General features: G+C 52.6%; 49 protein-coding genes and 1 pseudogene (1 of these 50 cut by a window edge). 20 read left to right on the top strand and 30 right to left on the bottom strand.

The window, feature by feature from the left end; translation table 11 throughout:
• Positions 1-328, top strand: partial view of a RepB family plasmid replication initiator protein gene (locus AC6I8B_RS22575; protein ID WP_010256943.1) — the final stretch only. It extends 746 nt beyond the left edge of the window; only the last 328 of its 1,074 coding nucleotides appear in the window; its start codon lies beyond the left edge, outside the window; its stop codon occupies positions 326-328.
• A gap of 1,363 nt (positions 329-1,691) precedes the next feature.
• Here AC6I8B_RS22575 and AC6I8B_RS22570 read toward each other — a convergent pair.
• The 4 genes from AC6I8B_RS22570 to AC6I8B_RS22555 all read right to left on the bottom strand — a co-directional run bounded on the left by AC6I8B_RS22570 (position 1,692) and on the right by AC6I8B_RS22555 (position 6,032).
• Entirely contained in the window at positions 1,692-2,879 is a 1,188-nt protein-coding gene (locus AC6I8B_RS22570) for a diguanylate phosphodiesterase (protein WP_157354229.1), read from the bottom strand.
• Positions 2,880-3,130: 251 nt separating this feature from the next.
• Positions 3,131-3,340, bottom strand: a complete 210-nt coding sequence (locus AC6I8B_RS22565) for a YdgH/BhsA/McbA-like domain containing protein (RefSeq protein WP_010256949.1) — start codon at positions 3,338-3,340, stop codon at positions 3,131-3,133.
• 162 nt (positions 3,341-3,502) lie between these two features.
• Positions 3,503-5,287, bottom strand: coding sequence for a GGDEF and EAL domain-containing protein (locus tag AC6I8B_RS22560; protein ID WP_010256951.1), 1,785 nt, complete (start codon positions 5,285-5,287; stop codon positions 3,503-3,505).
• A 520-nt stretch (positions 5,288-5,807) separates the two neighbouring features.
• Positions 5,808-6,032 (bottom strand): DUF3606 domain-containing protein, encoded by a 225-nt coding sequence (locus AC6I8B_RS22555; RefSeq protein WP_010256955.1) that lies wholly within the window; start codon positions 6,030-6,032, stop codon positions 5,808-5,810.
• Between the two features lie 368 nt (positions 6,033-6,400).
• On the opposite strand from AC6I8B_RS22555, the gene AC6I8B_RS22550 reads away from it, so the two are divergent.
• Positions 6,401-6,640, top strand: coding sequence for a hypothetical protein (locus AC6I8B_RS22550; RefSeq protein WP_022624236.1), 240 nt, complete (start codon positions 6,401-6,403; stop codon positions 6,638-6,640).
• A 175-nt stretch (positions 6,641-6,815) separates the two neighbouring features.
• Entirely contained in the window at positions 6,816-7,304 is a 489-nt protein-coding gene (locus tag AC6I8B_RS22545) for an Hsp20 family protein (RefSeq protein ID WP_010671953.1), read from the top strand.
• A 73-nt stretch (positions 7,305-7,377) separates the two neighbouring features.
• Here AC6I8B_RS22545 and AC6I8B_RS22540 read toward each other — a convergent pair whose 3' ends face one another.
• The 3 genes from AC6I8B_RS22540 to AC6I8B_RS22530 all read right to left on the bottom strand — a co-directional run bounded on the left by AC6I8B_RS22540 (position 7,378) and on the right by AC6I8B_RS22530 (position 9,936).
• A complete protein-coding gene (locus AC6I8B_RS22540; RefSeq protein ID WP_010671952.1) occupies positions 7,378-8,142 on the bottom strand; it encodes a MerR family transcriptional regulator in 765 nt (254 codons plus the stop codon).
• A 195-nt stretch (positions 8,143-8,337) separates the two neighbouring features.
• Positions 8,338-8,547 carry a CsbD family protein gene (locus tag AC6I8B_RS22535; protein WP_010256969.1) on the bottom strand — a complete coding sequence of 70 codons (210 nt, stop codon included), beginning with the start codon at positions 8,545-8,547 and terminating at the stop codon, positions 8,338-8,340.
• Between the two features lie 171 nt (positions 8,548-8,718).
• Positions 8,719-9,936, bottom strand: a complete 1,218-nt coding sequence (locus tag AC6I8B_RS22530; RefSeq protein ID WP_010256973.1) for a diguanylate phosphodiesterase — start codon at positions 9,934-9,936, stop codon at positions 8,719-8,721.
• A 958-nt stretch (positions 9,937-10,894) separates the two neighbouring features.
• Here AC6I8B_RS22530 and AC6I8B_RS22525 point away from each other — a divergent pair.
• Positions 10,895-11,128: a DNA polymerase V subunit gene (locus AC6I8B_RS22525; protein ID WP_497816601.1), complete on the top strand. Its 234-nt coding sequence runs from the start codon at positions 10,895-10,897 to the stop codon at positions 11,126-11,128.
• Between the two features lie 75 nt (positions 11,129-11,203).
• Here the strand turns inward: AC6I8B_RS22525 and AC6I8B_RS22520 are convergent, their stop codons facing one another.
• A complete protein-coding gene (locus AC6I8B_RS22520; RefSeq protein WP_010256979.1) occupies positions 11,204-11,533 on the bottom strand; it encodes a hypothetical protein in 330 nt (109 codons plus the stop codon).
• Positions 11,534-12,175: 642 nt separating this feature from the next.
• On the opposite strand from AC6I8B_RS22520, the gene AC6I8B_RS22515 reads away from it, so the two are divergent.
• Positions 12,176-13,834, top strand: a complete 1,659-nt coding sequence (locus tag AC6I8B_RS22515; protein WP_497817788.1) for a methyl-accepting chemotaxis protein — start codon at positions 12,176-12,178, stop codon at positions 13,832-13,834.
• 604 nt (positions 13,835-14,438) lie between these two features.
• Positions 14,439-16,364, top strand: coding sequence for a methyl-accepting chemotaxis protein (locus tag AC6I8B_RS22510; protein WP_010256986.1), 1,926 nt, complete (start codon positions 14,439-14,441; stop codon positions 16,362-16,364).
• Between the two features lie 55 nt (positions 16,365-16,419).
• On the opposite strand, the gene AC6I8B_RS22505 is transcribed toward AC6I8B_RS22510, so the two are convergent.
• The 3 genes from AC6I8B_RS22505 to AC6I8B_RS22495 all read right to left on the bottom strand — a co-directional run bounded on the left by AC6I8B_RS22505 (position 16,420) and on the right by AC6I8B_RS22495 (position 20,978).
• Entirely contained in the window at positions 16,420-17,220 is an 801-nt protein-coding gene (locus tag AC6I8B_RS22505) for an MBL fold metallo-hydrolase (protein WP_157354221.1), read from the bottom strand.
• A gap of 77 nt (positions 17,221-17,297) precedes the next feature.
• Positions 17,298-18,413: a metallophosphoesterase gene (locus AC6I8B_RS22500; protein WP_157354219.1), complete on the bottom strand. Its 1,116-nt coding sequence runs from the start codon at positions 18,411-18,413 to the stop codon at positions 17,298-17,300.
• A gap of 237 nt (positions 18,414-18,650) precedes the next feature.
• Positions 18,651-20,978: an FdhF/YdeP family oxidoreductase gene (locus AC6I8B_RS22495; RefSeq protein ID WP_033770142.1), complete on the bottom strand. Its 2,328-nt coding sequence runs from the start codon at positions 20,976-20,978 to the stop codon at positions 18,651-18,653.
• 267 nt (positions 20,979-21,245) lie between these two features.
• Here AC6I8B_RS22495 and AC6I8B_RS22490 point away from each other — a divergent pair, with 267 nt between their 5' ends.
• Positions 21,246-21,776 (top strand): cyclophilin-like fold protein, encoded by a 531-nt coding sequence (locus AC6I8B_RS22490; protein ID WP_332838064.1) that lies wholly within the window; start codon positions 21,246-21,248, stop codon positions 21,774-21,776.
• 173 nt (positions 21,777-21,949) lie between these two features.
• Here AC6I8B_RS22490 and yajD read toward each other — a convergent pair.
• Together yajD and AC6I8B_RS22480 are read right to left on the bottom strand one after the other, a co-directional pair.
• Positions 21,950-22,297, bottom strand: a pseudogene (gene yajD / locus AC6I8B_RS22485) (HNH nuclease YajD).
• 333 nt (positions 22,298-22,630) lie between these two features.
• Positions 22,631-22,798 (bottom strand): hypothetical protein, encoded by a 168-nt coding sequence (locus tag AC6I8B_RS22480; RefSeq protein WP_009093121.1) that lies wholly within the window; start codon positions 22,796-22,798, stop codon positions 22,631-22,633.
• A 290-nt stretch (positions 22,799-23,088) separates the two neighbouring features.
• Between AC6I8B_RS22480 and AC6I8B_RS22475 the strand changes: the two genes are divergently transcribed.
• Positions 23,089-26,193 carry an efflux RND transporter permease subunit gene (locus AC6I8B_RS22475; RefSeq protein ID WP_031292285.1) on the top strand — a complete coding sequence of 1,035 codons (3,105 nt, stop codon included), beginning with the start codon at positions 23,089-23,091 and terminating at the stop codon, positions 26,191-26,193.
• 59 nt (positions 26,194-26,252) lie between these two features.
• Here AC6I8B_RS22475 and AC6I8B_RS22470 read toward each other — a convergent pair whose 3' ends face one another.
• Together AC6I8B_RS22470 and AC6I8B_RS22465 are read right to left on the bottom strand one after the other, a co-directional pair.
• Complete coding sequence (locus AC6I8B_RS22470; protein WP_157354216.1) at positions 26,253-27,278, bottom strand: alpha/beta hydrolase; 1,026 nt, start codon at positions 27,276-27,278, stop codon at positions 26,253-26,255.
• A gap of 68 nt (positions 27,279-27,346) precedes the next feature.
• Entirely contained in the window at positions 27,347-28,471 is a 1,125-nt protein-coding gene (locus tag AC6I8B_RS22465; RefSeq protein WP_157354299.1) for an MFS transporter, read from the bottom strand.
• Positions 28,472-28,673: 202 nt separating this feature from the next.
• On the opposite strand from AC6I8B_RS22465, the gene AC6I8B_RS22460 reads away from it, so the two are divergent.
• Entirely contained in the window at positions 28,674-29,570 is an 897-nt protein-coding gene (locus AC6I8B_RS22460; protein WP_157354214.1) for a LysR family transcriptional regulator, read from the top strand.
• A gap of 63 nt (positions 29,571-29,633) precedes the next feature.
• Here the strand turns inward: AC6I8B_RS22460 and AC6I8B_RS22455 are convergent, their stop codons facing one another.
• The 3 genes from AC6I8B_RS22455 to AC6I8B_RS22445 all read right to left on the bottom strand — a co-directional run bounded on the left by AC6I8B_RS22455 (position 29,634) and on the right by AC6I8B_RS22445 (position 30,691).
• Positions 29,634-29,810, bottom strand: a complete 177-nt coding sequence (locus AC6I8B_RS22455; RefSeq protein ID WP_010257023.1) for a con-10 family general stress protein — start codon at positions 29,808-29,810, stop codon at positions 29,634-29,636.
• 354 nt (positions 29,811-30,164) lie between these two features.
• Complete coding sequence (locus AC6I8B_RS22450) at positions 30,165-30,452, bottom strand: type II toxin-antitoxin system RelE family toxin (protein WP_033759930.1); 288 nt, start codon at positions 30,450-30,452, stop codon at positions 30,165-30,167.
• Complete coding sequence (locus tag AC6I8B_RS22445) at positions 30,452-30,691, bottom strand: type II toxin-antitoxin system RelB/DinJ family antitoxin (protein WP_010257033.1); 240 nt, start codon at positions 30,689-30,691, stop codon at positions 30,452-30,454. Before AC6I8B_RS22445 ends, AC6I8B_RS22450 begins: the two co-directional genes overlap by 1 nt.
• 359 nt (positions 30,692-31,050) lie before the next feature.
• On the opposite strand from AC6I8B_RS22445, the gene AC6I8B_RS22440 reads away from it, so the two are divergent.
• Both AC6I8B_RS22440 and ahr read left to right on the top strand, forming a co-directional pair.
• Positions 31,051-33,024 carry a methyl-accepting chemotaxis protein gene (locus tag AC6I8B_RS22440; RefSeq protein WP_157354211.1) on the top strand — a complete coding sequence of 658 codons (1,974 nt, stop codon included), beginning with the start codon at positions 31,051-31,053 and terminating at the stop codon, positions 33,022-33,024.
• A gap of 104 nt (positions 33,025-33,128) precedes the next feature.
• Positions 33,129-34,145 carry an NADPH-dependent aldehyde reductase Ahr gene (gene ahr / locus AC6I8B_RS22435; RefSeq protein ID WP_010257039.1) on the top strand — a complete coding sequence of 339 codons (1,017 nt, stop codon included), beginning with the start codon at positions 33,129-33,131 and terminating at the stop codon, positions 34,143-34,145.
• Between the two features lie 49 nt (positions 34,146-34,194).
• On the opposite strand, the gene AC6I8B_RS22430 is transcribed toward ahr, so the two are convergent.
• Positions 34,195-34,863 (bottom strand): DUF2268 domain-containing putative Zn-dependent protease, encoded by a 669-nt coding sequence (locus tag AC6I8B_RS22430; protein WP_031292291.1) that lies wholly within the window; start codon positions 34,861-34,863, stop codon positions 34,195-34,197.
• Positions 34,864-35,213: 350 nt separating this feature from the next.
• Here AC6I8B_RS22430 and AC6I8B_RS22425 point away from each other — a divergent pair, with 350 nt between their 5' ends.
• Both AC6I8B_RS22425 and AC6I8B_RS22420 read left to right on the top strand, forming a co-directional pair.
• The gene (locus tag AC6I8B_RS22425) at positions 35,214-35,993 is read left to right on the top strand and encodes an MBL fold metallo-hydrolase (RefSeq protein ID WP_010671936.1); all 780 of its coding nucleotides are present in this window, start codon (positions 35,214-35,216) and stop codon (positions 35,991-35,993) included.
• A gap of 75 nt (positions 35,994-36,068) precedes the next feature.
• Entirely contained in the window at positions 36,069-37,061 is a 993-nt protein-coding gene (locus AC6I8B_RS22420) for a GlxA family transcriptional regulator (RefSeq protein ID WP_033781074.1), read from the top strand.
• Positions 37,062-37,152: 91 nt separating this feature from the next.
• Here the strand turns inward: AC6I8B_RS22420 and AC6I8B_RS22415 are convergent, their stop codons facing one another.
• Positions 37,153-37,554, bottom strand: coding sequence for an H-NS family histone-like protein (locus AC6I8B_RS22415; RefSeq protein ID WP_010671934.1), 402 nt, complete (start codon positions 37,552-37,554; stop codon positions 37,153-37,155).
• A 275-nt stretch (positions 37,555-37,829) separates the two neighbouring features.
• Here AC6I8B_RS22415 and AC6I8B_RS22410 point away from each other — a divergent pair, with 275 nt between their 5' ends.
• A complete protein-coding gene (locus AC6I8B_RS22410) occupies positions 37,830-39,392 on the top strand; it encodes a sensor domain-containing diguanylate cyclase (RefSeq protein WP_497816600.1) in 1,563 nt (520 codons plus the stop codon).
• A gap of 68 nt (positions 39,393-39,460) precedes the next feature.
• Positions 39,461-39,898 carry a VOC family protein gene (locus AC6I8B_RS22405; protein WP_010257053.1) on the top strand — a complete coding sequence of 146 codons (438 nt, stop codon included), beginning with the start codon at positions 39,461-39,463 and terminating at the stop codon, positions 39,896-39,898.
• A 237-nt stretch (positions 39,899-40,135) separates the two neighbouring features.
• On the opposite strand, the gene AC6I8B_RS22400 is transcribed toward AC6I8B_RS22405, so the two are convergent.
• On the bottom strand, positions 40,136-40,537 hold the full coding sequence (locus AC6I8B_RS22400; RefSeq protein WP_010257055.1) for an H-NS family histone-like protein: 402 nt from the start codon (positions 40,535-40,537) through the stop codon (positions 40,136-40,138).
• A gap of 871 nt (positions 40,538-41,408) precedes the next feature.
• Here AC6I8B_RS22400 and AC6I8B_RS22395 point away from each other — a divergent pair.
• Positions 41,409-41,570 carry a DUF2256 domain-containing protein gene (locus AC6I8B_RS22395; protein ID WP_072101309.1) on the top strand — a complete coding sequence of 54 codons (162 nt, stop codon included), beginning with the start codon at positions 41,409-41,411 and terminating at the stop codon, positions 41,568-41,570.
• A gap of 76 nt (positions 41,571-41,646) precedes the next feature.
• Here the strand turns inward: AC6I8B_RS22395 and AC6I8B_RS22390 are convergent, their stop codons facing one another.
• The 3 genes from AC6I8B_RS22390 to AC6I8B_RS22380 all read right to left on the bottom strand — a co-directional run bounded on the left by AC6I8B_RS22390 (position 41,647) and on the right by AC6I8B_RS22380 (position 42,897).
• Positions 41,647-41,949, bottom strand: a complete 303-nt coding sequence (locus AC6I8B_RS22390) for a hypothetical protein (RefSeq protein WP_029519489.1) — start codon at positions 41,947-41,949, stop codon at positions 41,647-41,649.
• A gap of 105 nt (positions 41,950-42,054) precedes the next feature.
• Entirely contained in the window at positions 42,055-42,597 is a 543-nt protein-coding gene (locus tag AC6I8B_RS22385; protein WP_033770122.1) for a YfaZ family outer membrane protein, read from the bottom strand.
• 63 nt (positions 42,598-42,660) lie between these two features.
• Positions 42,661-42,897, bottom strand: coding sequence for a YgdI/YgdR family lipoprotein (locus AC6I8B_RS22380; RefSeq protein WP_010257065.1), 237 nt, complete (start codon positions 42,895-42,897; stop codon positions 42,661-42,663).
• Positions 42,898-43,908: 1,011 nt separating this feature from the next.
• On the opposite strand from AC6I8B_RS22380, the gene AC6I8B_RS22375 reads away from it, so the two are divergent.
• The 3 genes from AC6I8B_RS22375 to feoB all read left to right on the top strand — a co-directional run bounded on the left by AC6I8B_RS22375 (position 43,909) and on the right by feoB (position 47,324).
• Complete coding sequence (locus tag AC6I8B_RS22375; protein ID WP_010257071.1) at positions 43,909-44,289, top strand: YgiW/YdeI family stress tolerance OB fold protein; 381 nt, start codon at positions 43,909-43,911, stop codon at positions 44,287-44,289.
• A gap of 483 nt (positions 44,290-44,772) precedes the next feature.
• Positions 44,773-44,997: a FeoA domain-containing protein gene (locus tag AC6I8B_RS22370; RefSeq protein WP_022624265.1), complete on the top strand. Its 225-nt coding sequence runs from the start codon at positions 44,773-44,775 to the stop codon at positions 44,995-44,997.
• Positions 44,997-47,324, top strand: a complete 2,328-nt coding sequence (gene feoB, locus AC6I8B_RS22365) for a Fe(2+) transporter permease subunit FeoB (protein WP_157354202.1) — start codon at positions 44,997-44,999, stop codon at positions 47,322-47,324. Before AC6I8B_RS22370 ends, feoB begins: the two co-directional genes overlap by 1 nt.
• A 437-nt stretch (positions 47,325-47,761) precedes the next feature.
• Here feoB and AC6I8B_RS22360 read toward each other — a convergent pair whose 3' ends face one another.
• Positions 47,762-48,799 carry a tyrosine-type recombinase/integrase gene (locus AC6I8B_RS22360; protein WP_157354200.1) on the bottom strand — a complete coding sequence of 346 codons (1,038 nt, stop codon included), beginning with the start codon at positions 48,797-48,799 and terminating at the stop codon, positions 47,762-47,764.
• A gap of 934 nt (positions 48,800-49,733) precedes the next feature.
• Between AC6I8B_RS22360 and AC6I8B_RS22355 the strand changes: the two genes are divergently transcribed.
• Positions 49,734-50,204, top strand: coding sequence for an SgcJ/EcaC family oxidoreductase (locus AC6I8B_RS22355; RefSeq protein WP_033770116.1), 471 nt, complete (start codon positions 49,734-49,736; stop codon positions 50,202-50,204).
• A 294-nt stretch (positions 50,205-50,498) separates the two neighbouring features.
• Here the strand turns inward: AC6I8B_RS22355 and AC6I8B_RS22350 are convergent, their stop codons facing one another.
• The 5 genes from AC6I8B_RS22350 to ssuD all read right to left on the bottom strand — a co-directional run bounded on the left by AC6I8B_RS22350 (position 50,499) and on the right by ssuD (position 57,611).
• Complete coding sequence (locus AC6I8B_RS22350) at positions 50,499-51,716, bottom strand: acyl-CoA dehydrogenase family protein (RefSeq protein WP_157354198.1); 1,218 nt, start codon at positions 51,714-51,716, stop codon at positions 50,499-50,501.
• Positions 51,709-53,169, bottom strand: coding sequence for an MFS transporter (locus AC6I8B_RS22345; protein WP_033781082.1), 1,461 nt, complete (start codon positions 53,167-53,169; stop codon positions 51,709-51,711). Before AC6I8B_RS22345 ends, AC6I8B_RS22350 begins: the two co-directional genes overlap by 8 nt.
• 359 nt (positions 53,170-53,528) lie before the next feature.
• The gene (locus tag AC6I8B_RS22340) at positions 53,529-54,938 is read right to left on the bottom strand and encodes an LLM class flavin-dependent oxidoreductase (RefSeq protein ID WP_157354194.1); all 1,410 of its coding nucleotides are present in this window, start codon (positions 54,936-54,938) and stop codon (positions 53,529-53,531) included.
• 68 nt (positions 54,939-55,006) lie between these two features.
• Entirely contained in the window at positions 55,007-56,419 is a 1,413-nt protein-coding gene (locus AC6I8B_RS22335; RefSeq protein WP_157354190.1) for an FAD/NAD(P)-binding protein, read from the bottom strand.
• Positions 56,420-56,438: 19 nt separating this feature from the next.
• Positions 56,439-57,611: an FMNH2-dependent alkanesulfonate monooxygenase gene (gene ssuD, locus AC6I8B_RS22330; RefSeq protein ID WP_033770106.1), complete on the bottom strand. Its 1,173-nt coding sequence runs from the start codon at positions 57,609-57,611 to the stop codon at positions 56,439-56,441.
• Positions 57,612-57,671: the final 60 nt, after the last annotated feature.

Below are 57,671 nucleotides of genomic sequence, written 5' to 3'. Positions count from 1 at the left end.
GATTACCCAGAATGCCACCGTCAGAAAGGCCATGGAGCAGTTAAAAGAGATCGGCTATCTCGACTACACCGAAACCCGACGTGGCTCATCAGTCTACTTCTGGGTTCATTATCGTCATCCTAAGCTGCGCCCGGCCGAACTGCCGCTCAGTAAGTCAGGCCTGATCGATGATGAGATGGATGAGTTTGACGATCTTGATATCGATTCCGACGTAATTGACGTCAGCCTGCCTGAACCGGTGATTGAAGAGGATAGCAGTGAGCTGGTGATGGTCTCGCGTGAAGAAAAAGAGCTACTGAACAAAATCAGGAAGCAGAAGAAGCAATGACACGCTTTCTGCTAGCATGCTACTCCGCTTTCAATCTCTTATCGGGAACGCCGGGCTGAAAGGCAATAACCACTGTAGCGAGTAACGTTACTCACTATAGTGGTTACCAGCCCGACAGCAACATACGTGACGCCTGTCTGAACAGGGCTAATCGCGCTATTCATCACTCTCCATCGGCAGGACCTGAATTGAGCCCGGTGCTGTGTTTACTCTCTATAGTGGTTAGTCTCTCCCGGAAGAGCTGTCTCAAAAAGCGTAATAGCCAGAATGAGACCCAATGTTCACTCGCTATAGTGGTTACTCACCTGATCACAGCACAGAAAGTACGCCCGTCATGAAGTATTCACGCAGGCTGTGCAGGGGAATCGGTATCATTACTCTACTCGCTATAGTGGTTATCTCCTCCGCTACCGCGCTTTTTCATCTCCCTTTTGTCCATCCAGGGTGGGTAAACTACTCGCTACAGTGGTTATCAGGTTGTTTTATCGCTAAATCGGGCAGTTAATGATCAGATACTGGCGCTGATGAATGCGATATTCTCGCTACAGTGGTTGTTAATTGGGAGCAGAAATGAGGAGCTTACTCGCTATAGTGGTTGTTATTGTCATTGGCCTATGCTCGATATAGTGGTTACCTTAAGTAGAGTAAGCACTCACTATCATTTATTGCACTGTCATTAAAAGACTTCCTGTTAAATTGCCAAATGCCCACACCTAAAAATGGTTACTCGCCACAGCCGTTAAACGGTGTGCCGTACTTCAGATTTTTGCAGTTATAGAGCTAGCTGCATTCATAAAAGCACCTTTGCGAGGACCCACACAGGGCGGATTGTGCAATCAAGGGTCAAAATTCAATGTTGAGAGAGAGATCGGTTTTTTACTCGCTATAGTGGTTATGACTGAATGAAACCGTACCTGGAGTACCTGAAACAAAGGGTAATGCGCCTTCGCGCTGCAATTTAGAAGGACGGATGACGATTTACTTGCTCTGCTTACTCGCTACAGTGGTTTCCGAACCCTGAATATCGTTACTTTACTCGCTACAGTGGATAGGCGATGAAGTTTGATCCTAAAGAAGGATCCGCCACTGATTTGCTTACTGGAAGAGTTAAACAGGTAACTTTACTCGCTACAGTGGTTATCAAATAGAGCTAAGCCAGAATGAGTACAGAGATTAAGTTATGGCCAGAACCATCAGGAAGGCGCTGCCGTTATCCCTGTCACAAGAACGGGTCCGATGGGGGCGCGGGGGAGGGGAGGTGTTTAGCGGGGCCGCTGCGGCTTTGATACTGCTCTGCAGGACATCGGTGAAGAAAGCGGCCTCGCGCTGACGTACCGCTTTATCACCGTTGGGACAGAGAGTGTTACATCGCCTCCCGGTATTCCGGCCAGGCAACGGATTGTGCTTCATAGCGCCCTGCGGCTGCGAACAGCGTGCCCTGGAAGTTGATCACACCTGCAGCCTCCAGCCACATCCACTCTTCTGCCTGTACGATCCCTGCCGCGATGACGGTAATTTCCAGCGCGGAACAGCATTTAATAATCGCCTGAACCACCGCCTGCTTTGGCCCACTGCGATGAACATCGCGGGTGATACCGGCATCAATACGAATGCGGTCGGGCTGAATGTGAGTCAGCAAGGACAATCCCGCGGAGCCGTCACCAAAATTGTCGATCGACAGACTGATTCCGACCGCTTTTAGCGCGCGTACGGCTTCAGAGAACGCTTCCAGCTGCGAGATCACTGCGGTCTCACTCACGCCAACAACAACTTGTTCAGGAACCAGTCCCGCCTGCTGAATAGCGGTCACAATATGATCGACGGCATTGGGTATCACCACCAGCGTCATAGGCAGCAGGCTGACGTACAGTGTCATACCGTCCGGGCAGACCAGGCCAGCATGGGAAAACGTCTTTTTCACGGTTTCCAGATCGTTAACATAAAGCTGATCGCCTGAGGTGTCGTCGTTGGGAGCAGGTCGCAGAGTGGTCGCTTCAATCGCTGTGACCTGACGAGCGAGGGGATCCACCACCGGGCGGAAGCTGACGCCTTCTGTCTCCGGACGGGAGTCCGGCACATCATTGTGCTCAGAAATAAACTCCCAGTAACCCGGCGGGAGGACCTCGTAGTAGTTCTCTTTCTCACGAGACTCTACAAACGTGCGCAGGAATTGCAGTGCCCGATCATCATAGGTCAGACGATATTTTGACGTCCCTTTATCCAGCACGGCCTGCAGGAGCGATGAGCGATCGTGTTCACGCAGGTCAAAGAGTGCCATGCCCGCATTACCAAAGCGGCGGTAAGGCGCATAGTCGCGCATCAGCTCCACCACATTGTGGTGCCGTCGATCTGCACAAATTCTCTGATAGACTGCCTGAATGCCCGCTTCCGGACCCTCAAGCAATTGAAAAAAATGGGTACCGTTAAATAATAATATGCCGGTCACCTCGTGAGCCGCATTTATTTTGCTGGCGTTGTCGACCATCGCGGGCAGGGTTCTGATGGGAAAGTCATCTGAAATATGGCTGCGGTATATTATGGTAGTCAGCATGTGCAGCTCCGTTTTATAAGATTGTTGCGCACACGCTAGCATTGTTCAAAAAATGTTTCATCTCTCCTTATTCACTGTCGCACAGACTGCACCACGGCAGGTGACAATAAGCGAAACGGCAAATTGTGGGGCACGGTTCCAACAATCGTAATGGGATCGGAGACGCTGAACCTGAGCAGACGAACTCATGCTTCCTGCATACTAAAAAAGGCCGCCGTAGTGGCAGCCTCATCGTATTGAAGGGGTAAATGTTATTTGATCAGTTCAGCAGAGACATAAGCACGATTATCAACGCGTGCGCCGGTAATTTTATAGGATGCGCCTGCATCTTTGGCCTGTGCCGCGACTTTCGCTTCAGCAGCATCCAGGGTAGACGCGGTAGCGGTAATAGTCTGGGCAAAACTACCGAATGAAATCAGAGAGAGTGCAGTAACAGCAACGAAAGTTTTGATGGATTTCATGGTCAATTCCTTAGCGTATTTCAGTCAGGGAGAGGCGTTTTGCCTCGATGAAATGAATGATAGGCGCGATCTCGCCAGACTGATATAGCTAACTTTTGCTGATATTGATCAAATATTTTGAATTATTACCATGGGGGATATCAGATTGCGTCAGCTCCAGTTTTAATGACACTCGCCACGCAGCTTCCAGTGCAGCCAGTGATCCAATGCTTCTTCGTTCAACGGCTTCGAATAGAAATAGCCCTGAGCCTGATCGCAGCCATACTCGGTCAGGGATGTTACTGCATCCGGACACTCAACCCCTTCTGCCACCACGGTATAGTCCAGCTCTTTAAGCATGGCGATGATGCTGCGTGCAATGATGCGTGAAGCCGTGTCAGAGGAAAGCTCACTGATCAGGGAACGATCCAGCTTAATCACATCAAGCGGCATGCGACGCAGATAACTGATATTGCTGTAGCCGGAACCGAAATCATCGAGTGAAATAGTGAATCCTCGTGCTCTGAGCATCTCCAGCCCGCGCAGGGCGGTCGGGCTTTCAAGGATACGTTCGGTTTCCAGACATTCAATTCCCAGCAGAGAGGTCGGGAGCTTAGATTTGACCATCTTACTTTCCAGCGCTGAAGCGAACCCCTCGCGCGCAAAGTCACGTACGCTGACGTTTATCGTTAGCGGCAGCTGGATGCAGTTGTTCCTCAGCCGGCTAAGGCGCTCAACCGCCCGATCGATAATCCAGGCTGTCAGCACAGAGAGCAGATCGGTCTGCTCAGCCAGCGGGATAAAGGCGGCAGGTGAAAGCTCGCCCCGGCTGGGATGTTGCCAGCGGATAAGCGCTTCCAGACCCACGGGTTTACCACTTTGCAGGCAAATTTTCGGCTGATAGACCATATATAGCCCGGTGTTCTCGCGTAATGCCGTTTTAAGATCGGTCATCAGCAGGAAATCTTCTGAACGCTGCGTTTCAGCCTCAGCGTCAAAGCGCTGAGAGGGCAGTCCGCGGCCGACCGCTTCATGCAACGCACTGACCGCACGGCCTAATATTTCAGATGCTGGCATGCTGCCAGCGACAAAGTCAGCCTCACCGGTATGGGGAGTCAGCGCGACTGACAGACCTTCATCCATGTCCGCACTGATACCTTCCAGACGACCGGCTACCCACGCGGCACTGAGTCGGCTATCCGCTCGGGTCAGGATAGCAAAGCGGCCGGTGGCCACCGTATAGATCATCTCCCCAACCGCCGGACGCAGGCGTAGCGGCAGCAGAGTGGCCATATCTTTCAGCAGGCTCTCAACCGGGCTCATTCCCATGGTGCGGGCCAGTTCATAAGCGCGCGACATATCGATGCAATCAATCAGAACCAGACGGCGTGGCGTGGTATCGCCGGCAACGGCAAGATATTGCAAATCACGTATCAGGCGCTGACGGTTAGGTAGCCCGGTCACCGGATCGGTAAAACCCGCCGAGTGCCAGGCTTCAAGAAAGGACATTACCAGCGTAGAGAGCAGCGTTAAGGTCGTCACCTGGTCACTGGGAAACGCATGCGGCTCGGTGTCGGTCACACATAGTGTGCCCAGAATAATGCCATCGCGTGTTTTCAGTGGCACACCGACATAAAAGCGGATAAAGGGTGAGCCAGTGATCAGGGGATGCGTGACAAAACGCGCATCGTAATAAGTATCAGGGACGATCACCGCACTGTCGCTATCAACCACGTGGCGACAAAGTGAATCCGCACGCGTTGAGCGTTGCAGTTCAAAATTGTGTGATGCCCGAACGGTCTGGAACTCGTCATCCAGCACCGATATAAAGCTGCCCGGGATACCCAGGGCCTGACTGGCTAACCGGACAAACTTCCGGAGAACTTCATCGCGGCTTTCATCAGGGTCGCGCAACGCCTGTAAGGCGCGGCTGCGGCGCTCATTGTCGCCGTTTAAATTGTTTAACATGTGTGTAGAACCCCCGCACCGGCTGATTACGGAGCGAAAAAAGAAAACTGTCCGGAGCGAAATGTGATTCGGGCGGCAGGAATTATGGCGTGATTTTTTATTTTCAACTGGATAATAAGGGACTATGCAGCGGGTGTCTCTTAATATTTTCTTTAACGCATTAAAGGGGTTGTTACGATTCGAAAATTTAATCGAAGATGCGCCTGATTATTTACATTTGTACATTTTATATAGCCAGGAGAGGGTTTTTACGGTTGTTAATGTTTATTTTCCGTCAGGAGATGAATAAGCATTCAGGGTGGTTAATGTTATTTCTAAGTCAGTTTTACAATTAAACAGGTCTGCAGCCAGAGACGGATCGCTATCCGCTGGTTGATCAGGAAGATAACCTATTAAAAATACAGGTAAAAGCCTGTAAAGATGAAGACCGGCAGATATGACCTGTCAGTGTACTCCTGACTGCTATAGGTCAATCCACCGCAAGACTGCCAGTAACGCGTCGCTTCAGAAAGTAATCAATTTAACCTTTCATGCCGTGTGTGAATTGTGTCGGACGACGTGGCGGCGGGTTTTGCTCCAGCCAGTCACGAACCTGTTCGGTCCGCGGCCCTCGCTCGCGGATCGCGCGTGTCAGCCTTTCCTGTGTTGTCCTCAGTTCCTGGGTCCAGTAGGTGATTTGCCACTGTTCACGAATTTCCACCTGCGACAGATCGTCGGGCGAGCGACGCTGGATAGGATTTTTCATTCATTATCCTCCTCTTTTTCAATGATGCTGCCTGAACATGACCCTCAGGCTATACCTCTATCCTGATGAAGAAAGGGCGCTTGAGGTAGCGGATTAATCCCTGAATGGCCCTTAAGGCAAATAACAGGATAATTCCTGGCAGGAGGAATAAAGCACTCTATGGAAATAGAAAAGTCTCCGTCAGGGCGAAATATGCCGCTTCGCTTATAAAAAATCATGCATGATTTTTAAACCTGAAATTTGACATTTATTTAAAATAGTCAATTATTCTGTGGTCTTTTCGTTATGGCCGCTCTCAGGTCGTTTCGCTTTTATTGATGGTGAAGCGCTGTGCCTTTGCGGTTTAATCATGTTGAAGGAGTCTTTGTTTGGTGAATCGTCCCCCCAGGCCGCCTGTGGTCGTCCAGAGTAATGTGCGTGAACTTCGTCTTGCCGCCGGGCTCTCACAGCAGAGCGCTGCTGAGCGTTTTGACCTTAGCCTGCGCGTCTGGCAAACCAAAGAAGCCGCAGGTAACCCGACACTATTAAGTCAGGGAGAATATGAGTTGCTGTTATTGCTGGCTGGCTGTCATCCCCATTTTGCTCTTGCACCTCAGAGCAAAAAGTAACGGCTGCGTTAATACCCTGAAATTTACTTCTGTGGTAACCGGCTGTCTGATAACGGTAAAAAAATTATATTTAACGACTTGAAAACTGACTACTGATCCCTATTTATGGAGATGATCGGAAATATGAGTCCGATCAGATGAACTTTTGGATGAACCTGTTCAGGAGATTATCACCATGTCAGTACAACAATTTTCAGTGTTCCCTTCGCTGGCTGATTCTGTCTTTTCAGACCGCTTTAACCGCATCGATAAATTGTTCAGTCAGCTTACTGGCGACAGCCCGGTAACGTCGGTTCCCGCTTACGATCTGCAGCGGGTAGAGGATAATCGCTATGCGTTGACCGTCAGTGTACCTGGCTGGAAAGAGCATGAACTGGAGATCGAGTTACGAGGCGGACGGCTTTCAGTGGCCGGTCACAGAGAGAAACCGTCACAGGAAGCGTCTGGCGAGGCCCGGGAAGAGAACACCAGCTGGATCCACCGCGGCATTTCCCGACACGATTTCCAGCTGAGCTTTTCCATTCCAGAGCACATGAAGGTCACCGGAGCCAGCCTGGCGGAAGGTCTGCTTAGCATTGATCTGATCCAGGAAATACCGGAGAGCGAGAAACCGCGCCGTATCCCGATTGCGATCGGCGGTCAGCGAACTCTTGAACATCAGTAACATGAACAGGGCGGAAACGGCACAGGCTGTTTCCGCCTTTTTATTCACTGGCAGGTAAGAAAGTCAAAAGAGTTCAGGCGCTGGCTGCCATAAGGCTGATTTGCGACGGTAAGCCGGTATTCGTTCCGGTCAGCATGATCGGTTCACCCGCCTCAAGACTGGAGTGAAATGCAGCCTTCATCGATGCACTGATACCATCACCACACCACATCAGATGATGCTCAAAGCGGCGTTGCGCCACGGCGGGGATACCTGACGCATCTGCTGCAACTTCAACCCGAAAGCCCTGTCCGTTAAGCCGTATCGCTTCCATCCAGATCTCGGTTTCATCTGTGACGCTGACCGCTTCAAGAAACAGCGGTACGGTGCTGCGTCGTTGTGAGGCCAGCGCCAGGCGCTCCCACTGACTGACTACCGCTGAATGAAAGCGCTGCTGGCGCCGCGCCGCACCTTCGCTGAGGTCAGTGCGCAGCCAGAGGTTGAGCGGCCGCAGGTAGCGATTAACATAATCATCACCACAATAGTCGGTATTCATCATCTGTAGTTCGCGATCAACATCTGCGTCCGTATTATGCGCCAGCAGATGCAACATATCCTCTTCCCGACAGGCCCAGCCGCCAGGCAGCGTAACGCTGGGCCAGTTAAATGCAGTATGGATATCAAAGAGCGTATGGCCCCCTGAGGTCATTTCACGCACACAGAGCGCACGCGTAAGCTGATTATCTGAGTAACCAGCAGGGCCAGGCGGCGTTATCAGCCCGGCACGGCGCCAGCGGCGCAGAGTTTCAGGAAGAACACCGACGAGACCACATACGGTGTCGGTAGAGTGCTGAGGCATAATTGATATCCGGAAGGCATTGAGATCCCATGAACAGGGAAGATGACGCAGTATGCGCGTCAGGAATAAATAAAGAAACAATCATTTCCATAATCTGCCGGTGTATCGGGTGCAGAGAGGGCAGTGGGTGAGGGGGATTAAACAGGGCTACAGAGCAGGTGCCGGACGCAGAGACGCCCGGCGATTAAGAACGCGTTACCAGTGGTACTTGTTGGAATCTTCCCACTCTTTCACTTCTTTTTCGGCACGATCTTTCTCGTAGCCGTAGCGTTCCTGAATTTTACCGACCAGCTGATCGCGCTTCCCTTCTACAACGGTCATATCGTCATCCGTAAGATCACCCCATTTTTCCTTAACTTTACCTTTGAACTGCTTCCAGTTACCGCCAATGCGATCTTCGTTCATGGTGACTCTCCCATTTCTGGTTGTTATCCAGTGACCTGATGAATATCTGTGTTGCCTGAAGGCTGTCAGATGAATCAAGCATGGCACAGCTTTTGCCTTTTGCAGCGAAGCGGTGTGAGCCGCATCAAATTATGGGCAAAAGGGAAGGAAAGGGGATTATCACGGCGGGGTCTATTCCGGGCGTCGTGCTGGCCAGCTTACTGCAGGCAGGGCATTGAGGGCTGGACGGGCAAACAGAAAGCCCTGGTAATAGCGTACCCCGGCACCTTCCAGCCAGAGCCACTCTTCAATTTTTTCAACCCCTTCCGCAATGACCGTAATTTCCAGCGCCTGACAGCATTTAATGATGGCCATCACAATCGCCTGACGCGGGCCACTGCGGTGGATATCGGTGATCAGCTTGCGATCGATTTTAACTTTGTCGGGCTGGAAATCGGCTAACAGCGACAGGCCAGCGAAGCCGGCGCCAAAATCATCGAGCGCCAGGCTGATCCCGGCCGCTTTCAGCTGCTGGACAGCAAACTGGAATGCGTCGAAGCGCGAGATGATCTCATCTTCGGTCACCTCAACCACCACCTGCTCTGGTCGCAATCCCTGCTGCCTGATCTGCTGGATAAGATGTTCAACAGCGTCGTCAATGACCACCAGCGACATGGGCAGCAGGTTGACGGAGAGCGTTTGCTCGCGCAACCCCAGATGTCTGGCCAGCTGGAAAGCGTAGGTTTTAGAGTGCAGATCGCCCTGATAACGCTCGCTTTCTGGCAACTGTGAAAAGTAATCAGCGGGTGATGCGCCGTGCTGACCTCGTATCAAGGCTTCACAAGAGACAATCCGGCGATTCGCTGTATCCACGATAGGCTGTAGCGCAAATTCACAACGCTGACCCGGTGCCGGTTGCCAGGCTGGCTGAGATTCGGAGGTGACGGGTGTTGTCAGCGTCCACTGACTGGCAGGATCAATTTTGATAAACGTCTCTTTATCCCGCCCCTCGACGAAAGAACGCAGGAACTTCACCACCCGGTCATCTCTGATCCGTTCATCACTCAGGGTAACCCGCTTAAGCAGGGCATCCACTACGGTGTGTTTCTGATAATCACGTAAATCAAATAAGGCCATACCGGCATGACCGAAGCGACGCGCAGGGGCGTAATCCCGCATCAGCTCAATCAGGTTAAAATGCCGCTCATCCTGACTGATACGCTGGAAAACCGTGTGAACGTTGTCGACGCTACCCTCCAGCACCTGAAAAAAGTGCTGTCCGTCATAGAGCAGTATCCCGGTGACTTCAGCCTCAGCATTTTTGATACTGGCGCGCTCCACCAGCGCTTTCAATCTCTCTGGCGAGACAGAACCCGCAAGCTGGCTACGGTAAATAAGGGTGGAGAGCATAATCAGACTCACGTGGCAGAAAGTTACTGATTAAACATATCACAGAAATATTGCTGGTTAAGGGCACAACTACGACCATTATGCCGTTATATTTGCAGCATTAATTTAATCGTAGATTCAGGTAGTACTTAAGGATTCGACAATCAGGACATCAGATCGCAGTGCGGCAATAACCGGGCATAGAAATGAAGGGAAAAGAAAAACCCCCATAAAATCGGGGGCGAACAGCAGATATAGCGCATTATTATAACGTTACAGCTTCCCTGGTGAGGCGCTGGTCAATCTGATATTGCCAGATTATTACGCACTTTTTATTCTCCTTACCACGTCATTCTGGCGAGGCTTTTAAGCGGGTAAAAATCCGTTTATTTGCTATTTCGGAAAATTGTTTTGAGATTCAATCCACTGTTTCAGGCTTCAGGCGATGTCAGCACAACCAATGAATTATCAGGTTACAAATCAACCACTTTTCCAGACACTCCCTTAACGTCATCAGCACAGTAGTCAGCAACGCATGAACGTTGTCGGTCTGCAGAGACAATCAGATGTTGATATCTGCCTTATCTGAAAAAAGTGCCCCCTGTAAAAGGGGGCAAGGGTAGGAGTCAGATCGCTCTGTAAAAGAAGTGGATTTCATTACAGAGCCATTCAAAGATAGGGCAAAAACGATGTTTATGCCGCTACGGTTAACTCTTTTTTTAATTAGATATCAAACAATTAAAAAGCTAACAATATTCAATGGTTATTTAAATCAATACCTTAATCAGATATGAAAACGATTTCTAAGATTAGGATTAAAGTCCTGTTTCGGCTGCTGCTTCTGCTATAAATGGCCACAATTAAGCCATTGCTTAGCGATCTGAGACTTGTAAACAGAGCAGACTTGACCCTTAAAGCGAATAATTGTACTGTTTATATATACAGCATATTATCGATTGAGAGCCGGTGTGGGGTAAAGATGTCACAGGATGATGAGGTCTGGTCAGCATTCAAAGAGGCGATGAGGCGGGATAATACCGGTCAGTGCACAGTGAGTACCCGGGATTTTGTGGCTGAACTGGAACAACGCAACTCACCTCACACGCTTCGGGCCGCGAATACCTGGATAGAGATGCATATCACGACTTTCAGTGATATCTCAATTGAGCCCGGGGAATGTCGACTGTTCCGTGTGCCTGCGGCGCGTGATTAAAACGTGCCGCAGCGCAGACAGGATAAGAAAGGGTTTCAGCCTGACTGCTGTAACAGATACAGGCTGAAGCAGGCATCAGAGCCTGGATGTGTTCCGACGCATGTCAGACCGATCCTGGAATTTAGGATTCGCGGGGAAGCTCTTCTCGCACGCCATGCGCGCCAGATTCAATGCGACTTTGCGTTTTTTAAGCTTTAACTTCGGCAACCACTCTTTGAACTGTGCCGTTAGCGACGCTGCCTGCTGCTCGTTGGTGACACGACAGATAAATAGCTTGCTCTTGGTCTGACGACTGACATCAATGGCATAGATCTCTACACCTGCGCTGCACACTTCATATTCAACATCCGTAAACTGCATGTGTGGCCAAAGACCGGTTCTGGTTTCAAATGTGGCTAAATCCATGACGACTACCTTTTTTTTATTTTAAGCGTTATTGCTACCCAACAGACTAAAGCCTGGTCGGGCCAGTGAGCATAGACCAGATTCAGCATTCCGCCAGCGATTTCACTGATTTAATCTGGCCCTGACACAAAAGGCTAAAATCTCCCACCGTCGCCTGTTATCTGACAGGTAGCCAGTCATCCTCTTATCAGAAAATCTGATGATAGACTGTCATGCTGGTTTTTCACCCCTTCAGCTCTTCAGCTTTACAAGCCCTGCCTTTGCTGCGTCTGCGACGGTATCCCACGAATTTAAATCGCCTTCTCCTTAACAATTATCGTCAGCATCGCTGTTGAATTAGCGGGCTAATTATCAGATCCAAATGAATGCCTGCTTCCGCTTCATTGTGACCATCCGGCAGTGGAAATCTTCTGACAGGAGATGTGGCAAATTTATCTCAGATGATGAGATGTAAAAAGGTGTGTCAAAATAAAAATGAATAAATGGCAGAGTAGTGTTCTGGCTAGTTCACTCTGTACCATTCGCAAGGAAAAATAAAAAAATATATTCGCCATGCTTAATTAAAGCCCTGCAGACAAAAGCCGATAAGAACGATCCAACTTTGAATTATGTCCAGATTATTCTTTTTTGCCGGGGGCAAGTATGACTATTACACAACGTCTGGTATTGATTTTCTCACTGCTTGCAATGTCACTGATTGCGCTGGTGATTATCTCTTTATCAGTGATTTCGGGCTTTCAATCCCGCTTTGAATATGTACAGATGAACGCAATACCCAGCATTCGCGATCTCAATAAATCGATCAGCGTGACCAATCAGTTGGGTATTGCGCTTTATCGCCACCACAGCACCAGCGATGCGGCAAAATTCCCTGCTGCGGAAGAGCGCATTGAGAATCTGCTTACGCAGATTAAGTCGCTCAATGATTACTACATGGCTAACGACATCTCCAGCGATGAAGATAAGGCGATGACGGAACAGGCCTATAAAAATCTGGATGCGGTCCGCAGCGCATTGCCGGCATTTCTTGCCGCGTCACGCGCCCATAATGATGCGGTCACGCTGCCATTATTGCAGAGTGAGGGCGGTATTGGTGCCGCATCCCGTAAGATGGAAGCGGATTTCACCCGTCAGATTCAGCTGAATATCGATATTGGCGAACAGCTCAGGGCGAAGAACAAGCGCGTTTATAGCCAGACCCTGTGGGCGATGTCTGGCGGATCGCTGCTGCTTATTCTGATACTGGCCGGTTTCTCCACTAAGGTGATTCTCGGCATCAAAAAGAGCCTCTCAGGCATGGTCAATACCATGACGCAGGTGAGTCATACCCTCGACCTGACTCATACCGCGGAGGTCCGCAGTAAGGATGAGATCGGCAAAACGGCGATGGCATTTAATCAGCTGCTGGCACGCGTCTCCGGCACGTTGCTTTCCGTCAGTCACGCCGCGCAATCGGTGAGTACCGGATCAACGCAGATAGCGGCGGGCAACGAAGATCTCTCTGCACGCACGGAAGAACAGGCGGCTTCACTGGAGCAAACCTCAGCCAGCATGGCGACACTGAGCGAAACGGTGCGACAGAACTCAGAGGGTGCGCAACAGGCCAGCAGCCTGGCAAATAACGCGAATCACATGTCAATCCAGAATGGGACGGCGGTGAAGCAGATGCTCAGTACCATGGATGAAATCCGCGCCAGCTCTGCCAAAATCTCTGAAATTACCGGACTGATTGAAGGCATCGCGTTTCAGACCAATATTCTGGCGCTGAATGCGGCAGTCGAGGCAGCGCGTGCGGGCGAGCATGGTCGCGGCTTCGCTGTTGTTGCCTCTGAAGTGCGTAATCTGGCGCAGCGCTCCTCTTCTGCCGCCCGTGAAATTAAGGATCTTATCTCAACATCGGTTTCACAGGTCGAACACGGTTTAGAGCAGGCCAGCGGCGTTGGATCTAACAGTGAAAATGTCCGTCAGGCGATTCAGCAGGTGGCCGATCTGGTCAATGAGATTGCGGCGGCTACCTCTGAGCAGAGTAAAGGCATTGAACAGGTTCATCAGGCCATTGGTCAGATGGATGAAGTGACGCAACAGAACGCCTCACTGGTGGAAGAGGCCTCATCCGCCTCTAAGTCGCTGCAGGAGCAGGCAGAAACGCTGTCGGGACTGGTGGCGACCTTTAAGCTGGAAAGCAATCACCGTGCAGTGCAGTCGCAGCAGACCGCTGCAGTACGGCGTCCGGTATTACACACAAAGCAGCCTGAGCACCATACCATCGACCTGGCTAAGGCGAACTGGGAAAGTTTTTAATGGTTGAGCAGTAACTTAAGGGCCTCCACAATGTGGGGGCTTTTTTTATCTTAAATCAGAATAAATAAAGCGACTTTTCCTGAAATAAATATAATATGAAATCGATTTCATTATAAAAGCGCAGATAACTCTTTAGGGTTATAAGGTTTTAATTGAAATTAGCCGGGCGTGGTTATATGTGTGTAACAGTCTGGTGATAATGAATCAGATACAGGCAGGATGTCAGTTATCGGCTATTCATGACGCAACTTGAATTTCTTTATTTTCAAAACAATAACGCTGAAGTCAGGCTTGATGATTAATGTGTTATGCCAGATTGTTTTATTTCAATTATTTGATTTATATGGTTATTTTTTAAGTTTGGCTTAGGTGGATATTGAAGTAAATATTGTCATTTTATTCGCTGTAAAATAACGCAGCGCAATCTATACTCCCTTCCGTGTTATATGTACTTCTGATTTTTTATACGAAACTCCTTTCTTCATAGCGACATTGTGCTGCATGAGGCATCTCTGGCTATGTCAAAGAAACGGTAAAAATAATATTACGAAAGCTATTTCGTGCGCTACACACCTGCACGTCTCACACATCAGAGCGGAAAAGAATGAAAAAAATACTCGACCGGATTAATTTGCCAGCGAAATTCCTGTTACTCGGATCCTTTGCGCTGGTGCTGTTTATTTTACCCACCTTTCTGTTTATTCAGACGGGCAACCAGCTTATTGATACAAAGAATGTGGAACTGACCGGTATACCGGTCGAAAGAAAGGTGCTCAAGTTGCTGAACTTGCTGCAGCGGCACCGTGCGGAAAGCGCGATCGCTATCTCGCTGAACAAGCCAGATAACGCGCCACGTATGGCGTTGGTCAGTGAGGTTAATCGCTTATCTCAGACGATTGCTGACGAATTACGTCAGAATAATGAGCAGGCGCAGCCGCTGAAGCGGCTGGAGCGGGTTAATCAGGAGTGGAGCCAGCTGCAGAACGATATTAACGCGGGCAAACTGACCCTGGCAACCAGCCTGACGCGACATGCTCAGCTGATTCAGGTGCTACTCGATACGAACCAGGATGTACTTGATTTTTATCAGCTATCGCTGGATGCCGATCTGAATACCTACCAGCTGATTGTCAGTATCTTTAGTCGCCTGCCGCAACTGACTGAAACGCTGGGACAGATTCGTGCTAGCGGCACGTCGCTGATTGCGGGTGGGAATGTGTCGGATGCCGATCGCAGCCGCATGGCATTTCAGCTTGATTATGGCAAAACGGCGCTGAGACAGTTTAGCGGCAACATGGATAAAGTATTTTCCATTGAGCCAGATCTTAAAACCACCTTTGGCAATCTGGCACAGGATGCGAACCAGCAGGCGCTGAGTGCGCTGAATCTGGCTGATAGTGTCTTTGTCAGCGGTCACGCCAGCGTGACGCCGGTTGACTATGTACGGATCTTTACCCAGGCGATTAACCGTTACGGCGAGCTGGGTGAACAAACCAGCCATCGTCTGGAAGGAATGATGCAGACGCAGATCCAGGAACGCCGCTATGCGCAATATCTGTTACTGGCAGGTCTGTTTGCCGTCGCGCTGCTGGCCATTCTGCTGGCCGTGATGATCACCCGTTCTGTTACCCGGCCGGTTAAAGAAGCGGTCGAAGTTGCCAGCCGCGTCGCGGCGGGCGATCTGACGGCACAGCTGAACGTTTCCGGCAGCAATGAGATGGCTGAGCTGCTGAATGCACTGATGCGGATGCAGCAGCGTCTTGCTCAACTGGTGTCGGATATCAAAGGTAACGCGGCTACCATCGCCAACTCCTCAGAAGAGATTGCCCGTGGCAATGGCGATCTGTCGTCGCGCACCGAGCAACAGGCGGCTTCACTGGCTGAAACGGCTGCCAGCATGGAGCAGCTGGCGGCAATCATTCAGCAGAACGCGGATAACACGCGCTTTGCCTCTGCCCGTGCAGAATCTGCCACGCAGGCTGCACTCTCCAGTGGTGCAGCGATGGATTCGGTGATGGAGACCATGCACAAAATTCGTGGCAGCTCAGGTAAAATTGAAGAGATTACCTCGGTGATCGACAGTATCGCCTTCCAGACCAACATTCTGGCACTGAATGCGGCCGTGGAAGCGGCACGCGCCGGTGAGCAGGGTAAAGGTTTTGCGGTTGTTGCATCGGAAGTGCGGGCACTGGCACAACGTTCAGCCAGTGCAGCTAAAGAGATCAAAGGTCTGATTGAGCAGTCGGTCGGCCACGCCCAGGAAGGGATCGCCATGGCGCAGAACGCAGGCGATAAGGTGAAACAGAGCGTCAGCGCTATTGAACAGACCTCTCAGCTGATGCGCGACATCACTTCTTCATCCGAAGAGCAGAGCAGTGGCATCTCGCAGGTCAATATTGCGGTGAACCAGATGGATCAGGTGACGCAGCAGAACGCCGTGCTGGTAGAAGAGTCGGCCTCCTCAGCTGATGAGCTCGCCGCGCGCGCAGGGCAGTTACGTACGATGGTTGCGGTGTTCCAGACCGCATAATGGTGTTAAACAGCCGCCTTTGGGCGGCTGTTCTCTTCTCAGCATTTATTCCGCGCTACGCCTGATGATCCTGCAGACAGGCCAGATACTTCTCTCCCGACCGCATCACCTTCTCTTTTGCCTGCTGATGGATATCCTGCCCTTCAAACGCGCCATACAGTTGCCCGAATGTCACGCCGGAGAGCCGATGCAGTATGTCGCCTACCGTAGCGGCTGACAGCGGCAGCATATTCGGGTAGCTCCACATAAACGACACGCCATGCGCACCCGGCGTAACCTGGATAATATCACCCGCCAGAATCACCCCTTCGTCTTCGTTCCAGTGCAGCACGCTGCCGCCGGGAAAATGGCCGCCCAGCCGTAACAGCGTCACAGAGGGCATCAGCGTCAGCGACTCGCCCTGCCATAACTGGATATGCGGACTCTTCCGCACAATCCATTGACGATCGCGGGCGTGCAGATGAATGGGCGCATTAAACGCTTCAGCCCACTCCTGCATGGTGGTGTAGTAGTGCGGATGTGAAATCGCGATAGCATCAATGCCGCCCAGCGCCGCGATCAACGTGTAGGTGGCATCATCAAGGTTGGCAATGCAGTCCCACAGTACGTTGCCATGCGGCGTGCGCAGCAGAAAAGCGCGCTGGTTAATGGCAAACTCAGGCACGGTTTTAAGACTTAACAGCGCATCGCTGTGAGCCGTCCACTTATTGGCGTGGCTGGCGCGCAGTTCATCAAACGCGATCCAGCGCTGACCGGCGGCTGGAACGAACTGGCGTTCATCATCACAGATTTTACAGTGCTGATGAGTGGAATGAGCGGGATAAGCTGTTCCGCAGGCGGTACATAACATCGTCATGGTGATCTCCTTTGTCTCACTCAATCTTATGCACGCCTGCGAAAACCGCACTTTCCTGACGCCATTTTGTTACGCGATTACGGCTGGCGGCGAAGGGTAATCTGGGTGAGTTCTGAGGGACGACCCAGCCTCACCGCCATGCCTGGCCAGAGTGCCGTGCCGTTATTCACATAGAGCTGCATTCCGCCGACCTGATAAAGCCCGGAAACAAACCCGGCGTTGGGTTTAGCAAACAGCCTGTCCAGCCCGATAATCAGGCCGCCATGCGTATGTCCTGAGAGCTGCACATCCACGCCCTGCGCTGCGTTCTGGCGTGCATTGCGTGGCTGGTGATCCAGCAGGATTACCGGCGCGTTTTCAGGTGCCTGTTCCAGCGCGCGGGCCAGATCCGGGCCGACTGCGTTTCTGCCGGGTGCGGAGGCGTCCGGCAGGCCGGCAATCACCAGCTTTGCGGTTCCGCGCTGGATCACAGTATGGCTGTTGAGCAGAGGTTGCAGACCCAGTGAGGCCAGATGCGCCGTCCAGATTGCCTGATGGAAGAAATATTCATGGTTGCCGGTGATAGCCCATACGCCGTCAGGCGCTGCCAGCCCGCGCAGCGGCGCAACGTCCTGCCGCCGATGCGCCAGGCTGCCATCGATCACATCGCCCGTGACCACAATCAGATCGGCTTTGAGAGACATTGCCCGTTCAACCATTGCGGCGGTCCAGGCCGCATTAAACAACCGGGTGATATGCAGATCGGTCAGCTGCAGCAGCTGATAGCCATCGAATTCAGCGGGCAGATTGGGCAGCGTAAGGGTCACCTCTTTGACTGGCGGCACGCGTATCGCCTGCTGAACGCCAAAGGCAGCCAGCCCCATCGCCAGCACTACGGCCAGATAGCGAACACCGGGAACCAGCTCCAGCGGATGACGCAACAGCAGGGCAATCAGCATGACCGCATCCATCAGCATCTGAAGCAGCGCCAGCAGCAGCACGGTGCTGTACGCCCAGTTAAACAGAATGATGATGATGCGGGGCATTTCAGCGGAGAAGATCCCGCCCGAGGTAAAACGGCTCACCAGAAGATATTGTGACGCCAGCAGCACCAGAGCGGAGAGCAGGATCTTTACAACAAGTGGCAGGGACAAAGGAATAATGACGCGCGCAATTACATACCAGCTGGGTAAGCTGAAAATCAGGTGAAACATGGCATTTTTCCGGTAGGGCGCTGAACATCTGCGCAGGCAAAAAAGAGTCGATCGTTTATAGAGCCGTTTTCAGGACTGTAGTGTATATGATGTTACCGTCAGGCTTGCTTCACGTCGGGTGCTTTACAGGCGGTAAAGCAGGCAGAGAGGATCGATAAAACTTCAGGGCGCAACAATGAAAACAGCGTGACCGGAGCACCGGCCACGCTGGCAACATTCACGTATTGAGACGCCTGACTAGCGTAAAACGCCTGAGGTCGTCCGGGTCTCGTCAGTGACACGAGTCATGGATATCGGAATGCTTTTATAGGCGGGAATGCCGCTTTTGGTATCGTGGCTGTCAAGCGGAACCATCACATTGGCCTCCGGGTAGTAAGCGCCGACCGAACCTGGGGCCATATCAATAATCACGATGGTCAGGTTTTTCATCTGGCGCGAAGTGGGATTGCCATCCGGGTCCAGCGCCATCAGATCGACACGGTCACCGACCCGTAACTGTCGCTTCTCCGCCTCTTCTGCATTGATAAACAGCACATCGCGGCGGCCTGTCACGCCACGATAGCGGTCATTCAGCCCGTAAAGCGTGGTGTTGTACTGATCGTGACTGCGCAGGGTAGTGAGCACCAGATCATGGCACTTCAGCGAGCGGGGATCTTCATTGATGCCCTGCATCACTTTAAACTGCGCACGGCCAGATGGTGTGAGCCAGACCCGTTCTGATGCGGCGTTATAGAGCCGGAATCCACCCGGATGCTTAATCCTCTCATTGAAGTTTTCAAACGCCGGGAACACCGCTTCAATGGCATCGCGGATGCGGCTGTAATCGGCTGCCATGGCCGACCAGTCAACCACGCTGTCCGGCAGCGTTGCCTTCGCCAGTGAGGCGACCAGCGCCGGTTCAGACTTCAGATGGGGTGAGGCGGGATCCAGCGAACCGCGTGAGGCATGCACCATCGACATCGAATCTTCCACGGTGACGCTCTGCGCGCCGGTTGCCTGAACATCGGTCTCTGTTCGGCCCAGCACCGGCAGCAGATAATTATGTTTACCCAGTAACAGGTGCGAGCGGTTCAGTTTGGTCGCCATATGTACCACCAGATCAAGATTGCGCATCGCCGGGAACGTGACCTGTGGATCGGAAATCGCTTCCGCCAGGTTGCCGCCCAGACACAGCAACGCTTTGGCTTTGCCATCGCGCATCGCCTTTATTGCCTCAATGGCGCCGTGACCATGCTTCTGCGGCGGGCGGAAACCAAACACCCTCTCTATGCCATCCAGCAGCGACTGCGGCGGGATCTCTGTGATGCCCACTGTGCGATCGCCCTGCACATTGGAGTGACCGCGTAACGGACAGATACCTGCACCCGGCTTGCCGATATTGCCGCGCATCAGCAGCAGATTAGCGATTTGCTGCACGTTCTGAGTGCCGTACTGGTGCTGGGTAATTCCCATGCCATAACAGATGATGGTACGTTCAGCGCTGGCGTAGAGCCGGGCAATATGCTGGATCTCCTCACGCGCCATGCCCGAGACTTTCAGGATATGCTCCCAGTCCGTGCTTTCCAGGTCGGCTTTCAGGGCGTCAAAGCCTTCAGTGTGCTCAGTAATAAATGCTTCATCAATCACGCCGGGTTCGCCTTTGCTCAGCGCCTCCTCGTGCATAGTGAGCAGGATCTTCATCACCCCTTTCAACATCGCTGCGTCACCGCCCACCCTGACCTTGTAGTAGGTCGAGGCCAGCTCAGTGGAGCTCATTGACAGCATCTCAATCGGGCTCTGCGGCGAAGTAAAGCGCTCAAGCCCACGTTCACGCAGCGGGTTGATCGCCACAATAGTGGCACCGCGTTTCGACACTTCCCGTAGCGTGCCCAGCATGCGCGGATGGTTGGTACCTGGGTTGTGGCCGATACAAAGCACCAGGTCGCAGTGATCAAAATCTTCCAGCTCTACCGTCCCTTTACCGACGCCAATTGACTCCGGCAGCCCGACACTGGTCGGTTCATGGCACATGTTTGAGCAGTCGGGGAAGTTATTGGTGCCATATTCGCGGGCGAAGAGTTGCCACAGAAACGCCGCTTCATTGGAGGCGCGTCCCGAGGTATAAAACTCTACGCTGTCCGGATCGTCGTAGCTGCGCAGATGTTCTCCAATCTCCCGGAATGCCGTCTCCCATTCGATGGGCTGATAGGTATCTGTAGCGGCATCGTACTTCATCGGATGGGTCAGGCGGCCTTCGCCCTCCAGATGCAGTGCGCTGCGCTCCCACAGTTCAGTCACGGTATGAGCGGCAAAAAATTCCGGTGTAGTGCGTTTGCTGGTGGCTTCCCAGGAGACGGCTTTTGCGCCGTTTTCGCAGAACTCAAAGGATGAGGCATGTTGCGGGTCGGGCCAGGCGCAGCCCGGACAGTCAAAGCCCTGCGGCTGGTTGACTTTAAACAGGGCGATCACATCCTGTTTCACAGACATCTGGCCGCGGATAGCATCGGCAACCGCCTTCAATGCGCCCCAGCCTCCGGCAGCACCCCCATAAGGAGCGATGCCATTTGTGCGATTTTGCTCTTTCATAATGCTCCACATTGTCTCTGTTGTTATTTGTTAAGCCTGGTACAGAAATAGTTGCAACAACGTGGAAACTGGCTGTTATTCAGGGAAATTATTTCTCAAAATGTTTCGACAGTCCGAAACGTAAGCCGCAAATCAGTTCAGCACATCAGATGAAGCACAGCGCATCCAGGCTATTGCAGAATAAGCGGCGCGCGAGTTCCGCCGACAGGGTGATGATGCAGCGAAAGGGTGAAGGATAAATCTTTACCATCAGATAACGGCGGGTAAGTGAGCCAGTTTATTCAGGGCTGGACTGCGAGCGCAGCAACGCACTCCATGTCTGAACAGATGCGCCATAATCCGGAACGCGACCTTATGAAAAGAGCCTTACTTTTGCTGGTTTTACTTTCCACCTATAGTCTGATGCCCGTTAAAGCCAGTGGCCCGGTTCGGGCAGGAGAGCTGCGTCCCATGAAGATTATTATGACGATCAACCATCAGTCGTATGAGATTGCGCTGGCTGATAACGCCACCGCGAAAGCATTTGTACAGCAACTCCCGCTGACCATGACGATGGAAGAGCTGAACGGCAATGAGAAGTTTGCAGACCTGCCTGCTGCTCTTAATAACGATCCGCACAAACCCGGCACGATCCAGCAGGGCGATGTGATGCTGTATGGCAATAAGACGCTGGTTCTTTTTTACGAGACATTCCAGACCTCCTATAGCTACACGCCAATAGGAAGGGTGCTGTCGACAGATAGCCTCAAAAAGCGTGTCGGTGAGGGGGGGATTGACGTACGGTTCTCCCGACCATAACTGATATCAAAATCTGAAATAACCGGCTGGTAAAAGATTCATATCGCGCTGAATCTGGCCAGGGTGACCTCTGGCATGACGGACTACGTTATGTTCTGGCCGCGGCCAGACATCGTGATTCTCTTCGGCAAGCGACACTGTCAGGCAGATCGGCCAGCCTGACAGTTCAGTCATTACTTCTTCTTATTCAGCATCGACTTCAGGTCAGCAAAGGGATTGTAGGTTGCCTCACCGACATCTTTTTATGCATCCTCGCCAGCCACTACACGGGTGCCATACTGGTCAGCCTCGGTGTACTTTGAGTGTTCGTGGTCATGACAATAGAGACACAACAACTCCCAGTTACTGCCATCTTCCGGGTTGTTGGTATGATCGTGATCGATATGGTGAACCGTCAGTTCGCGCAGGTTTGAATAAACAAACTCGCGTGAGCAGCGTCCACACACCCACGGATAGATTTTAAGTGCTTTCTCACGGTAGCCGCTTTCCAGCCGCGTATAGTTTTTAGGGATCAGAGCCATTGCCGGGATAACCTGTTATGCAGAGAAAATTTCACGATAGTGATGCCAATATATCCCATAACGGCACAGAAGAAGAAATCATCGTGTTCCGCGGGACGGGAGGCTTTAAAATCCAGAGGGTTAGCTGAAAATCCGCGTAGCCGCCTTATATGATTTTTCCAGCACGTCTCGCAATCCTGAATAACTGCCGGGCCTGTGAGAAGGCACAAAATCCTGTCGCTGTGATGAAAACTCAAAAATGATATATCTCTAAGCTCCCGCTCACGCTAACCCAATTAATCAGCAGGATAGCGCCCAAAACATCCTGTTTACCGCTTTGCTTAAAAAATGACATCAAATGTAATGCATGACACCATAAACGGCCCAGAAAATGGCGTTAGCACCCAGATAAGTCCAGCATCCCCAGTAGGCTATGGGTTCACGACGGGTGCGGAGTTTAGGCAGGAAGGCCAGTAAATAGAGGGCAGAGGCGATGAGCGAAACGAAGTAGAAAAATTTCATGGTTTTCTCCTGATCAATATCCTTTATTTGAGAATAGTCAGGGCTCACCATTTTGCTTAATGCATCAGCAGATTCGTTATGGATCGGCTTTCTCTTTGATGCCCACATCGGATGTCAGCACAGTTAAATCCGCGATAAATCGAAAATGCAGCGTCACGGTACGATCAGCCAGCCTTAAGAAAAGATCACGTCAGGATGTTCAGCCTGAGGTTACACCCTATAATCAACGCTGTTTGTTAGCCTGCAGGAATGCAGGTTTTGCACCCGCCCAAAAGGAAGAGATCCCGCTGATGTTTTCTCGTTTTTTTATTTATCGTCCCGTTTTTGCATGGGTTGTTGCCATTTTAATCATGTTGCTTGGCGCGCTCTCCATTACCCTGTTGCCGGTTGAACAATATCCCGATGTTGCGCCACCTTCGGTGAATATCAGCGCAACGTATACCGGTGCTTCTGCGGAGACGCTGGAGAACAGCGTCACGCAGGTGATCGAGCAGCAGCTTACCGGGCTGGATAATCTGCTCTATTTTACCTCCAGCAGCAGTTCACAGGGGAATGTGTCGGTTACCGTCACCTTCAGTCAGGGCACCGATCCGGACACGGCTCAGGTGCAGGTGCAGAACAAGGTGCAGCAGGCGCTCTCCCGTCTGCCCAGCGAAGTGCAGCAGCTTGGTGTTACCGTCACCAAATCGCAGTCAAACTTCCTGCTGGTGATGGGGTTGTATGACACCACGGGCAAAAGCAACAGCACGGATATCGGTGACTGGCTGGTCAGTAATATGCAGGAGCCGCTGGCCAGGACCGAAGGCGTCGGTGACATCCAGGTGTTCGGCGGTCAGTACGCGATGCGCATCTGGCTCGATCCCTTCAAACTAAACTCCTTTGCGTTGCAGCCCTCCGATGTGTCGGCGGCGATACGCTCGCAGAACATTCAGGTTTCAGCCGGTAAAATCGGCGGCCTGCCATCGCCCGACAATCAGCAGCTCACCGCCACGGTCAGAGCGCAGTCGCGACTGCAGACGCCGGATCAGTTCCGAAACATCATCGTCAAAAGCGACAAAAGCGGTGCCATCGTGCGCGTGGGTGATGTGGCGCGGGTGGAGCTGGGCGGCGAATCCTATGACATGACCACCCGACTCAACGGGCATCCTGCGGCAGGGGTCGGAGTGATGCTGGCACCGGGCGCGAATGCGCTGGCCACCGCGACGCTGGTGAAAAACAAAGTTGAAGAGTATCGCCACTCAATGCCGGAAGGTTATGAGGTGGCCTATGCGCTCGACAGCACTGACTTCATCAAAATCTCCGTTGAGGATGTGGTGATCACCCTGATCGAAGCGATCGCGCTGGTAGTGGTGGTGATGTACCTGTTCCTGCAGAACATCCGTGCGACGCTGATCCCGGCGCTGGCGGTGCCGGTGGTACTGCTCGGCACCTTTGGCGTACTGGCGCTTTGCGGCTACACCATCAATACCCTGACGCTGTTTGCTATGGTGCTGGCCATCGGGCTGCTGGTGGATGATGCCATCGTGGTCGTCGAAAACGTCGAACGCATTATGCATGACGAAGGTCTGCCGGCGCGTGAGGCAACGGAAAAGTCGATGAAAGAGATCTCCGGCGCGCTGGTGGCTATCGCGCTGGTGCTCTCCGCGGTATTTCTGCCCATGGCCTTTTTCGCCGGGTCGACCGGTGTGATTTACCGGCAGTTCTCCATCACCATCATCGCCGCCATGACCTTCTCCGTGGTGGTGGCACTGACCCTGACGCCTGCACTGTGTGGCATGTTGCTGCGGCCGACCTCACCCCATCGTAAAGGCTTCTTTGGCGGTTTTAACCGCTTTTATGCCGCCACCGAGCGCCAGTATCGTCACAAAGTGGTGAGCACTCTGCGCCGTCCGCTGATCATGGTATCGCTTTATGCGGCAATGGGCGTTGTGCTGTTTGTGATGTTTACCCGCTTGCCGGGTAGCTTCCTGCCGACTGAAGATCAGGGCAGCATCATGCTTCAGGCGACATTGCCAGCGGGTGCCACGGCCAGCCGTACTGAGGCAGTCAATCAGCAGATAGTTGACTGGTTCCTGACCGAAGAGAAACAGAATATTGATGTGGTCTTCACCATCAACGGTTTTAACTTCAGCGGTGCTGCGCAGAATGCCGGTATGGCGTTTATCAAGCTTAAGAACTGGGATCAGCGACCGGGTAGTGAAAACTCTGCCGAAGCGATTGCCGGGCGCGCCACCTACGCGCTGGCGTCGATTCGGGATGCGCAGATCTTTGCGCTGACGCCGCCGTCGGTGCCGGGTCTGGGACAGAACAACGGCTTTACCTATGAGCTGCTGGCCAGTGGTGGCACCACGCGTGAGCAACTGGGCAACCTGCGCGATCAGCTGCTACAAAGCGCAGCGCAAAGTCCGGAACTGCTCGGCGTGCGGGCCAATATCCTGCCGCAAACGCCGCAGTTGCAGGTCGATATTGATACCAGCAAAGCGGTGGCACTGGGACTGCAGCTGGATGACGTGACCGATACGCTGACCAGCGCCTGGGGCGGTGCCTATATCAATGACTTCATCGACCGGGGTCGCGTAAAGCGGGTCTATGTTCAGGGCGACGGTCAGTATCGTTCATCACCTTCTGATCTGGATAAATGGTACATCCGTAACAGTGAGGGCACCATGACGCCATTCTCGGCGTTTGCCTCGACCCGATGGACCATGGGACCCGAAAGCCTTAACCGCTACAACGGCTCTGCCTCCTACGAAATACAGGGGCAGAACGCCGAAGGGTTCAGCTCCGGCGATGCCATGAACACCATTGAGCGACTGGCCAATGAACTCCCGGCAGGGACCACAGGAGCATGGAGCGGTCTTTCGCTGCAGGAGAAGCAGGCGGGCGGGCAGTCAACCACGCTGTATGCGATCTCGATTCTGGTGGTGTTCCTCTGTCTTGCTGCGCTGTATGAGAGCTGGTCGGTGCCTTTCTCCGTGCTGTTAGCGGTGCCGCTCGGCGTACTGGGTACCGTGCTGGCGGTGGCACTGCGCGGGTTAAGCAACGATATCTACTTCCAGGTGGCGTTGCTGACCACGGTCGGACTCACCTCCAAAAACGCGATACTGATCATCGAATTTGCGGAGGATGCGGTTCGTCGGGGAAGTTCGCTGAGCGCGGCTGCGTTGCAGGCAGCGCGAACCCGTCTGCGGCCGATTATGATGACGTCGCTGGCCTTTATCGCCGGTGTGATCCCGCTGGCGGTGGCGACGGGCGCCGGTGCTAACAGCCGCATCGCCATCGGTACCGGTATCATCGGCGGTACGCTGGCAGGCACGGTACTGGCGCTGTTCTTTGTTCCGCTCTTCTTTGTCCTGGTGAAGCACTACCTGACCCGCCATCGCAAAGGCCAATAACGCAGAAAGCCCGTCTGCAGGCGGCTGCAGACGGGCTGGGATCAATGATCAGCGGAAGATTACAAATGCTGTTTAAAGAAGGCGGTCAGCTTCGCAAACGGGATCAGGTCAGTGCGGTCATAAAGGTCCACATGGCCTGCATCAGGCACGATATAGAGCTCTTTGGGCTGTGCCGCACGCTGGAACGCATCTTCGCTGAACTCGCGTGAATGCGCTTTATCACCCGTGATGAAGAGCATCGGGCGGGGTGAGATGGTCTCAATGTCATTAAACGGATAGAAGTTCATGAATTTCACGTTGCTGGTGAGCGTCGGGTGCGTGGTCAGCGCAGCTGAACTGTTTTTCGGTGTGAACTCACCGCGAGGCGTTCGGTAAAAATCATAGAACTCTTTGGCTATCGGAGGCGAATCAGCATCAATTTTATGTGGTGTACCACTGGTGTACTCAGTTTTACCACCGGTGAACTCTACATAGCGTTGCTGTGCTGCTGCTTCCATGATTTGCTTGCGCTGCGCCAGTGTCTGGCTTTTATTCAGCGCATTACGGTTGGCTGACCCCATGTCATACATGCTGACGGTAGCAATGGCTTTCATGCGGGGATCAATCTTCGCTGCGCTGATGACAAAACTGCCACTGCCACAGATGCCCAGCACACCAATCCTGTCGCGATCGACAAATTGGCGGGTACCCAGGTAATCCACGGCGGCGCTGAAGTCTTCGGCATAGATATCCGGAGAGACCGCGTTGCGCGGCTTACCTTCACTTTCGCCCCAGAATGAAAGATCAATTGCCAGGGTAACAAATCCCTGCTCAGCCATTTTCTGCGCATAGAGGCTGGCGCTCTGCTCTTTGACTGCGCCCATCGGATGACCTACCACAATCGCCGGAAGGCGCGCCGTTTTACCGGCCTCTTTTGGTCTGTACAGCGTGCCGGTCACACCCATCTGATACTGGTTTTTAAAGGTGACTTTCTCGCGGGTGACTTTATCGCTTTGATAAAAGTTATCGGCGCCGCGTGACATATCGGCAGCGCTGGCCGCAAATGAACTGATCAACAGTCCAAACATCAGGGTTAATGCTCTCATAAGAAGATCCTTATCGGGGTAGACGACGTGAGGGCAACGGGTTGCCCGGTTAAACAACACATCTGCTATCAGGCAGCGCTTTCCTTACGGGCGGTGATCATCGCCAGTCCGGCGGCAGTGACCAGTAATGTGGCGCTGATGGCAAAGGTGGTCTGCCAGCCTGCATGGTCAAAGGCCAGGCCACCCAGCGTCGACCCCAAAGCAATCGACAGCTGTACGATGGCCACCATTAATCCGCCGCCGGTCTCGGCATTTTCCGGAAAGGTTCTGGCGATCCAGGCCCACCATCCGGTTGGTGCCGCTGTTGCCACCAGTCCCCAGATGCCAAGCAGTGGCGCCACCAGCCACAGGTGATGACCGAACACCATGAGCAGCATCGCAACCAGCGCCATAATCAACGGGATAATCATCAGGGTCAGATAGAATCCGCGCTGCAAAACAGCACCGATAATCAGCGTGCCGATAAAGCCGGCGACGCCAATGGTCAGCAGCACCAGCGACAGCGCAGAAACGTCAACCTGTGTCACGGTTTCCAGAAACGGGCGGAGATAGGTAAACAGGGTGAACTGGCCCATAAAGAGCAGGCCGCAGGCGGTCAGACCCACCGTAACCAGCGGCGAACGCAGCAGCTGCAGAATTTTTCCGCTGCGCTGCCGGGCCGAATCGACTGGCATTGATGGCAGCGTGAGCGCCTGCCAGAGCAGGGCGATCAAGGCTACCGGCACCAGGCTGAAAAAAGCCCCGCGCCAGCCAATGACAGAACCGAGATAGCTGCCCAGCGGTGCAGCGATAACCGTCGCCAGCGCATTCCCGCCATTGAAAATGGCCAGCGCGCGCGGCACCTGCCCGGTGGGGACCAGCCGGATAGCGACCGCCGCTGACATCGACCAGAAACCGCCAATCACCACGCCAATCAATGCCCGGCCAGTCATGTAAGTCAGATAGTTGGGTGCCATCGCCACCATCAATCCGGATAGTGCCATTACCAGCGTGAGCGCCAGCAACAGAATTTTGCGGTCGAGGTTCCCTGCGATGCGGGTTATTGAGAGGCTAGTGATCACTGCCAGTGCGCCGGAGATAGCGATGCCCTGTCCGACCAGACCTTCGCTGACCGCCAGATCTTGTGATAACGGCGATAACAGGCTGACCGGCATGAATTCAGAGGCGATGAGCGCGAATACACACAGCGTCATTGCCCATACACCACCCCAGTGCGCTTCTTTATGCCGGGGGGAACAGTCAGTTGTTTCCGTGGAAGTCATGTTGTGTCCTGTTTCATTGTTTGCGGTGCTGATGAACTCAGGAAATTTTACTGTTTCGCTTTATATTGACTAGCTAATGAATCCTTAATGGGGTTATAACCAGACCTTATAAATCTATCGGCGGAAGTGCAGTATGAAGCGCAACATGAATGACCTGCAGGCTTTTATTACCGTGGCGCGTGAGGGCAGCTTTACCCGCGCGGCAGCGCTGCTGGGCGTGACGCAGCCCGCGTTAAGTCAGACCATTACCGCGTTGGAAAACCGGATGGAGATTCGGCTGCTTACCCGCACGACCCGTAACGTCTCACCGACCGCGGCGGGTGAACGGTTAATCCAGGCGATTGGCAATCGGTTCGATGAAATTGAGGCGGAACTGGATATGCTGACCGCGATGCGGGACAAGCCAGCCGGCACGGTACGGATCACCTGCGGGCCGCATATTCTTAGCTCGCTCCTGATGCCAAAGCTGGCGCCATTGCTGGCGGCTTATCCTGATATCCGGCTTGAGTTCGATGCTAATCATGGCTTACGCAATATCGTGGCCGACCGATTTGATGCAGGGGTCAGGATGGGGGACACCATTGATAAAGACATGGTAGCGATGCCGATAAGCCCGCCATTACGGATGGCTGCGGTGGCCACGCCCGACTACTTTCGGCGTCATGCTGCGCCGCAGGTTCCACAGGATCTACTGCATCACAACTGCATTAACATGCGGCAGGCGACAGCGGGTGGGTTGTACGTCTGGGAGTTTGACGGTGAAGAGGGGCCGTTAAATGTGCGGGTGGATGGACAGCTGACGTTCAACACCTCGGCACACATTGCAGAAGCGGCTCTCGCCGGGCTGGGGATCGCTTTCCTGCCTGAACAGGAAGTCGCAGAAGGGCTGGAGCAGGGCATGTTGATCCGGGTGCTGGAGCGCTGGTGCGAGCCGTTTCCCGGCTATTACCTCTATTATCCCAGCCGCAAGCAACATTCACCCGCATTTACCCTGGTCAGAGAGGCATTAAGGCTAAAAGAGGGGGCATGATGAACCTTATTGGAATAGATGCCATTCCATGGCGTAATACGTCCTAAAGCGCTTTATTCAGAATTACTTAGAAGGACGGCGACTGATTTTGCCTCCTTTCCGACCGGCTTCCCTGGCTTTTTCAGGATCGTTTTTGAAATTGCCCCCACTGGCCTTGCCTCCTGCACTGCCAGCTTCACTCGCCCGTTCTGGATCGTTGGCAAAATTGCCGGCACCACCTCTGTATTTCTGTTGTGTCATAGGAAGACCTCATATCAATGTTCCATTAGATAAAAAGGACTAGCTAGTCACATCTGCAAGCATAGTCGTCCGCTTCGTTTATGCAAATGCACAGACTTAAATTATTGATAAGACTGATTTTAATTTTTCGCAGGGGGATAGCTGGCAGCAGCTGGATGAGAAAATCACGTTCGCCGCGCAGGATGAACAGCAGGAAGCGAGGGAATCAATGGGCTACGGTTCCGGCGACACGCTGCCAGATTTACGCGACCTGCCTGCCGAAGCTCGGGAGCGCTGCGAACAGCACTGGAACCAGCAGAGTGACAGGTAAACAGGAATAGCGCCGCTTTGTTTGTTAGCGGTGAAGTCTCCTGTTTAAGAGAGACGCCTGGAAGCGGCAGAATAAACCTCTGAGCGCTCTCTTTTCCCGACAGCCACCACAAAAACCACCACCCGGTCATCAATAACCTGGTATACAAGTCGATAACCGGATGACTTTAGCTTGATCTTATAGCAGTCAGGCATCCCGCTGAGTTTGTTCGCCTCAATTCTGGGTGACTCAAGACACTCAGCCAGCTTCTTTTTAAGCTGTTCACGTACTGTCGGGCCCAGCTTGCGCCACTCTTTCAGTGCCCTCTGATCGAACTCCAGTTGCCAGGTCATTAAAGGTCATCCAGTGTGACCCGGACAGGCTCAGGGTTTCGCAGGCGTTCTTTAACTATGTCTACTAACGCCGCATCTTCGTCACTGAGTAACGTTTGCTTAAAGGGAAGACGTTCATTATCTGCAATATATTCAAGCATCAGGCGCAGCGCATCAGAAGGAGTCACACCCATTTTTTCGAGCGCAGCATAGGATCGTGTCTTCAGGTCATCATCGATTCGAATGTTAATTGTGCCCATAGCGAGTTCCTTTGTATTTACACTTGACATTACAATTGTCGCACTGATGAGTCTGTATCGCAAACAGTAAACATCAGTCACCCGCACAGCCTTATATCTTCCCGGTAAAATCACGCTAAAGCTTATTTTATGCTACGAAAATATAACATCTTCATCCATTAAACCAACTGCAGCAATCGTTAAAGGTTTTCCCGCTACTGGCGATAACCAACAGGCGTTGAGCGCGCCGATCATTGATGAACCCGGCACTCCGCGACGAGTTCTGAACGCGAACGGACCTGCTTTTAGCCCTCCTTTTATACACACCAGAAAGCGCTAATTTAAGCGCAAATTACTCAAATAAAAGCGAAAATAATAATATGTCGATCATTAAGACGATCAAAAGACACCTGCCTGTTGCCCGTCTTAGGCGTAGCAGTCAGCCTGCCAATGGCACCTACGATTGTCGTGCGTTGCCAGATTCACTGGCCTCCGTGGGTTTAAGCTCGCGGGCGGGCGGCATCCTGATGACCTTCGTTCCGCCTGAAGCCGATTTTCAGCGGGTCAGTCAGGCCTGGCAGCGATTCAATTCCGCCGACCTGACGGTGTTGACGCTCTCTTCCAACGGCGCGCTGAGCAGCAGCAGATCGCAAAGCACCTACTGTGATGGCAATGGCCCGGAGGGAAGCTACCTCTGGCTGCCGGACACACTGATCGCACGCCATGAGACGCATATTGTTGATCTGCATGTCGCCGACACGCAGACGGCCAGCCAGCGCATCACCGCCATCCAGCAGGAGCTGGCGCGCTTGCAAGTGCGGATGCCGCTCTCGGCCGATCGTACTTTCGCCATGATTTACTGCGACGGATTATCGGCATCCGAAGGCTTTCTGATGCAGGCCTGGTATAACAGCGGGCGCTTTCCCTGCCTGGCGATTGGTGGTTCGGCGGGAGGCAAAATCACCTTTGATGGCACCTGGATTGGTACAGGTGGCAAGGTGTTGCAGGGCAAGGCGGTGATTGTGTTCTGCCAGATGGCGCCAGGAAAATCATTTGCTCCTTTTAAAAGCCAGAACTTTACGCCACGCGATCAGAGCTGGCTGATTGCTGAAGCCGATCCGATAGCGCGTACTGTGACGTCAGTATTTAACCGTCAGGGGCAGCAGCAGCCGTTTGTTGCGGCGCTGTGTGAACATCTCAACTGCAACGAAGCGCAACTGAGCGAACGGCTGAAGGGACTCACTTTCGGCGTTAAAGTTGGCGGCGAGTACTTTATTCGCTCAATCGCCAAAATTGAATCGGGCGGCGTACACTTTTTCTGCGATCTTGAGTTTGGCGATCGACTGTTCCTGATGGAAGAGAAAGACTTTAAACAGACGACGCAGCAGGAGTGGCAGGCATTTACCGCTCAGCATGGCAAACCCGCGGCGATCCTGATGAACGACTGTATCCTGCGCCGTGTCGGTAATGCCGATAAGCTGCATAATGCCCATTTCTTCAAAGGCATTGCCGCCGCCGGTTTTTCCAGCTTCGGCGAAATCCTGGGTGTGCCCATCAATCAGACGCTCTCCGCGCTGGTGTTCTTTAATCATGACGTCAAAGCGATGAGCCAGTTCCCGATAGAGTACGCCGGCTACGCGGCACACTACGCGCAGCGAGCGTTGCGCCGCTGGGAAGCGCTGAACAGCATCCAGACGCGGGTGCTGGATCGGGTTATCACTTATCAGCAGGCGCTGACGCCGCTGATGGAGGCGCTGCCGGTGCTGGAAACAGCCACTCAGAGCCAGGGAGAAACCCTGAGCCTGGCAGAGAGCAGTATCCGTAACATCAGTAACATCGCCACCGAGAGTCAGCAGGCGCAGGGCCGGCTGGATGATGGTCTGGACGATCTGGAGAAAATTTCCAACGGCATCAATGAGATTACGCATGGCATCAGCAATATTGCTTTCCAGACCAATATCCTGGCGCTGAATGCCGCAGTAGAAGCGGCTCGTGCAGGCGAGGCTGGGCGGGGATTTGCTGTGGTCGCGGGCGAAGTTCGTCGTCTGGCGCACTCCTCAAAAGAGCAGGCTGAAGCTACGGCCAGTAACATCGGTGAGGCAGTCAGCACCATCTCACGTATCCGGCTGGTGGCCAGTGATTCAGCGCAGACCGCCGCCCAGATGGCAGAGCGCAGTATCAGCGCAGCCGATACGCTGGCGGCCATGAATCAACAGACGCGACATGAGCGCGCTGATATTGCGAAGCATCTCGGCAGCCTGCGTGAACTGACGCAGGGGATGGATGCGATGCAGGAAGCCGTCGCGCAGCTCAAGGTGTTACAAACTCTTTCCGGTGCGCAGGTTAAGGGCTGATTTATCAGCATAAAAGACAAAAAAGTGCGGTGTAAGCGCAACGACCAGGCAGGGCGGGCTTTCAGTTGTTACACTTGTCGGTGATTAACCACGCAGAGGTATGAATGAAAATTAAAAGTTATGCAGCCATGCAGGCTGGCCAGGCCCTTGAACTCTATGAGTACGATGCCGCCGAACTGGCAGCCGAAGAAGTCGAAGTCCAGGTCGAATATTGTGGCGTCTGCCACTCAGATCTGTCGATGATCGACAACGAGTGGGGCATCTCTCAGTTCCCGGTGATTGCAGGACATGAAGTGATTGGCCGGGTTTCTGCCCTGGGCGAAGCGGCTAAGAACAAAGGTCTTTCAGTCGGCCAGCGTGTAGGAATCGGCTGGACAGCAAAAAGCTGTCAGCACTGCGATGCCTGTATTAACGGCGAGCAGGTTAACTGTCAGCAGGGCAGCATCCCGACCATCATGAACAAAGGTGGTTTTGCCGAGAAGCTGCGTGCTGACTGGCAATGGGTTATTCCGCTGCCAGAAAAACTGGATGTGGCGAGCGCCGGTCCGCTGCTGTGTGGCGGTATCACCGTGTTTAAACCGCTGCTGATGAGCAACATCACGGCAACCAGCCGTGTGGGTGTGATTGGTATCGGCGGACTGGGCCATATCGCAATCAAGATCCTGCACGCGATGGGTGCCGAAGTGGTGGCATTCAGCTCAACGCCAGATAAGAAGCAGTCGATCCTGGATATGGGCGCGGATGAAGTGGTTAACAGCCGTGATCCAGAAGCTCTGAAAAAGCAGGCAGGCCGTTTTGACCTGATCCTGAGTACTGTGGCGGTCGACCTGGACTGGAAACCTTATTTCGCTGCGCTGGCACCTCAGGGTAAATTCCACACCGTAGGTGCCGTAATGAAGCCGATTGAAGTGAGTGCTTTCGATCTGATCCTGGGCGACAAAGCGGTGACCGGTTCATCAACCGGCTCACCAGGCCAGCTGCGTTCGCTGCTGCGACTCGCCTCGCGTGCGGATATTGCGCCACAGGTTGAGTTCTTCCCGATGTCTGACATCAATAAAGCGCTGGATCACGTTCGCGCCGGTAAAGCCAATTACCGTGTGGTTCTGAAAGCCGATTTCTGATGCGAATCTGAAATGACATGCCGCAGCCTGCTGCGGCATTTTTTTATCCTCAATTTGTCAGCAATCCCTTAGCCAGCCCCGCGGCAATCACCTCATCGGCTGTCACGCTGAACCATTTCTCTGTAGCGCATTCCGCGTTATCACGTCGCCATGCGGCAACCATCTGGTAGCCCAACGTATAGCCATACCATCGGCGAAAGTCACCCGTGCCGAAGAACCAGGCAGAATGATCATAATGAGGACTTTGCAGCGTGGTCAGCGGCACTGGATTAGCCTGCAACTCGCTTAGCTCTATGGCTTGCTCCCAGGGCTCTGCTGCCGTTTTAAGCAGCCAGCAGACGAACTGACCCGCCAGACCTTCGCTGACCAGCGCTTCACCCAGCGTCCAGCCATATCCCGGCCCGCGCATTCGCAAACAGTGATGGACTTCATGCACGATATGCCGCACCAGCGTGCCATTTTCCAGCATCCCGGGCAGATTCGGATTTGCCGGGTCAATGGCCAGGCCGAACAGGGTGGGCCCGTAAGCCCGGCCTGCAAAACCGGTTTCAGGTATTACTGCCTCCGGCATGCACTGAACCAGAATATCCAGACGAGGGACACGTGTCACGGAGGAGAGGTGCTCGCAGGCGAGCTCAGCGGCCCTGACTATTGACGATTTATAAGGCCCAACATCACCCGATGCCTCCAGCCAGTGCAATTTCCATAAGTCGTTCACAAACTCTCCTGTCAAAGGTTGATAATCAGAACACAGGTCCGGGACCCGCCAGAGCTACTAATACCTTAACCGGCAATGCTTTAAACAGACACCGGAAGAAAGCGTTATCGTTGTCGGTAAAGAGTTAAAAGCAACTTCCGGAACGCCTGACATTCCTGAACATTCAGGGCTGTCTCGTCGCGACGCCAGCACCGATAGATACCCTGCCACAAGAAAATAGTGCAGTTTGGCCCGTTTCCATCGAACACTGTCCTCTGAGCCTGTCACGCGCAGGTAAACAGTGCCGTAAAGTGATCTTATGGTAGCCAGTAAGCCTGGCTGATTTCACTGAAACTGTTTACGGAGCCAAAATGAAGCTGACCCAGATTCGTAATGCCACCCTGCTACTGGACTATGCAGGCAAAAAATTCCTGATCGACCCGATGCTGGCCGAAAAAGAGGCCTGGCCCGGGTTTGCCGGAAATGCCCGTCCGCATCTTAGAAATCCGATGGTTGAGCTGCCTGTCCCGGTCGCTGCACTGCTGGCAGTCGATGCGGTGATTATTACTCACACGCATATGGATCACTGGGATGAGGCTGCGCAGCAGCTAGTGCCGAAGACGATGATGATCTACAGCCAGGATGAAACGGATGCAGCGCTGATTCGTTCGCAGGGGTTTGAAAATGTTCGCGTGCTGCAGGATGAGAATCCGTTTGTTGATGGCCTGACGATTTATAAAACCGACGGTCAGCACGGCAGCAATGCGTTATATGCCGACAAAGTGATGGGCGATATTCTGGGTGACGCCTGTGGCCTGGTCTTTACCCATCCGGCAGAAAAAACCCTCTATATAGCTGGCGATACCGTATGGGTCAAACCCTATGTCAGAGCGCTGCAACGTTTTCAGCCGCAGGTGGTGGTAATGAATATCGGCAATGCAACCAACGATCTCTATGGGCCGATTATCATGGGAAAAGAGGATACCCAGCGCACGCTGAATATCCTGCCTGACGCAACGCTGGTTGCCTCACACATGGAGGCGATCAACCACTGTTTGCTGACGCGCGCAGAGCTGCGAGCCTGGACTACCGAACAGGGTATTGCTGACCAGGTGCTGATCCCGGAAGATGGTGAAACAATGACGTTCTGAGCGTCGTGGCACTAAACCGGCACAATTGTGCCGTGAGTTCTCAACACTACGCTTTCACACAATAAGGGGGAGAGGATGGCTGCTCTGAGAGTCGCGGTGCTGGCAACGGCCGGTTTTAGTCCGTTTCATTTTTCAGTTCCCTGTATTCTGTTCGGCTCAGCCCTGCCGCAGCCGGATCTGTTTCATGTCGATATCTGCGCACTGAAACCAGGCCCGGTCATCTCAGAGATGGGGTTGTCAATTACGGTGGAACAGGGTCTTGACCCGCTTGATCAGGCGGACATTATTATCGTGCCCTACTGGCATAATCCGGCTGAAAAACCTGCGCAGGCGCTGCTTGATAAGCTGGTGGCAGCCTGGCAGCGCGGCGCAGAGATCGTTGGACTATGTCTGGGCACTTACGTACTGGCTTATGCAAGTTTGCTCGATAAGCATCGTGCTGCCACTCACTGGGAATTTGAGCGTGACTTCTGCGAGCGCTTTCCGCAGGTTCACCTCGACAGTAATGCTCTTTATACCCGGGACACTCGTCTGATCACTTCTGCCGGCACCGCGGCGGGCATCGACTGCTGCCTGGATATCATCCGTCACCACTATGGCAGCGCCATGGCTAATCGGGTAGCCAGACGCATGGTGGTGCCGCCTTACCGTGAAGGCGGTCAGGCGCAGTTCATTGAGCGGCCGGTTCCGGAAACAACGCGTGACAGTAAGATCAACGCGTTGCTGGCGTCGCTGCGACAGAATCTGCATCAGCCGCAGGATCTTGACTCACTTTCGCGGACGCTTGGCATGAGCAGGCGAACGCTGACGCGTCATTTTCACAAGGCGACAGGCATGTCCCTGGGAGAGTGGCTGACAGCAGAGCGTCTGCAACGCAGCCAGCTATTACTCGAAACCACCGGCATCAGCATTGAATGTGTGGCAGAAAAGGCGGGTTTTGATTCGCCCGTGTCATTTCGTCAGCGTTTTAAATCCCGGTTTGGCGTCTCTCCCAGCGAGTGGCGCCGGACATTTCGGGGGCCGCATCCGGTGATGAGTGATGAGACATTACGACAGGACGATGAGTGACCAGGCCCGGATGAATTTCTGCGCCTGTGACTTTGCCTGCCGGAATATTCCCGCGTAATGACGGTCACTATTCCGGCAGAAATAAATGCGACTACAGCAGGAAATCATCCAGCGACTGGCCGTTTTCAATGGCCGCCTTAATTACGGAGGGCGTTCGGCCCTGACCCGTCCAGTAACGAACCTGACCATTTTCGTCATTGTAACGGTATTTCGCCGGACGCTTTGCGCGTTTCTTTTTGCCGGTTACCGAGGGGGATGCGCTCTTCACCAGCTCCGCCGGGTTGATCCCTTCTTCCATTAACAGCTCCTGGTAGAACGCCAGTTTTTCTGCTTTCTCACGCGCTTCCGCTGCTCGCGCGTTTTCCTCTTCACGACGTTCATTTACCACGGTCTCTAATTTCTGGCGTAACTCTTCCAGCATATCTAAAGCCATATTGCGCGCCTCTGCACGAAGCGTGCGGATATTGTTCAGGCTGCTCAGGTTCTTACTCATAACAAATCCTCAAATACTCAAATTAATCAATGAAGTGCAAATTATTCAGCTGGCAAGGGTAACATTTACCCACGTGATATTTGAAGCGCTAGTGTAGCCTTATTCGCTATTAATCCTCTATTAAGGGTGCTGGTTGAACCACCAAAGAAGAAATTTTAAGCGAAATCTGCTGGTTAATTGCGGATTATCATTGTTGAAACAGGATTGTGGGATTTGCATTTTTGCTTTTGATTAACTGTGCTTAAATCAGTCAACAGGGTTTATTAAGGACAGGCATGAAGTTTCGCCAAAAAAATGAGGGTTCAGCGCCAAAAATCTCGCCGCTGCTAAGAAGTATTATCCTTTCAGGCGTATTGCTCAGCGTGGCGGTGATTGGCTTAAATGTGTGGACGCTGCGGGAAGACTGGAATGAAACCGTCGATAAAGCTGAAGATACGGCGGTTAATCTGTCACTGTCACAGGCGCGCCAGGCGGACGATACATTTTTGCAGACCGAGCTCTCTTTGCGCGAGGTGCAACGCGAGCTCGAAAAGCAGATTGCCACAACCGGTGTAGATGGCGAGGCGCTGAGCCAGACGATGCGCCTGTTGCAGAGCCACCTGCCACAACTACACGGTTTGTTCTACTATGATGCGCAGGGGAAATGGATAGCCACTTCTATGAGCCGGATACCGCCTGACATCAATAATTCCGATCGTGAATATTTCGATTATCACCGCACCAGCCCGCGCGATACCCTGCACGTCGGCCCGGTGCTTCGCAGCCGCACCACTCACGAGCTGGTGATCCCGGTTACGCTGCGTGTGAACGATGCCTTTAACGGCTTTCGGGGTGTCTTACTCGCCACCATCAAAGTGGACTATTTCCGCCGTTTCTACAGCTATTATGAACTTAGCGAAGGCGATGTACTGGTACTGATGCTGGCAGACAGTACCGTGCTTTACGCCCGTCCGATGCCGGATAGCTACATCGGCAAAAACCTCTCAGTGAGTCCGCTTTTCCTCAGGATGCTGGCCCATGCGGATAAAGGCAGCGGTCAGTGGACCGCTGCGCTTGATGGTAAAAAACGCATCTTTGGCTTTGTCCGCTCACAGCGATACCCGCTGGTGGTGGCCGCGGGATATGACAAGCGCGCGCTGTTTAACCACTGGCTCAAGAGCTGGGTACATGATCTGATTCTGAGCCTGGCGCTGCTGATTGTTATTCTTTTACTGGGTGCATTTGTACTGCGTCAGGCACGGCATACGCTGCGTTATCAGCTTGAGCTGACCCGATTACGCGATGATCTGACCGCGGCTAATCGCGCACTGGAAAATCTGGCACAGAGTGACGGGCTGACGGGTGTTGCCAACCGGCGCCATTTTGATCACATGCTGACTGAATGCCTGCAGAACGCGGAGCGCAGTGGCCAGCCGGTGTCATTAATCCTGCTCGATATCGATTATTTTAAACGTTTCAACGATACCTACGGCCATGTGGCGGGTGACGACTGCCTGAAAAAAGTGGCTACTGTTCTGAAAAACGCCGCCCGCCGCAAAAACGAACTTACGGCCCGATATGGCGGCGAAGAGTTTGCCATTATTCTGCCCGGACAGCCGTTGTCAGCCGCCTTGAACTTCGCTGAATTGATCATCGACGCCGTTAACAGGCTCGATATGCCGCATCTCACCACGGAACTGCCGCAAAAGCACGTCACCCTGAGTGCAGGCTGCGCCGTCTATCTTGCTTCAGACTCACAACAGGAAAAAGAATCGCTGATAGCGCGCGCGGATGAGGCTTTGTATCACGCGAAACGGGCAGGGCGTAACCAGGCCATGTGTGAAGAACGTAGCGGCTGAGCATCCGTGATCAAATCCTGAATCCTGCCTGTGGCATGGTGACTGCTCAACTTAAACAGGGAGCGGCCATGTCAAACGATACCGGTTTCACTCATCTTGCTTTACAGGTACGGGATTTAGAGAAGAGCGTAGATTTTTATCAGCGTTATGCCGGGATGCAGGTGATACATCAGCGTGAACCTGGCATTCCTGAAGCACAGAAAGTGGCGTGGCTGTCGGATTTAACCCGACCTTTTGCGCTGGTGCTGGTGCAATCTGACAACAGTGTAGATACGCCGCTGGGTCCATTTGGTCATATAGGGGTGGCCTGTAGCAGCCGTGAAGAGATAGATGAAAAAGTGGCACTCGCACGGCTCGAAGGTGTGTTGCGACGCGACGCGCAGCAATCTGGTGTGCCAGTCGGATACTGGGCATTTTTTGCCGATCCTGATGGCAATACGCTAGAGCTCTCTTATGGTCAGCAGATCGGACTGGAAATTATCACAGCCGCCACACGCAATCGCTGAATAAATAAAGCGGTTGAGAGAACAGAATGAAACCCATTACCTGTTGCGTGACTGCGTAAAGCTTTTCAGTTATTGAGTTCAGGGTAACGCCTGAGCAGGATTATGGATGGAGAGACAATAACAAGATGAGAAAGGAAAGGGTACAGGCTGGCCGGTAATTGAGATGCTTGAACCTGACCATTTATGGTGAAAAAACCGCCTGCCTGATGCAGGCGGTGTTTCATTATGCATACTGGATTAAATCAGGAAATCATCCAGCGATTTACCTGCATCAATGGCAGATTTAATAGCAGATGGGGTACGGCCCTGGCCAGTCCACTGCTTAACCTCACCATTTTCGTCGGTGTACTGATATTTAGCCGGACGAGGCGCGCGTTTTTTCTTCACGGCTGGTGCAGTCGGCATACCATTTAACAGTTCGTTAGGATCGATACCTTCCTGCAACAGTAATTCACGGTACTTTGCCAGTTTCTCAGCTTTTTCACGATTAGCTGCTTCAGAAGCCTGTGCTTCCTCACGTCGCTCACTCACCACAACCGACAGTTTTTCCAGCATTTCTTCCAGGGCAGCAAGGTCAAGCTCGCGAGCGTTTGCGCGAAGGGTACGGATATTATTCAAGCTGTTGAGAGTGTCACTCATCAAAGTCACCATAGTCATGTTCAGATAATAAAATACAGAGCGGGTTCACGCTGATGCTTTTCGTCAGACCTGCTTTTTTAAGATGCTTGCCTTCGAAGAATCAAAATACAGAACCGATAGTTCAACGCCAACATATTAATCGCTTTCTCAAAGAGTTTAAACTGTAATTAACGTAAGACCCTTAAACAAAAGTAAAGTTACTCTTTTTTTTACACTCTTCGCTCAAAATGTCAAAAAGGTGCCTCATCTGATGATGCTCAATAATTTAGTTACGTTATGGATAAACCAGGCTTTCACGCCGCTTTTCCAGCAGAATCGCTTCGCTAATCGCGGACCTGCTTTGTTCCGAGAGGCAGTCACCGTGCATACTTCTCCAGATAAGGCTGGATATGTCCATGAGGCCACCATAATAGGGTTGTAAAGGACGCATAGCAAAATTACTAAAAAATAACCATCAGGCGGCTGATTTATTCAGACAATATCTAAGGCCATGAAATCAGATTAATTTATCACTTAAATAACGTTCTGGTTAAGGCGATCATCACCAGACGGGTTATGGCTTTGTTTTAAAAGCCCGGAGAGACAAACCCCAGTAAAGGGGGATAAAACAGTCAGAATCACGCGTGGCCTGTATGACCCTGGATTGATTATTTACGGGCGTAATGACTTTTTAGCCGCCGTATGGGGCCAGAGAGGCTTTCCGCTAATCAAGGAAACCTGAGCCACATCATCCGGGTACCATGTTGCCTTATGCGCCGATGGAGCGGTAAACAGTGCGATCTCAATTGCCCCAATACTTACTCACAAGCAAGCTAAACTCTATAAGAGACGCTATTGTCAGCGTTATAAGGGGTTCTCAGGAGAGACTGGCGTGTTCAAAGGCAATAAAAAGTCATTACCGGTTCGCTACTGTAAAACGTGTAATAAACCGATGTCATGGCGAAAAAAGTGGGAACGATGCTGGGACGAGGTGTTGTATTGCTCGGAACGGTGCCGGCGGCAGCGTACTGATCGGCAAGAGGATGATACATAAATAAAACCTGAACCTGACCTCTGACGCTGATCAAAGCTGGCCAGGGATTGACCTGGCCTCAGTCAGGGGAATGGGGCTATTGCTGTACCTCGATCTGTTGCCAGCCTCTTTTAAACATACAATCTTTAACCAGTATCTCTCGCTGGCTTTCATTGGCGTCGCTGGTGGAGTAATCGGTGTCAGTGGTTTTATATTTACTGTCTTTTGAGGTGTATTTACCGCTAACGACATTGTCAGGGGGTAAATCCCGCAGTGCCTGGGCCCGACAGGCTGTTTCCGTTATTGTTTCCTGCTGTTCAGATGCATCTGGCTTGACCCATTTATACTGCACACATCCGGTCAGACAGAGAGTAAATAACATCAGCATAAGAGGTTTCATAATCTGTTTCTCAGTGCTCCCCGCCTGAGTTGAGACGAGTGATTGAGTAAGGAAACCGATCGGCAGGGTTTCCTCACCACAAAAAAAGGGAAGAGTCATCCGACGTTAAAATGTCAGGCCGCCACCGATATAGGGACCATCGATCAGGGTATGACCCGGACGTCCATCTTTGCCATCAACACCCGCATAGCGATAGCCCACTTTTAAAACCAGTGGATCCACAGGTGACCAGCTGACACCGCCATTGGCCTCAACGAAATTCTTAACGCTGTTGGTCAGCTGTTCCGGGGCGGAATAACCTTCTCCATACAACGCAAAATTAGCGGGCAGATTGATTTTCACACCGCCGCCAACAGGAAACGCAACGCCGTTATCTCCTTTTTTGCCGCCGATGTAAGCGGCTTTAACGCCAGCCGTCAGCATCACCGGTCCAATTTCAAGGTTATAACCGGTACCCGCCTGACCAATCTGAACACCATCCGCTGTATTTTTGATCCACTGGCCATCAACATAAAGCCCGCCGGATGAACGGCCGATTTCTGCGTCCAGTACCGAGGTGTTTTTACTTTGTTCGGCATTCAGGCCAATGGCCATGGCTGAGGAGGATGCACACAATAATAAGCCAAAGCCAATTACAGAAATTTTCATTGCTCAGTTTTCCCACAGAATCAGATTTTCAGGATAATGATTAAGAGTGCTATTAAAGCAGATTTACTTTTGCACAATCTCTTTAACATCGTGCTGTTGTAGCTGATGCATGTTTCCATCCGTGTCTTTATAAGAGATCATGCCTGTTTCTTTATCTTTTGCGGGTTTGCCATGAGTCGTAATCATGTGCCCATCGTTGGTGGAGATCACATAATTGCTTGAGCAGGCGGAAAGGGACATAACAGAAGTTATCATCGCAATAGCAAAAGCGAATTTCTTGCCAGAATTAAAAGATGTCATTTTACTTTCCTGTCGTTTCTTTTTAAGAAGATGCGGCATTATTCGCTGTGATTGTTAAACGACATGCTAACAATCCGGCTGTTTGCCTCTTTATCAGGATGATAATGATCTGGATCAATATCATGGGTTGCTCAGGAGTAAGCAACCATGGCGGGTATTGATTATTTTGCCACCAGTACTTGCGGAAGCGAAGGCAGAAGGTTGTACTGAGAGAATCAGGAAGAAAACCAGCAAGGTAGAGGAAAAGAAACTTAAGCGCGAATCCGCAAAAATGAATCTGAAAGAAGAACAGGCTGATGCTCAAAGACTGAATTAAACTGATTTACTCGTAGGCTCACGCTGGCGAATCTCCGAACATCGGTAAATTCCGCATGCTCCTTTATCTCTTGTCAGTTTGGGTGGGCATCAGGCTATCACCACTCTCTGAGAAAGTTGCAAAGCATATCGGCCTTTAACCACTCTCCTCTTCTGTTTATGCATTTTCAGACAGTATCAGGCAACATTCTTCCCCTTTTAATGCCAGAAAGGGCTGTATTCCGAATGGGAGCCGTTGTCGATACACTGCATACGCAGCGTTACTGGGTTCTGTTACTATCATCGGGAACCAGGCATAGAAAAAAACCACTCAGTTGAGTGGTTGTAAAAAGAAAAAAATAGTTAATGAGCAAAACTGCGATACATAATGTTTTAATACTGGGATATATCTATGCCAGGAAATAATATCTGTTAACAGACATGTTAGCTATGGGATTTATAAGAAATGATGCAAAGTGAAAGCGTAACAATGACCATAATACAGTGAATGTTAAAAGTTCAGCTCTCACGTAACTGTTTATCTATCAATTTATTTTGTTAACAACATGGATTTAACTTTGATTGTTTTTCTGATGCGGATTTATCGTGCGCATCATGCTCATTACATTTTTAAAACACATGGAGGTAATCAATTTTCTTAAGATCCCGTTAAGATCTGCATCGTAAATTAGCCCGACAATTTTAACGGAGATAAATATGAAAAAGTTTCTTTTAGCAGCATTGTTTGCCGGTATGAGCTTTGGAGTTGCTGCACAGGAAGGTTTTGTTAATCCAGCAGGGCAGGGGTATTCTCAGGGCGGATTTAAAGGTCCGACACCCGGCGTATCTTCTGTCGCTCAGGTTAAGACGCTGCGTGATGACGCATGGGTCGTTCTGGAAGGTAACATCATCAGACAAGTGGGGCATGAACTTTATGAGTTCAAAGATGCTACCGGAACGATTAATGTCGATATTGATGACAAGCGCTGGATGGGACAATCGTTATCACCGAGTGATAAAGTCCGTCTTGAAGGTGAAGTTGATAAAGACTGGAACAGTGTTGAGATTGATGTAAAAACGGTTCGGGTTCTTAAGTAATCCTTATTCGCTCATCACCTGGTGGTGGCCTGAAAATCAGGGCACTGCCATTGTGAAAATGATCCTTCCAGGACGCCTTTCTTTCATTACAGCGGCCGCAATTTAGTTACAACACCCTATTTGAGCAGATTACGTTACCGGCAATATCCTGCCAGATTGGTTTTTTTGATTAAACCTGAACGGAGCCGTTCTGTGAATCCGAGTGCTCATTGACTAGCCGCCCCGCACGGCCCAAAGGGCCGTAATAGTTATTTACGGTACATTGAATGATGTAACTAAATGTAGAGTGCGGGAATGATTCAACATTCTCCACATCCGCCTTTAACTGTTGAACCCGCGCCTGGAAGAACCCCCATTTAATGCGCTGTTGACCTGCCGTTGACCCTGACGGCAGTTTTCTTCTGCCTGCCCGATGCCAGATCAAAAACCGAAACGAGTATCATTTATAGAATGAGTGCTTCTTACTTTTAGGCAGGGCGTGATATGGCAATGAATATGGGCAGCACCTACCGGATCCTTGGCTATCAGCCATCGGTAAATTCCGCCTGGCGCCAGAAATTACTGACAATGGGCATGCTTCCCGGCGCAGTTATTGAGGTCATTCGCGTGGCGCCAATGGGCGATCCGGTGCAGATCTCTACCCGCCGTGTCAGCCTGGCGGTGCGGCAGCGTGACCTGGATGACATCATCCTGGAGGAAATCGTCTGATGAAGAAGATAACCATCGGGCTGATTGGTAATCCTAATACCGGCAAAACCACGCTGTTTAACCAGCTCACCGGTGCCCGACAGCGGGTCGGGAACTGGGCTGGCGTCACAGTTGAGCGCAAAGAGGGTCAATTTTTTACCGCGCAGTCAGATGTCAGGCTTATTGATCTGCCAGGCACCCGATCGCTGACAACGCTATCTGCTGAAAGCTCGATAGATGAGAGCATCGCCTGCCAGTATCTCTATCAGGATCACGCCGATGTGGTGATTAACGTCGTCGATGCCTCCAGTCTGGAAAGTAATCTGTTCCTGACCTTTCAGCTGCTGGAACTGGGCGTACCCTGCATTGTCGCCCTGAACATGCAGGATATTTCCGCCAGCCAGAACATCACTATTGATGTCGCAGCACTGTCAGCTCATCTCGGATGTCCGGTCGTTTCACTGACATCAACCAAAGGTGATGGCATTGCCCAGCTCAAAGCGCTGATTGACCAGCCCCATATTTACCGCGCACCGGAACGGGTACGTTATCCGGCCGCGATTGAAACGGCCATTGAGCAGCTCTGCCAACAGATGCCCGCCGCCATAGCCCCACAAAAACGCTACTGGCTGGCCTTGCAACTGCTGGAAGGGGATATCAACAGTCAGAAACTTTGTCCGACGCTGGTTCCGCATTTGCCCGAGATTATGCAGCAGGCCGGTGGAGAGACCGGCGTACAGATTGCCGATTACCGCTATCGCACCATCAATACCCTTTGCGCGGCAGTGAGTAACATTCATCAGGCTATGCCCGCCGGTCTGACCCGCAGGATCGATAAAATTGTGCTGAACCGCTGGCTGGGCATTCCGATATTCCTGGCGGTGATGTATGTAATGTTCGTGCTTTCAATTAACATCGGTGCTGCGCTACAGCCACTGTTCGACAGCAGTTCGGTGGCGATATTCATTCATGGTGCGCAATGGCTGGGCTATGTCTGCCACTTCCCTGACTGGCTGACGGTTTTCCTGGCGCAGGGTATCGGTGCCGGTATCAATACCGTGCTGCCGATCATTCCGCAGATTGGCCTGATGTTCCTGTTCCTCGCTTTCCTTGAAGACTCCGGCTACATGGCGCGCGCCGCTTTTGTGATGGATCGTCTGATGCAGTCACTGGGCCTGCCGGGAAAATCCTTTGTGCCGCTGATTGTCGGCTTTGGCTGTAATGTCCCGTCGGTCATGGGGACACGGACGCTGGATACACCGCGTGAGCGTCTGCTGACGGTGTTGATTGCGCCTTTTATGTCATGTGGCGCACGGCTGGCGATTTTTGCGGTTTTCGCTGCGGCATTCTTTAACACCCACAGTTCCAGCCTGGTTTTCTCCCTCTATCTGCTGGGCATTGTGGTGGCCATCGCGACCGGACTGGTGCTTAAGCATACCCTGCTGGGCGGAGAAGCCTCGCCGTTTATCATGGAGTTGCCGGTCTATCACCGGCCTCACCTCAAAAGCCTGCTCTTGCAGACCTGGCAACGGCTGAAAATGTTTGTGGTGCGAGCCGGACAGGTGATTATCCTGGTGAGCATGCTGATTGGCGTACTGAGCAGCTTTGCCTTTAATGGCCAGATGGTTAATGACATTAACCACTCTGCGCTGGCGGCGACCAGCAAAGCGATCACTCCCATGCTGTTGCCGATTGGTGTCACTCAGGATAACTGGCAGGCAACAGTGGGGCTGGTGAGCGGCATCATGGCGAAAGAGGTCGTGGTCGGCACGCTCAACAGCCTTTACACCACAGAGGCAATCCAGAGTAGTCCATTTGATCCGCAGGCTTTTGACCTGCCTGGTGAGCTTAAAGAGGCGCTGACAGAGACCTGGGCGGGGTTAACGGCTGCATTCAGAATTGATGCGCTGGCCCATCCCATCGATGCCAGTAAAGGCGATGGTGAGATGGCGACTGGTTCGATGGGCGTGATGTCAGCCAAATTTGGCAGTGGCTTTGCCGCTTACAGTTACTTAATTTTTGTCCTGCTTTATGTTCCCTGCGTCTCGGTCATGGGGGCTATTGCGCGGGAAGCCGGTAAAAAATGGATGATGTTCTCATTCTTCTGGGGACTCAACATCGCCTACACCACCGCCACGCTGTTTTACCAGACCGTCACTTTTGCCGACCATCCTGCATTTAGTGCGACCTGCCTGATAATTGTGCTGGTGCTGAACGGAATCATCCTGCTGGCATTGCGAAAAGCGGGAAGCCGGGTGCAGTCAATACCGGTCATGCTCAGGGAGGAAAAGGGGAGTTGCAGCGGCTGCCACGGCGGCTGTGATAAGCAGAAAGGCTTTGCCCGGTAAAAATAAGTACTGATGACATTCACTCTTTCCGCTGCCGGCGATTCCTGGCCGCAGCGGACAGGTGAGGATTGTCCTGTTGATTGTTCTTACGAATTTGAAGCCAGAATAGTGGGATGATTAGCGTATGAGCAGTGACAAAGGCTGCATGACAATTAACCCGGTCAGAGGCATTATTCTTCCCGCTGAAAGCAGATGCTTACCAAAGCAGATCTGACCATGCACTGCAGCATGCCCTTAATATGGATAGTGGCTCCTGTTTAGAAGACAGATTCGCAGCATGCGGTATGGCAGTAAGGATAAATCAATTAAATCAGCCGGATGAACGCTGTGGATGCCCGCCGCAGCGTTCATCCGTACCGGCTTACACACAGGCTGTCCACTTTTTCTGTGGATAACTTCAGCCTGAAAAAGGGGCTTTATTCTCTTTTCAGGAGCCATCAGCCAGGATAATCAGAGTCACCATATTGTTCCATAAACTCCACCATGGCACCTTTGTGTGCATCCACATGGCGGATATAGCGCATCAGTGTTTCTGGTTTTTTCCACGTCCCTTCCTGCATGATCCTGGCAATTGGATAGCCTTTATCTGCCATATCCTGCGCAGCTCCTACCCTGGCGCTGTGGCCACTCCAGCCGGTGTAGCGATTTTTGTTGGCCTTTACTGCGCCCTCTTTTCCGGCAGTGCGCCATGCCCGGCTAAAAATCTGTTCCAGTGCCCTTGTGCTCATCGGCTTTTCGGCAATCAGTGGCCGGCCAGACCGATGTACTGCAGTAAACAGCCAGGCATCAGGCTGGCTGGATAGCCCGGACGCTTCAATCCACTCTTCCAGTCGCTGAGTTGAACGGGCGCTGAGCGCCTTAATCAATCCGCCGGTCTGCACAATAGTTTTTGTCCATGCCACATCCAGAATGATGCGACCATCACCGGCACGCATCACATCCCGCACCCGCAAACGCGACAGTTCACTGATACGCAATAGCGTTGCATAAGCCACATGTAAAAAAGCCAGATCGCGAAGCGCCTGAAGGTTATCAGAACCTGACCATTCTTTATCCAGCGCCAGCAGGTCACTCAGCCTGAAGGGCACAGCCTGGCCTGCCCGCTCTCCGTTGATCACCGCCACACGATTTATCTTTTTCATCGTCCGGAAAACCAGCGGAGAGACATTGGGCACCGGCAACCCGGCGTTACGGTGTAACATCGAAATTAACGCCGCGTGTGAAGTGACGGTTGAGGAGGCCCGGCCGCTTTCAGCCAGAAAAGAGAGATAATCACGCAAATCGTCTGCACTCATCGGCAGGAAGCTGCGCTGGTTATCTTCCGACCAGCGATTGCAGATTCGCATTACGCTAAGCAGCTGTCGCCAGGTGTTCGGTGAGAAAGCCTCTTTATCCTGAACGAACTGCCGGAGCCGCTCGGTGATATCGCTATTCCGGTCAACCGTCAGAGGGGTTAACGGCACTAACTCACTCATATTTGCTCACTTATCAACCAAAGACGCCGATGATCGCGCTACGTTAATTCTGAGAACTAAGCAGGGGGATAACCGGTCAGAATTTACGTAGCGTTGTCATTTTCAGGGCGAACTTTACTGCTATCCATCTTAACCCGGCACCATCCCTATGTCATGACTTCGTATAAGAACAATTATACGAAGTTAGTATGGCGTAACCGATCCCGTCTGGCTTTTAACGGATTGACGCTCATCGCAGTCAGTCAGGGAAGGTATAGGTCACACGCTTTATCGATAGCTGAACGTAACTCACTGCGAGTTGTTCAAGTGAAACCACGATGCAAAAAAAATGTCTCAAACTAAGGCGCGTTTAAACCAAGGTATGAACGGTTTAATCATTATTTAATTAAATCAGCGCATCACGATGCTTTATTTTCCCAGCGCAATAATGAGCAGGAGCATCAAAATAGAGATGTTGAAAAATGGCAGACTACGTTAATTAGTTAGTCAGTTAAATTAATAACTCATAAAAAGGTTCCATATAACACTGCTCAAAGGCAATATCCTTTTAAAATTTTTATAGAGTACATAAATTAAACACAACTTCCCGATATTACGTTCATAGTTCTGAACAGGCGACATGTCATTTACGCTACCACAAGAGATCCAGGCATTAATCCTCAGAACAAAAAACTAAATAACAGCTTATCGCCGATTTAAATACCAGACAGCACTTCCTTTCATCTATCTTGTTCCCCTGCATATCAAAAGCGTCGATAAGTATATGCATCAGCTTTTTAATCGAATAAAGCGGCTAATGTATTTATCGCAGCAGTATTATTCTGGCTGATCAGCCGGATTAAGACGTATTAACGAGTTATACACATTTTATGGCGGCGTCTGGAAGAACGCACAGAACGCTGGCTTCACCCAGGGTAAATATGAGGATATTTTCATGAAAAAAACGTTATTATCGCTGTGTCTTTTAGGTCTTTCCTGCGCCCCAGTTGTTACGCAGGCACAACAGTCAGTGACCTGTGTCAGAGCCTCAGAGCAGGATGTGGCCAACCTGTTTGACGCCTGGAATGACTCTCTGGCAACCGGTGATGCAACAAAAGTCTCTGAATTATATGTCAGCGATGCCGTTTTGCTGCCGACCATTTCAAATCAGGTACGTCTGACCGATCAGGAACGTATCGATTATTTTAAAGATTTCCTGAAAAAAGGGCCGAGCGGTAAAATTGATTCCCGGACTATCAGAATTGGTTGTAATAAAGCGATTGATACCGGCGTTTATACATTTACTTTTAAAGATAACACGCACGTCACAGCACGTTACACCTTCACTTATGTCTGGGATGGTAAGGGCTGGAAAATCTCAACCCATCACTCTTCAGCTATGCCAGAGCCTGTAAGCAAGCCTTAACAGACGCGCTGATGAAAAAATAGCCAGCGTCATGATGTGATGCTGGCTCTTTTCCCTTTACGCAAAAATAAACGTTCGGGCTTGAAGATAATAACGCCTGGCTCATACTTAATAAATGGCAATTAATATCCTTCGCATTTAGCGTGTCTGTTTCCTGTATCACGGACAGTATAAGTGCTATTAAATGGCCAGCGTCAGTTTCTCATCCGAATAAAATGAAATCTGTCGGTTTGGTGTTTCCATTTCAGGCTGATCAATTCCCAAACGCAAATATCTGCCCATGAAACAGCGGTTTTATACTCCATTTCCATTGCCTATCTGCCAGATAAAGGTCGGATCGGTGCCGTTCACCTCCCAGTCACCCACGTTACGTAGCTTGTAGATCACCGGATTGTGCGACGACACCGTTCGTGCATTACGCCAGTGCCGGTCGAGTGCCTTGCTGACTCGGGTATCAGATGCACCCAGCGCATTGAAGAATTCTGTTGCCGCACGCGTCACCAGCTCAACGGCCACCGCCTGTGCCTGAGCGGACTCTACTTCGGCCAGCACGTTTGCCGCATGAAGCTGTGCCTCATCTGCGCCACTCAGTTGCAGCTCAAATGCCCGCTGCAACGAGTGGGTCGCCCGGTCGACGGCGGCTTCGGCTGCCCATGCCCAGCTGCTTATCTGACCGACCACCTGCAACACCTGAACATCCTGCTTCACCTGCGGCGCATTACCGTGGCTGTAAATACGCTTACGCTGCGCCACGCCCTGAGCAGCATCGCGCACCACCGCCCGCCCGATGCCCGCCAGCGTGGCCAGTAAGACATGCTGATAGAATGCCGTCTGATAGCGGAAACGCTCACTGAAATCATAGACATGTGGCAGTTCAACCCGGGCCTGATGAAAGCGCGTAGTACCACTGCCGGTCAGTCGCTGCCCGAAGCCATCCCAGTCATCATCGCGCTCCACCTCATTCTGGTGGGTGTTCACCAGGGCAATCACATCACGACCGTTATCCGCGCGCTGAGCATAGACATCAATCCAGTCCGCATAGAGTGTGCCGGTGCTGTAGAACTTCTCACCGCTGATCCGCCATCCCCCCTCATCGGGAGAAATCTGAGTGTTGACTTCACCCAGCTTCACCGCGCCGATCTCGCTCCAGCCGCTGCCTACCAGCTCACCGTCCACAAAGCGGCGGAACCAGCGACGCCGATCCTCACTGGCTGGCTGGTTCAGGCGATCCTCAATAAATGCGAAGTGCGCACGCAGCGCCTGTGGCAGGTTCGAATCTGCCTCAGCCAGTTCGGTCAGCAGAGCAAATAACTGCGGCAGCGAAACCCCAAAGCCGCCTTCTTCTTTAGGGATACGCAGGGTGCCGAAGCGCGCCGCTTTCAGCCAGCTGATCGGCTCATGCAACAGTGTGCGTTCGGTTTCACGGGCACTTGCCCCCTCAGCGATGCGGGCGAACAGCGGCCTGAAATGCTGAACCAGTTCGTCAAATTCGGTACGATTTAATTCAGACATGATCCTCTCCTGAGTCGGGTTGTTCATCGATGTCCTGTCGGGTCGGTTCAAAACGAATGATTAACAGGAAAATAATCGGGATAAGGGCGGCCAGTGAGACAATCCAGAACATATTGGTGCCGTAACGCGCCTGCAAAATTGGCAGAATAAACAGCGCCAGCGCGCTGCCCACACCGGAGAGCGAACGACTAAAGCCGACACCGGTGGCGCGTATGTGGGTCGGGTAGGAGAGCGCCGGATAGATCATCAACTGCGCGCCGGGTCCGAATCCCTCTGCAAAGAGCCACAAACCCAGCATCAGCACCGCAAACACCACGCCAGCTGTCGCCTGGGGATGACCAATCAATGCCAGCGAAATCAGCGCGATAAACTGCAGCGCAAATCCGGCGATTGCGACATGCCGTGAGGGAAATTTCCACGCCAGTCGCATCCCCAACAGCCCGCCGGTAAAGGCGAACAACGCATTCAGTCCCAGCGAGGCAGAGATAGTTTCAAATACGCCCGCGCCGAGAAATTGCGCCAGGATAGAGGGCAGGAAGAAAGCGATGGCGGTGTATTCAAATGAAATACAGACGTTCATCACCGCACTGACGACCGTGCGCTCCAGATAAGGCTTCTGAAACAGTACGCGGAAACGCACTTTCGGCTTCGCTTTCACCGCATCGGTTTTAGCGGGCGGCTCCTCATGCGCAACAATGCCGTAAGAGTCACGCAGAATACGCACCGCACCGCTCAGGTCGCCCTGATTCGCCGCCCACAGCGGTGACTCATTCATAAACTTACTGCGCACCGCAATAATCAGTAGCGCCGGTACGGCGCCAAACAGCAGCGAGGCGCGCCACAGCCAGTCGATATGTTCGGCGGGCAGCAGGAAATAGAGTGCAAAAATAATAAAGAAGCAGGCAGACGAAGCGGCATACCACATCGGGCACCAGGCTGCGAGGCGCGATGCTTTATTGCCCTTGCCGGAGAACTTAGAGAATTCTGCCAGATAGGCCATGGCAACCGGCAGATCGATCCCGACGCCGATGCCCATCAGAAAACGGGCACCAATCAACACCCAGACGTTGGGGGCCAGACCTGCCGCAATGGCGGAGACGACAAAAAACAACATGTCCGCCATAAACACTGAGTAACGGCCATATTTATCGGTCAGCCAGCCGCCGACCAGATTACCCACAATGGTGCCGATCATGATTGACGACGTCACCAGGCCCGTGAGTACCGGGGTTAAACCAAACTCCTTTACCACATCATCGATGCCGTAGGAGAGGGTAGTGAGATCGTAGGCATCAAGAAACACGCCGCCCAGCGCCAGGAAAACAATCCAGCGCGCATAGCTGTTTTTTTCGGTGTTACTGTTAATCAGCCGGGCCACATCACTCACCGATCGAACCGGTTGAGAGTGAGGCGGTGGCGCAGTTAAGGTGTTGTCAATTTCTAATGTACTCATCGTATCCTCGTTATTATATTCAGCAGGTAGCGAGGGTTTTATATGAATTACTGGCATAGTTAACAACCAACAAAATCAGATAACTATTATAATTAATTCAATAAGATAGGATTATATCTCACCCACACCAGACCCCGCATGAAATATAAAATTCATCCGGTAGCGTTCAGCGAAATGTTGTTTTTTATACTGCTGAAACGGGTGAAGTTTCAGCAGTATATGGCAGACCTGTTTAGCAACGGTTAACAGCAATGACCGGTCCGGTAATGCCTGTCCATTTACCGGCGACAAGACGTACTCTTGTCTCTTTGCACCTTGCTATGCGCCGGTTATTCATGCCGGGCAGCCAGCCGTCTCTGTTATGAAACTTCCACCCTGGCTGCTCGCTGTTCCACATCAGCACTCCGGCGATAACCGGCACCCGGATGCGGCAACGCCAGCCGCGGCCCCTGGCCAAATAACTTTTCACGCAGCGTACCGGGCTGATACTGCTGCTTGTAGACGCCACGCTTTTGCAGTTCCGGCACCAGCAGTTCCACCACGTCAGTAAAGGTTTCGTGCGTCACGGCGTAGGCAAGGTTAAAACCATCGACGTCTGTCTCTTCGACCCAGCTTTGCAGCTCATCGGCCACCGTTTCAGCGCTGCCCACCAGCAGCGGACCAAATCCGCCAATGCCCACCCAGTCTGCCAGGCCCTGCACCGTCCATTGGCGGTTGGGATCGGCAGTGGAGAATGTCTCAACCGCCGACTGAATCGCATTGGTGTGCAGATGTTTCAGTACCTGATCCGGCTGATACTGCCCGAAATCAATGCCGGTCCAGCCTGAGATCAGCGCCAGCGCACCTTCGTAACTGACATAGCGCTTGTACTCCTGCCATTTCGCCTGCGCCGCCAGGTCGGTTTCGCCAACAATGACTGTCTGCAGGTTGAAGATCAGTATGGAGCAGGGATCGCGTCCCGCTTCAGCGGCTCTCCGGCGAATATCCGCCACGGTTTTCTTCAGCAGCACTTTTGAAGGGGCCGCTACGAACACGCATTCGGCATGCTCCGCCGCAAACGCTTTACCGCGGCTGGAGGCGCCTGCCTGGTAAAGTACCGGCGTGCGCTGCGGCGAAGGTTCGCACAGATGGATGCCGGGCACCTGGAAGAATTTACCCTGATGATTAATCGGATGGATTTTATTCGGGTCGCTGAAAATATGGCGTTCACGATCGCGCAGGACCGCGCCATCTTCCCAGCTTCCCTCCAGCAGCTTATAGATAACCTGCAGATATTCATCGGCATAGTCGTAGCGCGCATCGTGATCGGTCTGGGCCTGATGTCCAATATTACGCGCACCGCTTTCCAGATAGGAGGTCACAATATTCCAGCCAATGCGGCCTTTGGTCAGATGATCCAGCGTCGAGATCCGCCGCGCAAACGGGTAGGGGTGTTCAAACGACAGTGAGGCGGTCAGGCCAAAGCCCAGATGTTCCGTCACCAGCGCCATCGGCGTGATTAACGCCAGCGGATCGTTTACCGGCACCTGCGTGGCGTGCCGAATCGCGGCCTGGTTATTACCGTTGAGCACGTCGTAGACCCCAAGCACGTCAGCAATAAACAGTCCATCAAACCTGCCGCGCTCCAGCAGGCGTGCTAAGTCGGTCCAGTACTCCAGATCTTTGTACTGCCAGGAACGATCCCGGGGATGCGCCCATAAGCCGGGCGATTGATGACCGACACAGTTCATATCGAAAGCATTCAGGCGAATTTCACGTTGCGATGACATAGCGACTCCTCGGCGGATGCGGCAATCGCTTGCCGCCCACCTTTTAGTGATTGTTCCGGAAGGGTGATTCAGTAGATGAGTGAGCCGGGACATCGCTCGCTGATGGGCAGCGGCGTGGTGGAGAGTAGCTGCCGTGCTACGGACTCAGCGTGTTCTGCAACCTGCGGTAATCCCATGAGTTCGCCAAAGCGACCACGCGCGGCAGGCCCGGCCACATAGAGATGAGGATTAGCATCACCCTGCGCATTCAGCGTCTGTGACAGCGCGTTAACCTGGATGCCCAGCGCCAGCGGGTCGGGCTGAATCACGCCGTCGCCGTGGAGCTGGCGCAGCAGCGCGTTGCTTTTAAGCAGTGCGTTGTGCGCTGGCCCGGTGGTGACAATCACTTTATCCACCTCCCGGATTTCTGATTGCGCTCCACGCAGGCGCAGCGTCAGCTGAAGATTGTTTCCCATCGCTTCCGCGCCCATCAGCCGCGCCGCCAGCAGTGACAACTGACCGCTCGCCTGCTGCTGGTTGAGTATCTGGCTTACCTGCGGGGCAATCCGGTAGCGGTGAACATCCCACCAGGGGCGAAGATGGTGCAGAAAACGCTGCTGCTCATGCAGTGAAAGGCTCTGCCAGATACGCTGGCCGTTACGGCGGATATCATCCAGTACCAGCTGCCAGGGCAGATTTAACGCGGCTGCCTGTTTTACCTCCTGACGCACCCGATGTAACCAGCCACGTGCGCTGGCGGGCTGCGGCTGACTGTAATCCAGGGTGTAGCTCTCATCGCTGCCGCTCAGGTTGGCTCGCGGCAGCTGTCCACGGCGTGAGAAGGCGGTAATCTCTCCGCGATGCTGCTGGCGATGCAGCGATGCCACCACATCGGACATGGTCAGCCCTGAACCGATAATCGCTACCCGATCGTCAGGTGCGACCTGTGCCAGCGCGCCATTCTGCCAGGGATTGGCAATCAACCCCGGATGCCCCTGTAAGGGCTTCAGCAGCGCAGGCAGGTCCGGCGGTGGATGGCTGATGGCCAGCACCACCTGATCGGCCCGGATCTTCTGCCCTGAGGCTGTTGTGACTACGCCATCCTGCAGCGCAACCGCGCTGTCACGCAGATGACTAAGTTTTACCGGCGAATGCTGCTGCTGATGCACAAACTGCGTATTGACCCAGCGACCAAACTCACCGCGTTGCGGGTAGACATTGCCGTCACGCCACAACGCGTCCGGGTCGGCCTGAAAGGCGGGCGATGCGCGATAGTCGCGGTCAAATATGCCCTCCTCATCCCCTGCAAGCTGCATTCTGGCGGCTGGCACATTGATGCGGTGGGCCGGATCGGTGGTGCCGTATGCCACACCCTGAGCAAGCTGCGCTAGTGGTTCAATCACCGTCACGTGCAACCCTGCCTGGCCAGCCCGGGCCAGATGGATCGCCAGCGCGGTGCCGGTAAAACCACCGCCGATAATGACTATCTGCTGCTGTGACATAAGCGAACCTTCTCTTCTGTTAACTGGCGCTGGCCTGTTTATCAGGACGACGGTCACCGCCAATGGTTTCACCAAAAGGACCGGTGTTCACGCTGCGCTGTCTCTTTTCGGCGTTGGCAGCCAGCGGTAACAGCGGCATCACCAGTTCAGCGAAACGGTGCGCCTCTTCAAGGTGCGGATAGCCGGAGAAAATAAAGTTCTCGATCCCCAGCGCCTGATACTCCCGGATGCGATCGGCTACCTGCTGCGGACTCCCCACCAGCGCAGTACCCGCGCCGCCGCGCACCAGGCCGACGCCTGCCCAGAGATTGGGACCAATGCGCAGGCTGTCTCGCGAGCCCTGATGCAGCGCACTCATCCGCGCCTGTCCGGCTGAGTCCATGCGGGCAAAGATCTTCTGTGCGGCGGCAATAGTCTCTTCATCCAGATGAGAAATCAGCCGCTCGGCCGCCGCCCAGGCTTCCTCTTCGGTTTCACGGACAATGACATGCAGCCGGATGCCGTAGGAGAGGCTACGGCCACTCTCCTGCGCCCGCTGACGAACTACCGCCAGTTTTTCCGCTACCTGTTCAACCGGCTCGCCCCACGTCAGATAAGTGTCGATCTGATTCGCCGCAACGTCGATAGCGGCATCAGACGAGCCACCAAAATAGAGCGGTGGGCCATTTTCCTGCACCGGCGGAAAGAGGATCTCAGCGCCTTCCACGCGGATATGCTCACCCGAAAAATCGACCTTCTCGCCTTTCAGCAGGCGGGAGTAGACCTCAAGAAACTCTCTGGTCACCTGATAGCGCTCTTCATGACTCAGAAAGATGCCGTCACCTTTGTTCTCAACCGGATCGCCGCCCGTGACCACGTTAATCAATAAACGTCCGCCAGAAAGCCGATCCAGCGTAGCCGCCATACGCGCCGCCAGGCTTGGCGGTTGCAGGCCAGGACGTACGGCTACTAAATAGCGCAGCTTTTTGGTGATCGGTGCCAGTGCAGAGGCGACCAGCCAGGAATCCTCGCAGCTCTTACCGGTCGGGATTAATACACCGTAGTAGCCCAGATTATCTGCCGCCAGCGCAACCTGCTGTAAATAGGGTAAATCGACTGCTCTGCCGCCTTCGGTGGTGCCAAGATAGCGCCCATCGCCATGGGTGGGCAGAAACCAGAAGAGGTTGAGGTTTTCCTGTGTCGCATGACTCATTAGCAGATTCCTTTATAACGATATTTGAATTTAATACATAGGCATAAATTCTTTAGTTAT

The sequence above is a fragment of the Pantoea sp. X-Soil-ISGK-285 genome (assembly GCF_059730815.1).
This window is presented reverse-complemented; position numbering and strand designations above follow the sequence as displayed.

Excerpts from the sequence above, each read along its gene's own strand:
- AC6I8B_RS22570 (WP_157354229.1), bottom strand. The coding sequence starts at position 2,879 with ATGCTGACTACCATAATATACCGCAGCCATATTTCAGATGACTTTCCC.
- AC6I8B_RS22565 (WP_010256949.1), bottom strand. The coding sequence starts at position 3,340 with ATGAAATCCATCAAAACTTTCGTTGCTGTTACTGCACTCTCTCTGATT.
- AC6I8B_RS22560 (WP_010256951.1), bottom strand. The coding sequence starts at position 5,287 with ATGTTAAACAATTTAAACGGCGACAATGAGCGCCGCAGCCGCGCCTTA.
- AC6I8B_RS22555 (WP_010256955.1), bottom strand. The coding sequence starts at position 6,032 with ATGAAAAATCCTATCCAGCGTCGCTCGCCCGACGATCTGTCGCAGGTG.
- AC6I8B_RS22545 (WP_010671953.1), top strand. The coding sequence starts at position 6,816 with ATGTCAGTACAACAATTTTCAGTGTTCCCTTCGCTGGCTGATTCTGTC.
- AC6I8B_RS22540 (WP_010671952.1), bottom strand. The coding sequence starts at position 8,142 with ATGCCTCAGCACTCTACCGACACCGTATGTGGTCTCGTCGGTGTTCTT.
- AC6I8B_RS22535 (WP_010256969.1), bottom strand. The coding sequence starts at position 8,547 with ATGAACGAAGATCGCATTGGCGGTAACTGGAAGCAGTTCAAAGGTAAA.
- AC6I8B_RS22530 (WP_010256973.1), bottom strand. The coding sequence starts at position 9,936 with ATGCTCTCCACCCTTATTTACCGTAGCCAGCTTGCGGGTTCTGTCTCG.
- AC6I8B_RS22525 (WP_497816601.1), top strand. The coding sequence starts at position 10,895 with ATGTCACAGGATGATGAGGTCTGGTCAGCATTCAAAGAGGCGATGAGG.
- AC6I8B_RS22520 (WP_010256979.1), bottom strand. The coding sequence starts at position 11,533 with ATGGATTTAGCCACATTTGAAACCAGAACCGGTCTTTGGCCACACATG.
- AC6I8B_RS22515 (WP_497817788.1), top strand. The coding sequence starts at position 12,176 with ATGACTATTACACAACGTCTGGTATTGATTTTCTCACTGCTTGCAATG.
- AC6I8B_RS22510 (WP_010256986.1), top strand. The coding sequence starts at position 14,439 with ATGAAAAAAATACTCGACCGGATTAATTTGCCAGCGAAATTCCTGTTA.
- AC6I8B_RS22505 (WP_157354221.1), bottom strand. The coding sequence starts at position 17,220 with ATGACGATGTTATGTACCGCCTGCGGAACAGCTTATCCCGCTCATTCC.
- AC6I8B_RS22500 (WP_157354219.1), bottom strand. The coding sequence starts at position 18,413 with ATGTTTCACCTGATTTTCAGCTTACCCAGCTGGTATGTAATTGCGCGC.
- AC6I8B_RS22495 (WP_033770142.1), bottom strand. The coding sequence starts at position 20,978 with ATGAAAGAGCAAAATCGCACAAATGGCATCGCTCCTTATGGGGGTGCT.
- AC6I8B_RS22480 (WP_009093121.1), bottom strand. The coding sequence starts at position 22,798 with ATGAAATTTTTCTACTTCGTTTCGCTCATCGCCTCTGCCCTCTATTTA.
- AC6I8B_RS22475 (WP_031292285.1), top strand. The coding sequence starts at position 23,089 with ATGTTTTCTCGTTTTTTTATTTATCGTCCCGTTTTTGCATGGGTTGTT.
- AC6I8B_RS22470 (WP_157354216.1), bottom strand. The coding sequence starts at position 27,278 with ATGAGAGCATTAACCCTGATGTTTGGACTGTTGATCAGTTCATTTGCG.
- AC6I8B_RS22465 (WP_157354299.1), bottom strand. The coding sequence starts at position 28,471 with ATGACGCTGTGTGTATTCGCGCTCATCGCCTCTGAATTCATGCCGGTC.
- AC6I8B_RS22460 (WP_157354214.1), top strand. The coding sequence starts at position 28,674 with ATGAAGCGCAACATGAATGACCTGCAGGCTTTTATTACCGTGGCGCGT.
- AC6I8B_RS22455 (WP_010257023.1), bottom strand. The coding sequence starts at position 29,810 with ATGACACAACAGAAATACAGAGGTGGTGCCGGCAATTTTGCCAACGAT.
- AC6I8B_RS22450 (WP_033759930.1), bottom strand. The coding sequence starts at position 30,452 with ATGACCTGGCAACTGGAGTTCGATCAGAGGGCACTGAAAGAGTGGCGC.
- AC6I8B_RS22445 (WP_010257033.1), bottom strand. The coding sequence starts at position 30,691 with ATGGGCACAATTAACATTCGAATCGATGATGACCTGAAGACACGATCC.
- AC6I8B_RS22440 (WP_157354211.1), top strand. The coding sequence starts at position 31,051 with ATGTCGATCATTAAGACGATCAAAAGACACCTGCCTGTTGCCCGTCTT.
- ahr (WP_010257039.1), top strand. The coding sequence starts at position 33,129 with ATGAAAATTAAAAGTTATGCAGCCATGCAGGCTGGCCAGGCCCTTGAA.
- AC6I8B_RS22425 (WP_010671936.1), top strand. The coding sequence starts at position 35,214 with ATGAAGCTGACCCAGATTCGTAATGCCACCCTGCTACTGGACTATGCA.
- AC6I8B_RS22420 (WP_033781074.1), top strand. The coding sequence starts at position 36,069 with ATGGCTGCTCTGAGAGTCGCGGTGCTGGCAACGGCCGGTTTTAGTCCG.
- AC6I8B_RS22415 (WP_010671934.1), bottom strand. The coding sequence starts at position 37,554 with ATGAGTAAGAACCTGAGCAGCCTGAACAATATCCGCACGCTTCGTGCA.
- AC6I8B_RS22410 (WP_497816600.1), top strand. The coding sequence starts at position 37,830 with ATGAAGTTTCGCCAAAAAAATGAGGGTTCAGCGCCAAAAATCTCGCCG.
- AC6I8B_RS22405 (WP_010257053.1), top strand. The coding sequence starts at position 39,461 with ATGTCAAACGATACCGGTTTCACTCATCTTGCTTTACAGGTACGGGAT.
- AC6I8B_RS22400 (WP_010257055.1), bottom strand. The coding sequence starts at position 40,537 with ATGAGTGACACTCTCAACAGCTTGAATAATATCCGTACCCTTCGCGCA.
- AC6I8B_RS22390 (WP_029519489.1), bottom strand. The coding sequence starts at position 41,949 with ATGAAACCTCTTATGCTGATGTTATTTACTCTCTGTCTGACCGGATGT.
- AC6I8B_RS22385 (WP_033770122.1), bottom strand. The coding sequence starts at position 42,597 with ATGAAAATTTCTGTAATTGGCTTTGGCTTATTATTGTGTGCATCCTCC.
- AC6I8B_RS22380 (WP_010257065.1), bottom strand. The coding sequence starts at position 42,897 with ATGACATCTTTTAATTCTGGCAAGAAATTCGCTTTTGCTATTGCGATG.
- AC6I8B_RS22375 (WP_010257071.1), top strand. The coding sequence starts at position 43,909 with ATGAAAAAGTTTCTTTTAGCAGCATTGTTTGCCGGTATGAGCTTTGGA.
- AC6I8B_RS22370 (WP_022624265.1), top strand. The coding sequence starts at position 44,773 with ATGGCAATGAATATGGGCAGCACCTACCGGATCCTTGGCTATCAGCCA.
- feoB (WP_157354202.1), top strand. The coding sequence starts at position 44,997 with ATGAAGAAGATAACCATCGGGCTGATTGGTAATCCTAATACCGGCAAA.
- AC6I8B_RS22360 (WP_157354200.1), bottom strand. The coding sequence starts at position 48,799 with ATGAGTGAGTTAGTGCCGTTAACCCCTCTGACGGTTGACCGGAATAGC.
- AC6I8B_RS22355 (WP_033770116.1), top strand. The coding sequence starts at position 49,734 with ATGAAAAAAACGTTATTATCGCTGTGTCTTTTAGGTCTTTCCTGCGCC.
- AC6I8B_RS22350 (WP_157354198.1), bottom strand. The coding sequence starts at position 51,716 with ATGTCTGAATTAAATCGTACCGAATTTGACGAACTGGTTCAGCATTTC.
- AC6I8B_RS22345 (WP_033781082.1), bottom strand. The coding sequence starts at position 53,169 with ATGAGTACATTAGAAATTGACAACACCTTAACTGCGCCACCGCCTCAC.
- AC6I8B_RS22340 (WP_157354194.1), bottom strand. The coding sequence starts at position 54,938 with ATGTCATCGCAACGTGAAATTCGCCTGAATGCTTTCGATATGAACTGT.
- AC6I8B_RS22335 (WP_157354190.1), bottom strand. The coding sequence starts at position 56,419 with ATGTCACAGCAGCAGATAGTCATTATCGGCGGTGGTTTTACCGGCACC.
- ssuD (WP_033770106.1), bottom strand. The coding sequence starts at position 57,611 with ATGAGTCATGCGACACAGGAAAACCTCAACCTCTTCTGGTTTCTGCCC.